General features: G+C 39.8%; 68 protein-coding genes and 1 pseudogene (2 of these 69 only partly in view). 43 read left to right on the plus strand and 26 right to left on the minus strand.

All coding sequences use genetic code 11. From position 1 onward, the window contains the following. Positions 1 to 1,032 carry the 5' portion of a DUF6531 domain-containing protein gene (locus G4Y78_RS28960; protein WP_163836702.1) on the minus strand. 474 nt of this gene lie to the left of the window's left edge, so only the first 1,032 of its 1,506 coding nucleotides appear in the window; it begins with the start codon at positions 1,030 to 1,032; its stop codon lies beyond the left edge, outside the window. Positions 1,033 to 1,307: 275 nt separating this feature from the next. Next, positions 1,308 to 1,541, minus strand: a complete 234-nt coding sequence (locus tag G4Y78_RS28965) for a hypothetical protein (RefSeq protein WP_163836703.1) — start codon at positions 1,539 to 1,541, stop codon at positions 1,308 to 1,310. A 449-nt stretch (positions 1,542 to 1,990) separates the two neighbouring features. On the opposite strand from G4Y78_RS28965, the gene G4Y78_RS28970 reads away from it, so the two are divergent. From G4Y78_RS28970 to G4Y78_RS28985, 4 genes are all read left to right on the plus strand, one after another. Beyond that, the gene (locus G4Y78_RS28970; protein ID WP_163836704.1) at positions 1,991 to 2,233 is read left to right on the plus strand and encodes a hypothetical protein; all 243 of its coding nucleotides are present in this window, start codon (positions 1,991 to 1,993) and stop codon (positions 2,231 to 2,233) included. 272 nt (positions 2,234 to 2,505) lie between these two features. Continuing rightward, entirely contained in the window at positions 2,506 to 3,153 is a 648-nt protein-coding gene (locus G4Y78_RS28975) for a hypothetical protein (RefSeq protein ID WP_163836705.1), read from the plus strand. Between the two features lie 3 nt (positions 3,154 to 3,156). Then, on the plus strand, positions 3,157 to 3,732 hold the full coding sequence (locus tag G4Y78_RS28980) for a hypothetical protein (RefSeq protein WP_163836706.1): 576 nt from the start codon (positions 3,157 to 3,159) through the stop codon (positions 3,730 to 3,732). 300 nt (positions 3,733 to 4,032) lie between these two features. Further along, positions 4,033 to 4,170 (plus strand): hypothetical protein, encoded by a 138-nt coding sequence (locus G4Y78_RS28985; protein ID WP_163836707.1) that lies wholly within the window; start codon positions 4,033 to 4,035, stop codon positions 4,168 to 4,170. A 193-nt stretch (positions 4,171 to 4,363) separates the two neighbouring features. Here G4Y78_RS28985 and G4Y78_RS28990 read toward each other — a convergent pair whose 3' ends face one another. Continuing rightward, positions 4,364 to 5,539: a TerD family protein gene (locus G4Y78_RS28990; protein ID WP_163836708.1), complete on the minus strand. Its 1,176-nt coding sequence runs from the start codon at positions 5,537 to 5,539 to the stop codon at positions 4,364 to 4,366. 403 nt (positions 5,540 to 5,942) lie between these two features. Continuing rightward, positions 5,943 to 6,806 carry an AbfB domain-containing protein gene (locus tag G4Y78_RS28995; protein WP_163836709.1) on the minus strand — a complete coding sequence of 288 codons (864 nt, stop codon included), beginning with the start codon at positions 6,804 to 6,806 and terminating at the stop codon, positions 5,943 to 5,945. Positions 6,807 to 7,213: 407 nt separating this feature from the next. Between G4Y78_RS28995 and G4Y78_RS29000 the strand changes: the two genes are divergently transcribed. The 13 genes from G4Y78_RS29000 (at position 7,214) to G4Y78_RS29060 (ending at position 14,456) form a co-directional block, all read left to right on the plus strand. Then, positions 7,214 to 7,804, plus strand: coding sequence for a hypothetical protein (locus G4Y78_RS29000; RefSeq protein ID WP_163836710.1), 591 nt, complete (start codon positions 7,214 to 7,216; stop codon positions 7,802 to 7,804). A 30-nt stretch (positions 7,805 to 7,834) separates the two neighbouring features. Continuing rightward, on the plus strand, positions 7,835 to 8,113 hold the full coding sequence (locus G4Y78_RS29005) for a hypothetical protein (protein ID WP_163836711.1): 279 nt from the start codon (positions 7,835 to 7,837) through the stop codon (positions 8,111 to 8,113). A gap of 281 nt (positions 8,114 to 8,394) precedes the next feature. After that, positions 8,395 to 9,054: a hypothetical protein gene (locus G4Y78_RS29010; RefSeq protein ID WP_163836712.1), complete on the plus strand. Its 660-nt coding sequence runs from the start codon at positions 8,395 to 8,397 to the stop codon at positions 9,052 to 9,054. A gap of 117 nt (positions 9,055 to 9,171) precedes the next feature. Continuing rightward, positions 9,172 to 9,663: a hypothetical protein gene (locus G4Y78_RS29015; protein WP_163836713.1), complete on the plus strand. Its 492-nt coding sequence runs from the start codon at positions 9,172 to 9,174 to the stop codon at positions 9,661 to 9,663. Between the two features lie 93 nt (positions 9,664 to 9,756). Then, positions 9,757 to 10,113 carry a hypothetical protein gene (locus G4Y78_RS29020; RefSeq protein WP_163836714.1) on the plus strand — a complete coding sequence of 119 codons (357 nt, stop codon included), beginning with the start codon at positions 9,757 to 9,759 and terminating at the stop codon, positions 10,111 to 10,113. Positions 10,114 to 10,208: 95 nt separating this feature from the next. After that, the gene (locus tag G4Y78_RS29025; protein WP_163836715.1) at positions 10,209 to 10,862 is read left to right on the plus strand and encodes a hypothetical protein; all 654 of its coding nucleotides are present in this window, start codon (positions 10,209 to 10,211) and stop codon (positions 10,860 to 10,862) included. 11 nt (positions 10,863 to 10,873) lie between these two features. Beyond that, positions 10,874 to 11,227 carry a hypothetical protein gene (locus tag G4Y78_RS29030; RefSeq protein ID WP_163836716.1) on the plus strand — a complete coding sequence of 118 codons (354 nt, stop codon included), beginning with the start codon at positions 10,874 to 10,876 and terminating at the stop codon, positions 11,225 to 11,227. An 80-nt stretch (positions 11,228 to 11,307) separates the two neighbouring features. After that, complete coding sequence (locus tag G4Y78_RS29035) at positions 11,308 to 11,592, plus strand: hypothetical protein (protein WP_163836717.1); 285 nt, start codon at positions 11,308 to 11,310, stop codon at positions 11,590 to 11,592. A 96-nt stretch (positions 11,593 to 11,688) separates the two neighbouring features. Next, the gene (locus G4Y78_RS29040; RefSeq protein WP_163836718.1) at positions 11,689 to 12,102 is read left to right on the plus strand and encodes a DUF6210 family protein; all 414 of its coding nucleotides are present in this window, start codon (positions 11,689 to 11,691) and stop codon (positions 12,100 to 12,102) included. Between the two features lie 317 nt (positions 12,103 to 12,419). Then, on the plus strand, positions 12,420 to 12,662 hold the full coding sequence (locus tag G4Y78_RS29045) for a hypothetical protein (protein WP_163836719.1): 243 nt from the start codon (positions 12,420 to 12,422) through the stop codon (positions 12,660 to 12,662). Positions 12,663 to 12,722: 60 nt separating this feature from the next. After that, complete coding sequence (locus G4Y78_RS29050) at positions 12,723 to 13,172, plus strand: hypothetical protein (protein WP_163836720.1); 450 nt, start codon at positions 12,723 to 12,725, stop codon at positions 13,170 to 13,172. A gap of 74 nt (positions 13,173 to 13,246) precedes the next feature. After that, entirely contained in the window at positions 13,247 to 13,879 is a 633-nt protein-coding gene (locus G4Y78_RS29055; protein WP_163836721.1) for a DUF1493 family protein, read from the plus strand. 250 nt (positions 13,880 to 14,129) lie between these two features. Next, positions 14,130 to 14,456 (plus strand): hypothetical protein, encoded by a 327-nt coding sequence (locus tag G4Y78_RS29060; RefSeq protein ID WP_163836722.1) that lies wholly within the window; start codon positions 14,130 to 14,132, stop codon positions 14,454 to 14,456. A gap of 220 nt (positions 14,457 to 14,676) precedes the next feature. Here the strand turns inward: G4Y78_RS29060 and G4Y78_RS29065 are convergent, their stop codons facing one another. From G4Y78_RS29065 to G4Y78_RS29110, 10 genes are all read right to left on the minus strand, one after another. Further along, positions 14,677 to 15,723: a hypothetical protein gene (locus tag G4Y78_RS29065; protein WP_163836723.1), complete on the minus strand. Its 1,047-nt coding sequence runs from the start codon at positions 15,721 to 15,723 to the stop codon at positions 14,677 to 14,679. Between the two features lie 6 nt (positions 15,724 to 15,729). Next, positions 15,730 to 19,278, minus strand: coding sequence for a hypothetical protein (locus G4Y78_RS29070; RefSeq protein ID WP_163836724.1), 3,549 nt, complete (start codon positions 19,276 to 19,278; stop codon positions 15,730 to 15,732). Positions 19,279 to 19,295: 17 nt separating this feature from the next. Then, positions 19,296 to 20,180: a DUF4123 domain-containing protein gene (locus tag G4Y78_RS29075; RefSeq protein WP_163836725.1), complete on the minus strand. Its 885-nt coding sequence runs from the start codon at positions 20,178 to 20,180 to the stop codon at positions 19,296 to 19,298. Beyond that, positions 20,177 to 22,300 (minus strand): type VI secretion system Vgr family protein, encoded by a 2,124-nt coding sequence (locus G4Y78_RS29080; RefSeq protein ID WP_163836726.1) that lies wholly within the window; start codon positions 22,298 to 22,300, stop codon positions 20,177 to 20,179. Before G4Y78_RS29080 ends, G4Y78_RS29075 begins: the two co-directional genes overlap by 4 nt. A 176-nt stretch (positions 22,301 to 22,476) precedes the next feature. Then, on the minus strand, positions 22,477 to 22,734 hold the full coding sequence (locus G4Y78_RS29085) for a hypothetical protein (protein ID WP_230425791.1): 258 nt from the start codon (positions 22,732 to 22,734) through the stop codon (positions 22,477 to 22,479). A 57-nt stretch (positions 22,735 to 22,791) separates the two neighbouring features. Further along, complete coding sequence (locus G4Y78_RS29090) at positions 22,792 to 23,157, minus strand: hypothetical protein (RefSeq protein WP_163836728.1); 366 nt, start codon at positions 23,155 to 23,157, stop codon at positions 22,792 to 22,794. A gap of 211 nt (positions 23,158 to 23,368) precedes the next feature. After that, positions 23,369 to 23,569: a hypothetical protein gene (locus G4Y78_RS29095; protein ID WP_163836729.1), complete on the minus strand. Its 201-nt coding sequence runs from the start codon at positions 23,567 to 23,569 to the stop codon at positions 23,369 to 23,371. 100 nt (positions 23,570 to 23,669) lie between these two features. Then, the gene (locus G4Y78_RS29100; protein WP_163836730.1) at positions 23,670 to 24,806 is read right to left on the minus strand and encodes a hypothetical protein; all 1,137 of its coding nucleotides are present in this window, start codon (positions 24,804 to 24,806) and stop codon (positions 23,670 to 23,672) included. A gap of 109 nt (positions 24,807 to 24,915) precedes the next feature. Then, positions 24,916 to 25,620, minus strand: coding sequence for an SOS response-associated peptidase family protein (locus G4Y78_RS29105; protein ID WP_163836731.1), 705 nt, complete (start codon positions 25,618 to 25,620; stop codon positions 24,916 to 24,918). A 47-nt stretch (positions 25,621 to 25,667) separates the two neighbouring features. Beyond that, positions 25,668 to 26,930: a Y-family DNA polymerase gene (locus tag G4Y78_RS29110; RefSeq protein WP_163836732.1), complete on the minus strand. Its 1,263-nt coding sequence runs from the start codon at positions 26,928 to 26,930 to the stop codon at positions 25,668 to 25,670. A 168-nt stretch (positions 26,931 to 27,098) separates the two neighbouring features. On the opposite strand from G4Y78_RS29110, the gene G4Y78_RS29115 reads away from it, so the two are divergent. After that, complete coding sequence (locus G4Y78_RS29115; protein ID WP_163836733.1) at positions 27,099 to 27,827, plus strand: hypothetical protein; 729 nt, start codon at positions 27,099 to 27,101, stop codon at positions 27,825 to 27,827. Between the two features lie 500 nt (positions 27,828 to 28,327). On the opposite strand, the gene G4Y78_RS29120 is transcribed toward G4Y78_RS29115, so the two are convergent. From G4Y78_RS29120 to G4Y78_RS29140, 5 genes are all read right to left on the minus strand, one after another. Next, entirely contained in the window at positions 28,328 to 28,570 is a 243-nt protein-coding gene (locus G4Y78_RS29120; protein ID WP_163836734.1) for a hypothetical protein, read from the minus strand. 13 nt (positions 28,571 to 28,583) lie between these two features. Beyond that, the gene (locus tag G4Y78_RS29125) at positions 28,584 to 28,835 is read right to left on the minus strand and encodes a hypothetical protein (protein WP_163836735.1); all 252 of its coding nucleotides are present in this window, start codon (positions 28,833 to 28,835) and stop codon (positions 28,584 to 28,586) included. 67 nt (positions 28,836 to 28,902) lie between these two features. After that, positions 28,903 to 29,295, minus strand: a complete 393-nt coding sequence (locus G4Y78_RS29130) for an elongation factor Tu (RefSeq protein ID WP_222937783.1) — start codon at positions 29,293 to 29,295, stop codon at positions 28,903 to 28,905. 70 nt (positions 29,296 to 29,365) lie between these two features. Further along, entirely contained in the window at positions 29,366 to 29,704 is a 339-nt protein-coding gene (locus G4Y78_RS29135; RefSeq protein ID WP_163836736.1) for a hypothetical protein, read from the minus strand. Positions 29,705 to 30,049: 345 nt separating this feature from the next. Then, positions 30,050 to 30,364 (minus strand): hypothetical protein, encoded by a 315-nt coding sequence (locus G4Y78_RS29140; RefSeq protein WP_163836737.1) that lies wholly within the window; start codon positions 30,362 to 30,364, stop codon positions 30,050 to 30,052. Between the two features lie 225 nt (positions 30,365 to 30,589). On the opposite strand from G4Y78_RS29140, the gene G4Y78_RS29145 reads away from it, so the two are divergent. The 5 genes from G4Y78_RS29145 (at position 30,590) to G4Y78_RS29165 (ending at position 33,037) form a co-directional block, all read left to right on the plus strand. Further along, positions 30,590 to 30,826 (plus strand): tyrosine-type recombinase/integrase, encoded by a 237-nt coding sequence (locus G4Y78_RS29145; RefSeq protein WP_329604988.1) that lies wholly within the window; start codon positions 30,590 to 30,592, stop codon positions 30,824 to 30,826. Positions 30,827 to 30,902: 76 nt separating this feature from the next. Beyond that, a complete protein-coding gene (locus tag G4Y78_RS29150; protein ID WP_163836739.1) occupies positions 30,903 to 31,127 on the plus strand; it encodes an AbrB/MazE/SpoVT family DNA-binding domain-containing protein in 225 nt (74 codons plus the stop codon). Positions 31,128 to 31,129: 2 nt separating this feature from the next. After that, positions 31,130 to 31,564, plus strand: coding sequence for a PIN domain-containing protein (locus tag G4Y78_RS29155; protein WP_163836740.1), 435 nt, complete (start codon positions 31,130 to 31,132; stop codon positions 31,562 to 31,564). Positions 31,565 to 31,864: 300 nt separating this feature from the next. Then, on the plus strand, positions 31,865 to 32,074 hold the full coding sequence (locus G4Y78_RS29160) for a cold-shock protein (RefSeq protein WP_163836741.1): 210 nt from the start codon (positions 31,865 to 31,867) through the stop codon (positions 32,072 to 32,074). Positions 32,075 to 32,359: 285 nt separating this feature from the next. Beyond that, positions 32,360 to 33,037 (plus strand): IS6 family transposase, encoded by a 678-nt coding sequence (locus tag G4Y78_RS29165; RefSeq protein ID WP_163836742.1) that lies wholly within the window; start codon positions 32,360 to 32,362, stop codon positions 33,035 to 33,037. Positions 33,038 to 33,164: 127 nt separating this feature from the next. Here G4Y78_RS29165 and G4Y78_RS29170 read toward each other — a convergent pair whose 3' ends face one another. From G4Y78_RS29170 to G4Y78_RS29195, 6 genes and pseudogenes are all read right to left on the minus strand, one after another. Then, entirely contained in the window at positions 33,165 to 33,530 is a 366-nt protein-coding gene (locus tag G4Y78_RS29170; RefSeq protein ID WP_163836743.1) for a nucleotide pyrophosphohydrolase, read from the minus strand. A gap of 69 nt (positions 33,531 to 33,599) precedes the next feature. Next, positions 33,600 to 34,235: an O-methyltransferase gene (locus G4Y78_RS29175; protein ID WP_163836744.1), complete on the minus strand. Its 636-nt coding sequence runs from the start codon at positions 34,233 to 34,235 to the stop codon at positions 33,600 to 33,602. Between the two features lie 61 nt (positions 34,236 to 34,296). Further along, entirely contained in the window at positions 34,297 to 35,331 is a 1,035-nt protein-coding gene (locus tag G4Y78_RS29180; protein WP_163836745.1) for a hypothetical protein, read from the minus strand. A 1,336-nt stretch (positions 35,332 to 36,667) separates the two neighbouring features. After that, positions 36,668 to 37,354 (minus strand): annotated as a pseudogene (locus G4Y78_RS29185) (IS6 family transposase). 136 nt (positions 37,355 to 37,490) lie between these two features. Further along, complete coding sequence (locus G4Y78_RS29190; RefSeq protein WP_163836746.1) at positions 37,491 to 38,909, minus strand: MBOAT family O-acyltransferase; 1,419 nt, start codon at positions 38,907 to 38,909, stop codon at positions 37,491 to 37,493. 1 nt (position 38,910) lies between these two features. Beyond that, positions 38,911 to 40,020 (minus strand): hypothetical protein, encoded by a 1,110-nt coding sequence (locus tag G4Y78_RS29195; protein ID WP_163836747.1) that lies wholly within the window; start codon positions 40,018 to 40,020, stop codon positions 38,911 to 38,913. A 991-nt stretch (positions 40,021 to 41,011) separates the two neighbouring features. Here G4Y78_RS29195 and G4Y78_RS29200 point away from each other — a divergent pair. The 3 genes from G4Y78_RS29200 to G4Y78_RS29210 all read left to right on the plus strand — a co-directional run bounded on the left by G4Y78_RS29200 (position 41,012) and on the right by G4Y78_RS29210 (position 42,575). Next, a complete protein-coding gene (locus G4Y78_RS29200) occupies positions 41,012 to 41,272 on the plus strand; it encodes a WGR domain-containing protein (protein WP_163836748.1) in 261 nt (86 codons plus the stop codon). Between the two features lie 107 nt (positions 41,273 to 41,379). After that, positions 41,380 to 41,811, plus strand: coding sequence for a LexA family protein (locus G4Y78_RS29205; protein ID WP_163836749.1), 432 nt, complete (start codon positions 41,380 to 41,382; stop codon positions 41,809 to 41,811). Between the two features lie 62 nt (positions 41,812 to 41,873). Next, positions 41,874 to 42,575, plus strand: coding sequence for a DUF4097 family beta strand repeat-containing protein (locus tag G4Y78_RS29210; protein WP_163836750.1), 702 nt, complete (start codon positions 41,874 to 41,876; stop codon positions 42,573 to 42,575). A gap of 55 nt (positions 42,576 to 42,630) precedes the next feature. Here the strand turns inward: G4Y78_RS29210 and G4Y78_RS29215 are convergent, their stop codons facing one another. Continuing rightward, positions 42,631 to 42,831, minus strand: coding sequence for a hypothetical protein (locus G4Y78_RS29215; protein WP_163836751.1), 201 nt, complete (start codon positions 42,829 to 42,831; stop codon positions 42,631 to 42,633). 361 nt (positions 42,832 to 43,192) lie between these two features. On the opposite strand from G4Y78_RS29215, the gene G4Y78_RS29220 reads away from it, so the two are divergent. From G4Y78_RS29220 to G4Y78_RS29300, 17 genes are all read left to right on the plus strand, one after another. Then, the gene (locus G4Y78_RS29220) at positions 43,193 to 43,792 is read left to right on the plus strand and encodes a hypothetical protein (RefSeq protein WP_163836752.1); all 600 of its coding nucleotides are present in this window, start codon (positions 43,193 to 43,195) and stop codon (positions 43,790 to 43,792) included. Between the two features lies 1 nt (position 43,793). Further along, positions 43,794 to 44,102 carry a hypothetical protein gene (locus G4Y78_RS29225; protein ID WP_163836753.1) on the plus strand — a complete coding sequence of 103 codons (309 nt, stop codon included), beginning with the start codon at positions 43,794 to 43,796 and terminating at the stop codon, positions 44,100 to 44,102. Next, positions 44,099 to 45,169: a hypothetical protein gene (locus G4Y78_RS29230; RefSeq protein ID WP_163836754.1), complete on the plus strand. Its 1,071-nt coding sequence runs from the start codon at positions 44,099 to 44,101 to the stop codon at positions 45,167 to 45,169. The genes G4Y78_RS29225 and G4Y78_RS29230 overlap by 4 nt, the downstream gene beginning before the upstream one ends. Then, positions 45,166 to 45,669: a hypothetical protein gene (locus G4Y78_RS29235; protein ID WP_163836755.1), complete on the plus strand. Its 504-nt coding sequence runs from the start codon at positions 45,166 to 45,168 to the stop codon at positions 45,667 to 45,669. Before G4Y78_RS29230 ends, G4Y78_RS29235 begins: the two co-directional genes overlap by 4 nt. Then, entirely contained in the window at positions 45,662 to 47,194 is a 1,533-nt protein-coding gene (locus tag G4Y78_RS29240) for a tail fiber domain-containing protein (protein ID WP_163836756.1), read from the plus strand. Before G4Y78_RS29235 ends, G4Y78_RS29240 begins: the two co-directional genes overlap by 8 nt. Further along, positions 47,184 to 48,050 carry a hypothetical protein gene (locus G4Y78_RS29245; protein WP_163836757.1) on the plus strand — a complete coding sequence of 289 codons (867 nt, stop codon included), beginning with the start codon at positions 47,184 to 47,186 and terminating at the stop codon, positions 48,048 to 48,050. Before G4Y78_RS29240 ends, G4Y78_RS29245 begins: the two co-directional genes overlap by 11 nt. Then, a complete protein-coding gene (locus G4Y78_RS29250) occupies positions 48,041 to 48,760 on the plus strand; it encodes a hypothetical protein (RefSeq protein WP_163836758.1) in 720 nt (239 codons plus the stop codon). Before G4Y78_RS29245 ends, G4Y78_RS29250 begins: the two co-directional genes overlap by 10 nt. Further along, positions 48,738 to 49,757, plus strand: a complete 1,020-nt coding sequence (locus tag G4Y78_RS29255; protein WP_163836759.1) for a hypothetical protein — start codon at positions 48,738 to 48,740, stop codon at positions 49,755 to 49,757. The genes G4Y78_RS29250 and G4Y78_RS29255 overlap by 23 nt, the downstream gene beginning before the upstream one ends. Next, positions 49,747 to 50,484: a phage baseplate assembly protein V gene (locus G4Y78_RS29260; protein WP_163836760.1), complete on the plus strand. Its 738-nt coding sequence runs from the start codon at positions 49,747 to 49,749 to the stop codon at positions 50,482 to 50,484. The genes G4Y78_RS29255 and G4Y78_RS29260 overlap by 11 nt, the downstream gene beginning before the upstream one ends. Further along, positions 50,484 to 50,774 carry a PAAR domain-containing protein gene (locus G4Y78_RS29265; RefSeq protein ID WP_163836761.1) on the plus strand — a complete coding sequence of 97 codons (291 nt, stop codon included), beginning with the start codon at positions 50,484 to 50,486 and terminating at the stop codon, positions 50,772 to 50,774. Before G4Y78_RS29260 ends, G4Y78_RS29265 begins: the two co-directional genes overlap by 1 nt. Before the next feature lie 198 nt (positions 50,775 to 50,972). After that, entirely contained in the window at positions 50,973 to 51,662 is a 690-nt protein-coding gene (locus G4Y78_RS29270) for a hypothetical protein (RefSeq protein ID WP_163836762.1), read from the plus strand. A gap of 155 nt (positions 51,663 to 51,817) precedes the next feature. After that, positions 51,818 to 51,961, plus strand: a complete 144-nt coding sequence (locus tag G4Y78_RS31830) for a PAAR domain-containing protein (RefSeq protein WP_163836798.1) — start codon at positions 51,818 to 51,820, stop codon at positions 51,959 to 51,961. 63 nt (positions 51,962 to 52,024) lie between these two features. Further along, positions 52,025 to 52,621 (plus strand): hypothetical protein, encoded by a 597-nt coding sequence (locus G4Y78_RS29280; RefSeq protein ID WP_163836763.1) that lies wholly within the window; start codon positions 52,025 to 52,027, stop codon positions 52,619 to 52,621. Positions 52,622 to 52,857: 236 nt separating this feature from the next. Further along, a complete protein-coding gene (locus G4Y78_RS29285; RefSeq protein WP_163836764.1) occupies positions 52,858 to 54,417 on the plus strand; it encodes a DUF2460 domain-containing protein in 1,560 nt (519 codons plus the stop codon). Positions 54,418 to 54,495: 78 nt separating this feature from the next. Then, positions 54,496 to 54,753 carry a hypothetical protein gene (locus G4Y78_RS29290; RefSeq protein ID WP_163836765.1) on the plus strand — a complete coding sequence of 86 codons (258 nt, stop codon included), beginning with the start codon at positions 54,496 to 54,498 and terminating at the stop codon, positions 54,751 to 54,753. Further along, positions 54,750 to 56,570: a hypothetical protein gene (locus G4Y78_RS29295; protein ID WP_163836766.1), complete on the plus strand. Its 1,821-nt coding sequence runs from the start codon at positions 54,750 to 54,752 to the stop codon at positions 56,568 to 56,570. The genes G4Y78_RS29290 and G4Y78_RS29295 overlap by 4 nt, the downstream gene beginning before the upstream one ends. Positions 56,571 to 56,587: 17 nt before the next feature. Beyond that, on the plus strand, positions 56,588 to 56,746 hold the 5' end (the start) of the coding sequence (locus G4Y78_RS29300; RefSeq protein WP_163836767.1) for a hypothetical protein. It continues 480 nt past the right edge of the window; only the first 159 of its 639 coding nucleotides appear in the window; it begins with the start codon at positions 56,588 to 56,590; its stop codon lies off the right edge, out of view.

The raw sequence follows: 56,746 nt of genomic DNA on the forward strand, positions 1-56,746 counted from the left end.
GGTCCAAGTGGCAAAACGGACGCCGTTTTCGTCGATGATACCAGTTAAGTGGTAGGGGAAGGCTTCGTTTTCGTAATGGTACTGGCGAGTTTTGCCTGTTTTATAAGTTACTTGCGTGAGCAAAAATAATTTATCGTAGGTATAAGTGATGGCATCACGGTTATTCAATTTAACTGAGGAAAGAAAGTGAGCATCATCATAAGTAATGGTGAGTTGATTACCTTTAGTGTCTTTAATGACCTGCTGTTTATCCACCCACTCACTGGTTAATACTTCACCATTGGCCTTTTCCAAGCTAATTAACCGGCCTTGACTATCATAAAACTCTTGTTGTTTGCCCTTTTTAATTAACCAGCCTGCAGGGGTTTGATCGGTGCGAGTAACCGCTAAAAACACATCGCTATCGGTTTTCCACTCCTCATTGTCCAATTTGGCAGACAAGACTTTACCGTCAGGCCGGATTAAATAAATAAGAGAAGGGTTATTCTGGGGCTGCTGAATTTGATACTGGTATTGGTGGGACCAGCCTTTTAATTCACTGTTGTAATAGCGAGTAAACGGTATAACGCCCGTAATATCCGTTTCAACCTGGTATTTATTGCCTGTAGAAACTCGAATTGGGTTACCGGTTGACTTCGTCGTTTCAGGTTGAGAACAATCACCACTACCTGTATTTTTTTTAGGTTGTTTTACTTCGCATCTTTTTAATCCGTAGTCAAATACGAAGTTTGAAGGACATTTTCTACGGTTACAGCTCGCACAAAGTGTTTCATATGTACCATTAAAACTACTATGATTACACATAACTTTATAGTTACGATCTGATGTGTAATATGAGCGCGTAATCTCACCTGAGTGCCCAACAGGCAAATTTGAAACCCATTGTTTCGCATGCTGAGAGCAAATTTTTTCTGGATATGACGAATAAATACCTGTTAGCCCTATTCGCCAATAATACTGATCATTACCACTAGCAAACGATGAACAAAGCAGAAAAATACTTAAAAAAGAAAAACTTCGTATTAAACCCATCCGGTACACATTCCTTACTTCATACCAATACAATGCCGTCGATTATAATGTGATCGTGTTGTTATACAACCGGTGATTTTTTTCACGGCTAAAGTGATGATGTTTTATACGGCATTTGCTTGGCAGACTCTTTACGCTACGGGCATTGGGTAAAGGGTTATAATGACGCCTTTCGATCAACACGGAGCTTCAGGGAGGAACAAGCAGGATGGCCAACCCGCTTTTTGTCAAAAGTCAGTTCTACGCAGGCTTATGTATCTCCGCTAGAGCGTGAGTTATTTATAATCATCTACGGTAATCTGTCCCGCTTCTCGACAACGAGCCACTAGCCCCGCCAGTTTGATTTGCTGTTTATCCAGGTCCATCAGCTGTCTTTTATAGCCGTCTGCTGTCGCCACCAGTTCCAATGATTCAAGCACATCAATCAGCTCAACCAGTGCCTGACGTGCACCATTTGCTTTCCCCATGACATTATCCAGCTGGGCTGGCGTAGGTAAACTCTGTGACATGGTGAAATACTCCTTTCGTTTCAGTCATACGACAGTGCCATGATACCGCATCAAGTCACTATCACCTAAGTAAACGACGCCTGTCTTTTAGCTTTGCCAGGTTAATAAGAGGGTATTTGGTTGTTTTGGTGAATTTCGGGGCGTGTGAGCTATTTTTATTTAGAATATTCTAAATTAGTCAGTATCAACTTAAGGAATACGTATTACGGATTTTGATAGCATACTACGGGTTTTGTATGAAATCCTCCGATTCCTGAAGTTATCGGCTGTTTTTGCAAAGGCTACAAGTGAGGTGGGTTGGGGATAAAGTGCTGAGTAGATTCAAGAGACTTATGGTTGAACTTTGTACATAACAAAAGGGTTAGACCTACAGGGCAGATTCAGTCAAAATACTGTGTATATACATACCAGAGCGACGTTCATTAATAGTTATATTTTTCGGAGAAATTGTGAGTATTGGTATTCCCACAGAACAAGGCTTCGTAATGACTTATCATTACAGCCACGTTGATTTGCAAAGATTAAAGGTACTCATAACCAGTGGTGGCCAGGAAGTAATAGGTATTGATTATCTTCAATCTGATAATGGTTATCTAAGACACTTCAAAAGCAGTAAATTCGAAGGGCCGTATTACGCAATGCCTTTAGATGGAGTGCTGGATATTATTAATGAGGCTCTTAGTAAGTCATAAATATAATCGGCTAAGAACTGGCATCTACCCAGCTCTCCCCATACCACCCAGCTTAGCTACCTACTCAGATTGATTGATATAACCAAACTGTCATCTACTCCCTGACAACTGCCACTAACAGGCACTATTGGCTGCATTTGCTTTTGGGATAGAGCAATAATCAGCTTTGAGTTTCGAGGGTAGATTTAAAAAAACACCACAAGACGGCTATAATATATACAACTCTAAAGAAAATATTAACTCATAGTTAATCGCTCTAGGAAGGCAGTGCTATGAAAAAACCTACAGGAAAAGCTGGATTTACTAGACTGTCATTTTCTGATGGGACTACTAAGCAAGAATTTAATAAAATTAATTACTCAGATAACAAAGAGGAGATAGAGTTACATATTGTTCATAGTTTCATCAAAACTGGGAGAGATATATTTAAAAATTACTTTTTTATTTCAAACCCTAACCAAAACCAACAGGATGACTTTGATTTTACAGTTCAAACTCCAAGGGGTGATGCCTACTTAGAAATGATGGAGGTTGCTCCATTAGAATACTACAAAACAAACTACAAAAATGCACCCAATACTTACAAAGCTGGTGATATAGCAGAGTTTGTTTTTAGCAAAATAAAATCCAAGTCAGATAAATACCCTAATAATTTAACTGAAGAGCTATTTCTTCTCCTATATATTACAGATTATAAATTTCATCTTAGTGATAGCACTATATACCTGATTAGCTACTTCTGCTATAAAGCAACAATAAAGTTTGATGTTGTATTTCTATATACACCTCTTGATGGCAGTGAGGGAGTCATTAACTGGGTTCACCCTATAGAGAAAGAGGACTTTAACTCTATTAACCTTAATAATTTAAGAAATAATAAGGTATATAATATAGATCCGGAAGCTTTTATAAAGCCATAACCGATGTCTTCTACTTGGATTAATCAGGCAAAAAAGCTCATCTACAAAGACCCTAAAGGGTTTCTAATACGCCTTCGTGAGTTTGAATCTTATCTCGCAATATCAAACACTCCTGTGAACATAAAAACCCTTCGTACTAATAAACTAAAGCAATGGAGAGAGTTAAGAGAGGCTGCTATTTTTTGTTATGGAATGAATGTCAAGCTTAATAAAACTATACACTGTGCTACTAGTGAGTCACAAGACTATGATTTTGTTGCAAAGATAGTAGAAGGCACAAAGTATACTTTGTGCCCGGTTCAACTAAAAGAGGTTGTTCCCACTGATATTAACCCTAGTGCTACCATAGAAAAAGTCATTAATAATTTGGATAAGTACGTTGATTCACAAAACCTAACTGTGGCAATTCATTTAAATCAAGTCGGCAGTTTTGATTTTGATAGTTTAATAATACCAAAGTTAAACATTGCAAGCCTTTGGGTTTTTGGTTCAATTTCTTCAGATCAGTCAAAGTGGGGTATTTGGGGAGACTTTATAACACCGCCTGTTATAGGGACATCTTTTGATTATCCTCAATAGAGCCACCTTAAAACTGGTTAACTTTTGTATAAAAGTTAGTCAGTTTGTCCAAAGCAAATCAATCACTTAGGGTTTTGCTACACACAGAGTTTTGAGTGCTATGAAGCTGTTTCGTTTAGGAATTGTTACAAGGCTCAGCTTCCTTACACTCTGAGATTACAATTCACAATGGCTGCCATTATTTTTTGTTTGCTCCATTTTCAAAGACCAAGTTTTCCAATTCTTTGCCAAAAATCTAAAACCAACATCAGGGATATGAGCAGCTATGCGCCTAAACTCCTAATGACAAGTGTCCGCTAAATGGCGGGAAGATCATACTACGATACTGAAGGTGATGTCGCTTTAATTAAATTTGAACACTGCTTTGAGTTTAAAATGGGTATGCCTGGTGAAGATCAATTCTGCCATATGATCGCATCAACCAAAACGGTCATATAAATTACTACCCATTCCAATTTTTTCAAAAACCAGGTTCTTAACGGCCAGGGTTGCAACCTCCTGCTTGGCTTGATCATTAGTGCTAAGCTGATCTTCTATGGCTATCAGCAACTGGCCTTGCTTTTCGTTTAATGCCTGTTGGTAGGTAGCCCCTAATTAGAGGTTATTGTAAAAGGGGATAGCCTCCCCCAGTTTATTTTGATGCTCTCCTCCAAGTAAACCCAAAACCAAAATGATTATCCGCTTCTTGATGTCCTTTGAAGTATAATTCCTCTTTTCTTAAATCAAAGGTATTACCGGTATTTTGAAAACAACAAGCAGCACAGAAAGTTAAATTAGGGTTTGGTGCATCTAACTTAATATTAATCTCATTGTTATAGTGGTCTATTATTGTTAAGCGGCCATTAACTGTCGTGAAATCTCTTGCGCCCTCATAGATCATGGCAAAAATCATAATAAATTCTATTTGATCAGGCCTATAAATAGTAAGGTTTTCACCACTAACACTTTGGCCGCTACGATCATCTTTATCAAGCAAAATATAGGGCGGGTTATTTTTATCACCAAATGTATCTAACGGTTGAATGACACCTATTTTTCCATTTTTAAGTCTGTACATACACCCTAAATCAAGGTCTGCACCTTTTGATTTAAATAGCCCACCCAGTTTCTTTTGCTCAGCTTTATCCCAGTTCAGGTTAATTTTAATAACTTGAGTAGTACCCGTTTTTTCCAAGCTAATGGACTGTTTATCACCTCTTTTTTCTAAAGTAATTTTGCTTAGTTTAATCGTTGCTGGGGACGAGGAGGGCTCAACTGGCTTTGGTTTTTTTGGCTCTTCTGTTAATTCTTCTCCGCCAAAGTGCTTTAACAATGCACTTAAACCACCATTAAAACCTTGCCCCATGGCACCAAAGCGCCAAACATCTTTGTAGTAAATTTCACCAATCATGATGGCTTTTTCTTGGTTGAACAGACTACCTTGAAAACCGAAGCTGGCAATGTGCCCATTAGCATCCGCTATTCTTAATGCACCATTTTCAATACAGCTCATATTACCTTCACCATCAATCGTTGCGACAAATACAATTTTTTTAATGGTGGAGGGGAGGTTGGCAAGATCTACCTTAAATAACTGAAGGTTTTGATTGTTTGTTTTCTCTATTCGCAACGATGAACAAGGCGATTTAACTTGATTATAAAAGATCATATAACGATCATCAGATAACTGGTTATTAGCATCTAACCCAAAACAACTGATATCAAATATGACAGGTTGTTTAAAAGACAGTTGTATCTCAATAGTTAATGACGTTGCGTGCGTTATGCTATCAAGTTTAATTTTTTGGCCAGATATAAGTTCTTTCATCGTTTCATCTAATTATTTTCATTGAATTAATCAGATAGAGCTAGCAGGAATTTTGCATCCATTTCTCCGGATAAGCTGTGCTCCGCATAATGAAGGAAATGGTAACGCCTGCCCCCCTACAGGTAGCTTAGATAGAGTAGCCCCACCACTGAGCAGACTAAGTTACAAACTTACTAACGAACCCCGGTTTAACCCACTCTTCCTACACATGATTAACCGACGCAATTAAATCGTCTGCTGCACCTTTAGTAACATGTTTTCTCAAGCAGCTCAGCCTCTCTAACATTTCTTCTCGGTTCCTCGGCGGAGTAACTCTACCAGTATTGTTCACGATCAGTTGTTTTATCGAGTCGGGGTAGTGGATCAAACCTGTGTTTCATCAAATTTTTCGCCCACATTCTGTTTAGTGGACTATAAATTCAAATGAAGTATCTAATGTATCAAGCTCAGACTGGACATTATCAATGATAAACTCAAAGTTTTTATGCCTAATGTACAGGTTATCAAAGAAAGGAACCCTAAAAGCAAATTTTGATTCATCAGCATAACTGTCTACAGCCCAAAAAGATGCATCAGCTTTGAGTTGCGTTTTATCAGTGCTAGTAGCTAAAGAGTCCATCCGTATTTTAAAATTACTATGTCGTAAGTAATATCCTCTGTGGCTTACTGACTCAAATGATATTTTTGTATCGCCATCTAGTAAACCAGGTACTACTTCAAACTTAAAATCATTACTGTTGTAGTCACAAGCTCGTAGATACATCTTAAAGTTCTCGTGCTTTAAACACATACCAGGATAATTCTGGGATTTTATTGATACAATCTGATTGAGTGGTACACCACTAGGAATGGATGAAGGAATAGGTCTTGGCGCATACTCTCCACGACAAAGCCAAGCATTAGAGCAACTGTTTCTTAGCTCCATGATCTCTGGCAAGCTGTTATTGCCTAGTATATTACAAAAGTAAAAATTGCTGTCATGACTCAGTGTATACACTTTAGCATGCTCTTTTGGAGAAGTAGAAGGCCACATACGTAATTTACAACTTCCCTGATTAGCAGCACAATCTAATCTATTTTGAGCATTGGTATTCATTTTTGCAGTTTGGTAGGGTATTAACATAGCAGAATCATTACCGTTGAATACTTCAATGTTTACATCTACGTTGATGCCTCTGCAGTGATCCACATAAATTTGTGCAGCTCTGACGGGGGTAATCACAATTAGAGCAAATCCTAGATATCTTAAATAACTTAAGATTTTCATGTACTTTCCTTTTTTGATTATTATTTATACTATCCATAAGTAAACTCAGAAACGAAGCATACTTCTTTTATTCTAAGATCGAAAGTATGTATATTTTAGATATGGAGCATGGCCGATTAAGCTCTAATAACAACCAATATCAAGGTGCCTATTAGAAGAATTCCTAACAGCTAACTATCTAGTTAACTCTCACAACTTTCCCATCACGCTAGCCCCTAACTGATCAATCTGAAATCAAATAGCCTGATAACACCGACAAATCGAGGGGTTGGAAATAGAGCACTCAGCAGGCCTGATAGCCTGGTGGTTACGTTTCATACACTAGACCTGTTTGCGAGTTTCAGTCAAAATACGGCGGCAACTGTGTGTCATAGTGACGTTCATTAGTAGTTAAATGAAAGGAAAGCATGAGGAAATTAATAGGCATCATATTAACGTTTTTAGGTTTTAGTAACCTGGTCGTAGCAGAGGATAAACAGTTTCCACCAGTACCGAAATGGAAGCCCAATTTTTCTGCCTCTATTGAAAGCCAACTGGAAAGGATGATTTACTATACAAACCAGGAAAAAGATTTGGCGCAGTTTGCAAATGGCACAATAGTGGTTCTCAAAGACGGTCTGGATGATTTGCAGGGGAAACAGTATGCCGTTGAAGTGTTATCAAAGATAATTAATTATCATCCAGATATGAACCCGGTAAATATGAAAGATGGTAATATTTTGGTTCAATATAATCATCCAGCTTATAATGTTGTTCTTACCGAATTTTCCGAAAAACATATTGAAAAAATAAAATCTAGGCACCTAGAGGCTTTGGCTACGGATGAAGTATTGATCACAGGTTTAGGTCAAAATAAGTTTGACGAATTCGGTATGCAGGCACTATATGGTAGAGCTTTCATGTTTATGGATGCTCAGAATCCCAAAGTTGTACAGTTATACCGTAGCAATTCATCTAATCACGTAAGAACTGATCTAGCCAGCTCTCCAAACCAGTAGTATCTGAGTGATGAGTAGAAGAATCTGAGAATGGAACTAAATCAAACTTATAAAAAGATTATTGTCGATAAATTATATATAAATCGTGTTGGTGATTCTTTTAATGCAACACTTGAGTTTCGTTCTGGTGATGAAAAAATCAGTGCTAAGTTGCTAGAAGTTCAAGATATAGAAAATCTAGGAGAAATACTGTGTGCACATACTTTATGGCTTGAGAAGCCTGATGATGGAAAGCTAAAGTATGGTGTATATGTCTTAAGTGCTTTGCATGGATACCTTACAGAGATAGCGTTTAATTCACTCTCATAAAAACTAAGCCCTATCGAGCCAAAGTATAAATACCCACAAACTTACTAACTCTTTCTTTGTTCCCTCAAAAAATTGGTCAACCTGCAACCAAGCTGTCATATATTTCCTCGTAACTACCGATAAGTGGTCGTTATCGGCTGGTTTTGGAATAGCGACAGGTGAAGTAGAAGGAAAAAAGAACATTGAGCAGTTTTGAAAGCTTGGTGGTTGCGTTTTATACACAGGAAAACTAGACCTATAAAGCAGTTTCAGTCAAAATACGGCAGAAATAGTGCATCAGAGTGACGTTCATTAATAGTTATAACTTCTGCCAAGTTGGTGGGTTACTGAAATGTTGGAGAGGTCTTTTTATCAAGCTTTTTAAGAGAAAAACGTCTAGCTCAGCGGAGTCCTACAAGGAACAAAATAGAACCCGGCTCATAGGTCTGCTGAATCAAATTAAGAGCAGTAAAAATCCAGATGGCTGGAAACATATGGGTTCATATGCTGTTGGGGGACTATTGTCTGTTGGTTTCTCTAAAACTGATCGCTATTTATTAGTTGTTTCCAGCCAGGGTAGAGGTATAGTTGACCTTGAATCTGGGAAGAAAGTAGCAAGAGATGAAACAGCCTATGAAGGATTATCCGATAACAGTATGTATTGTCAGGGTATTGGTCCTATAGGCGACGAATTAGTTGCATTGTCAACGTATTCAGGTGGTGGGTTACCTCAATCAAACTCAGCGGGTGAAAGCTTAGAGCTTGTGGCTCCTGAATGGCCAGAATATGATTTAGTGCTTTGTCAAAACTATAAAAGTGCTTTAGTACCCGGAAACCAAACTTTTTGCACCAAAATATATAAAGAACACGTTAGGGCATTCGGTTTTTCATGGTGTGGAAACTATATAGTTTCCGCCTGTGGAAGCGATTTCGATCTTTGGCAACGAGTAGAAAAGTTATAATCGGGTAAGAGCTGGAATCTAGTCAGTTTACCCAACACCATGCCAGAGTGACGTTCATTAATATAGTTACATCAACATACCGCATATTAAATCCAAATGAGTCACTTAGAAAATAAAATGAACAAACCAACTTCTGTTAAGGCCATTTTATTAATTTCCACACTTCAGGTTGTCGCGTGTATACTATTGGTTTTACTGTCCTTATTGTTTGCCTTCAATGATATGCCAGAGGGTTTCTTGGCTAACTTTGAAAAAGGTTTTTTAAAAAGTGCAGGCTATGACCCCGTTACATTCAATGAAGGTGATGCGGGTGCCATCTCTGGTAATGCAGTATTCGAAACCATTTTTCCATTCCTAGTCCTAATCGGTATGTTAGTGAGGTGGCGCTGGCTTCTTTATCCCTCAACTATTTTGGCCGTTCTAATCCAGTTAGCAAGTTTGTCAAACGGTGGCTCCTTACCATTATTTAGCTTTATCGTTGCATTTTTAACGTTTAGAAAAAGAACCTCTAATTATCTCAAAGAGGTTAAAGTTGAATCTAGCGAATCTGATGCAATGTCAGCAGGTGTTTATTCGAACGATATCGATACTAAAAAGTGGACAGAATAGTGTAACAATTCCATGCTGTGCCGTATGCCACCTCTGGTGCTTCGCACCTCCAGAGGTACTGCAAATAGCAGTAGTTATGTTTAAGGAGTAATCATGGGCGTTGAGTATATTCTCGTAAATGAAACAAAAAAAGAAATGATCTCTTTTTCCCACCTCAACGGGAGTAAAATGCGAGAATTGGCTGGAAATTCTGCACAATCAGCAATAGTAACTTGGTATCTACTAAAAAATCAGGGAGATCAAATACAGTTTGTATCTGATACATATGACGACTGGCCTTTTGAAACTGGTGATAGGAATACGGCATTTACATATCCAGATAAAACCGAGGAATTAGTTTTACTGCTAATTGAACAGGAAATACTGAAAGATGAAGGCATGCTTCATGTAGATAATGAAGAGCCCGAAACTATATACACTCGGAACATAGTTAATGCTTGGCAGGTTTAAATATAATCGGGTAAGAGCTGGTATCTAGCAAGCTATTCTTGCACCACCTGCGTCATTATGATGCTCATTAGTTGTTAAGTGCCTTTGGGAGTCACATGAAACGTAGCATATTAGTTTTATTGATATTTTTATTAGCATCTTGCGATATTCAACAACGTTACAGCCCTCAAACTATCCCAGTTACTGGGGAGTACAAGCAAGAGAGTACAGGCTTTACTTTTCCTAACAAGTTGAACAAGTTCAAACGCGTGAAGGTAACAAAATACGATAAAGCAGCAACTAATGTAGGTGTTGGGTACAATCATTCTACAATGCCAATTGCGATCACTCTATATAGCTACCCTGCACAAAAAGTTACCTCTTTTGGCTCTCCCAAAGAAGTGATTGAAGTTGCTAAAAGACATTTATTTGATAACTCCTACGAGCGTAGCAAGCAAGATGTTCTTTATGGCCACAAGAACTCTAAATTGATTACAGAAAGTGAGTACATATTAGAGCAGGGCGATGTGGAGAATATTGGTATCCATGCAACATTTACATACAGTGAACAATTTGCAGGTAATCAACAGACGGTCACATCACACCTATACCTTTTCCAAATCAAAGACATGCTGTTGAAGTATCGTATTACTTATCCAGAACATACCAATGCAGAAGTTGAAATTTCAGAGTTTATTAATAGCTTTGCGAAGCTTTATCTGACAAGTGCAGTTTCTAGTCAGCCGCCCATGACGTTCATTAGTAGTTAGGTTTTAAAATAATGAACAATTTTACTTGGGTTTGTTTTGATTGCAGAGTTTCTTATAGGCGACCTAAAAAGCATAATAGCTTAGTTATCTGCTCTATATGTAAAGAAAATTGTTACAATATAGGGGATGCTACTCCTGTCCCGAAAAGACGTGAGACTAAGAAATGGCAACAATTAAGAAAATCGTATTCCGATTTAGTTCGAAACGGACTACCTTCGGAAATTGAAACTGTTCGTTTAAAGCATGATATCGAACAAGGTGAGGCAAGATTAGAGGTTTTGAGAAAATCGCAAAATCGAAAGGCTACTCTGAAAAAAATAGATAAATGCCTTAGACAAAGACACGATATGCGTAAAAAAACCTAATCGGGTAAGAGTGGAAATCTAGCCAGCTTTCCCCAACCCACTACACTATAGTGGTGTTCATTATCCTACGGAAATAGGTTATGACGTTAGTAGACATTTTAAAATCTAAATTTAGTAATGTTAGTGTGCATGAGATTAATCAAGATGCTCACCAGGTTGAAGTAGTTTTTGGAAAGTCAATTACAGTGACCGTAAGCCAAATAGGAGATCGATTCTCAGCAAGTTACCCAGAGCTAGTAAGAGACAGTCGAAATGGCTATAAAATACAAGATGGGTTTGCAAAAGATATGCTTATTGATGGCATCTTTTGGATTTTGAACCAGGTAAAAGAGAAAGGCAGAGTTGAGCCTGAAATAATTGACTAGCTAAAATGAAACCAAATAATCGTTTAAGAACTAGTATCTAGCCAGTTTCCCTAATCACAAGCGTGGAATAGCATTCATTACTACTAGGCACTATAAATGAGAGTCCAACTACTAAGCCTCACACAAACAGTTCTGATAATTCCCGGTAGCACCGGAGTAGTTTATACAAATCAGGTTGGAGGAACTGAATGTGATTATCCCGAAGTTGAAGGAAGCATAGTACCGATTGAATATGATATACAGCTAGATAACCCAAAAGAATCACTGACGCTGAAACTATGTGGCTTGTTTCCAGAAGGAAACCCAGGAGTCATTAATCGAGAGCTTGCAGAAAAGATACAGGAACTTTTAGGCAACTCCCCGTTTACAAGGGACATAGAGATTGATTGGAGTAAACTTAGTAGATCCAAGGAAGCTTGGTTACATGTCAAACTCAAAGGTACCCTTGATGACACAATCGAAAATAATATTTCACAAAACACAATATTAACATGGCCAAACAGCGATTAAACGAAAGTTGAAATGTATTATTTTAAAAGAAGTTGGGATGAATCAAGAGGTGATGAGTTTGACTCCTGGGGAGCTTCCCTATGGTGACTAGAACTAGATTCTGAGGGATATACAACCAGGTGTTTACATGAGTACGAAAATGGTAATAGCCTTTATTATTCTGAAGATCACCTAGAAGATGAATACGGAGGCTTGCCAGAAGGCAGCCTTGATCTTGCAGAGTTTAAAGAGTTTTCTATTTCCAAAAATGAGTTTGAACAGGCTATTAATAATGCAATGCCTACCAATCTAAGAAATAGTGGTGTTGATTAAATATAATGAGTGAACTCAAAGAATTTGAAGGAAGAAAATACGAAATAATTTTCGGCAGTGATGTTCAACGAGACGGTGTCTATCTTGAACTCTCAGATCGTACGGAAAAAGAAATCGAAGTTATTGCTGAAGTATTTCATTACGACGAATTAGGCAAAGTGGTATTCTCTTGTTACAAAGAGAATGTTCCGTTTCAATTAATTAAATGGCTGATGGATGAAGTAGCAAAAGAGGATTGGCCAATTTAGATATAGAGCTAGCACCTAGCCACCAGAGTTAGAGTCATTTTCATTAATAGTTAGCCAATTATGAGTAACAAGAAACCATTGCTTACGGAGTTAATTTCTAAGGGTAAACCTCTAGCTGAAGTTGTTATAATCGAGGCAGAGGACGCTAGTCCAGAGGAAGTTGCTGATATGCTCGATCATTTATCTCCAGATATTGATTGCTCGGTTGTCCCAGCATATTTTCAGAATGAGGATGGATCATTGCGCTATGAAGTTAGAATGAACGCGACAAAGGAAGCTTTAAAGCGAGAGTTCGGCTGGTTGTTGATACGAGAACCTTTACCTAAATGGGATCAGAAAAAACAAGAATATGATGGCGTTTATGAAGACGCTTATTGTTGGAAGGAGATTAATAGCCCCCAGTTTTACCCAAAATCTGTCGAGTCAAAAATACTAGAGATGGGGCTTACCCAGCCTGGTGTTAATGACAATGGGGCCAAGGATGATATCAATTATGAGGCTTATGGCTAGCTGGTATCTAGCAAGCTCACCAAACCAGCGTCAGATAGACGCTCATTAATCCCCCTGTTTTGTCCGAGTAGGTTATGGATAAAAAAGATGCTCAAACAAAAATTCTTGCACAAGCTGTGTATGAGTTACGGTTATTGCTGAGTCACCATCTTGGCAAGATAGATAAAGAGACATTGTGTGAGGCTGTATCTGCACATCTAAGCTATGCATTACATAATGAAGCTTTGGCAATAATTGAAAGTCGCCCAGGTGATTTCTCAATAGAAAAAGCTATAGAAAATATCAGAAAAGTAGACGAACGCTTTGGTGAACAATTCACTGAACGATTCCAGAAATTAATTAACAGTTATATTAAGTTTTCAACTACAAATACAACATTAATTCAGGAGCTTGAAGCTATTTTTTTAGAGAAGGTATTCTTAAAACCTAGTGAGTTATTCCCTGAGGCAAGGCTTGAACAAGACTATGGAATTACTGGTGATGATGCATGGGAATTGTTCGAAGCAATTCATGAAAAGTTTGGTACTGATTTTAGTGGTTTTGAGTTTGATCAATACTTCTGTGAAGAAGGTGAAGGGTTCTTTAGCCTATTGACTAATCGAGCGCGAGATAAGCATAGAAAGGCTTTTCCAGTCACAATTGGTCATATTTTTAAAGTTGTTGAGTCTGGGAAATGGTTTAAGCCACCGCAAGTTAGAAAAGCTTAATCAGTTAGTGTGTAGATACTCCCCAAGAACCAATTAAGCCAAAAAACTGGTGATAACGTTATCGTGAGCATATCACGATTAAGAGTAGAGGTGGCCCTCTGCTTTGCTTGTGTTGAACAATCATAAGTACGGTTTTCTGATGACCGGAACTTCTGCAGTGTTTAACAATGCTGCCCACGCCTTTATTAATTGCATTTGTTAACTAAATCCGCCAGTATACAACAGTTGTTAACTTTGGAAGTCATGATAAATGTCAGAAGTAAAAGCAGCATCATTGATAAATGCATTGCAAGTTTTCCGAGAAATTGACTCAAGCCTGACTATTGACCAGTTAATTGTACTATTAACACTAAGTAAGGAAGGCCCATTAAGATCAGTTGACCTAAAACAAAAGCTCAATATCTCTCATCATGAGTATGCAGATATCGTCGAGCCACTTTATAATGGGCACACTATCCGAAAGAAATCTAATGCCAGCTTTATTGAAGCTGGGCCTTATGCAGATGATCCACGTCAACGTGTGATTTTTGTCAACGATGATGGAAAGAAGGCTGTAGAAACTGCTTTAGAAGGATAGCAGGTATACTGTTTTATTCTCTGAACGAAGAATCCTAGCCACTCCTGAGCTGAGGTTTAGAGAACTTTTATGATGTTCCATATCCTCGGCATATTGTTAATATTTACCTAGAATATGGAACATTTCAGTTGGGGCTAATAGGCCTCTTTACTATTAATGCTGAAGAGTGATGTAGCTATAGTTTTTCCAGTTCCTTTTGCCCAGGAACATTTTTAGAACCTTACCCTTTCCACTTTATCGAGCACCAACGTCTTCTGGCAATTTGGTCCTCTTCTTCTCGGCCAGGTACTTTGCCAGCCATATAATCTTTTAGTCCTTGCCAATGAAAGCTGGTAATGGCCTTTAGTAACTCTGGTTCGTGATTTTTAAACCATTCATCGTGACTTATGTTAGCCCAGTAGTCATCTGGTCGGCCTCGTTTGCCTGCTTTATCATATTCAGATGTGACGGGATCTAAAGCTCTGAAAGGCTCTAACTGTGGGATATCAGGCAAAGGTTGGGAAATATCCATAAAACGTTGTAAGGTATCCCAGTCAGCCAACCTGAAACGGCCATCCAATACTCCTTCTAAACCAATGGGCACATTAAACGAAATGGGTTGGTAACGGTGGACTAAGGTAAGCTGATAGCGGGGCAAGCCATTAATATCCGGCATGTTGATTAAAGTTGCATCAAACTCAGTAAAAGGCGCCTCGAAATACTGTTTACCAGTGACATGCTTGCGAACCATACCAGTTTTTCTAAAAAATCCGCACCCTCGATCAACTACAAAAAATTGTTCTATTTTTTCTAAAAATATAGGCATTACATAATAAGATATTAAGTGAATAAGTAGTAAACAAAATAGTATAGTTATAATGAAGTCACTGATTCTATCTTTAGTTATGTATGTTTCTACACCAACCAAAAAAACTACTATAAGCGTAATACCAATAACAAATCTTGACCCAAATACAGCTGTCAGAAACGCTAATCCTTCAAGTAGCCAGTGACTATTATCTATTTTTAAACATTCATGATTCCAACTAACTTTCTTAGCGAAAGATTCAGGATTTTTTCGCTCTGGGTCATTGGCTATTTCGAAGCCACTATCAATAATTTGGGCGCTATCGATATTAGCATAGTTTCCCCAGGGTAAGCGCAAGGCCATTTTTGTATGCATATCTTGCATTTTATACAATATGCCATTTTTTTTACTATAGGGTCTTTGCCGGGGGATTCGATGACCACGGTAAGCTGTTTCAGAATAATACGAATTATTTAGCATAATTTATTAAAAAACTTCCCGATCATAATCAAGCACTATTTGTTGCTGTTTATTATCAAATGGTAGGGTAACGGAATGTACTTCGTATTTTTTTAATTGACGGTTATACACCTGTAAGTTGCACTTTAATTCTCCACCATGTACGACCAATGCGAGTTGTTCTACAGTTATACTGGTAGTACTGATAGTTGGTTGTTGCATTTTAGTGGTACCGTTTTGCCCTAATCGTGGTGAATAGTAAAATACATAACAGCGAAGTGTTTGTTGGCTATAGGCAAACCCCAAATATTGTGGCTTTGCTGTCGCTCTTTGTACTTCTCTTGGATTCGAGTGGTAATCAATGGATGATTTAGTCCAGACCTCACTGACATCTAGGCTAAACTGGGGTTTATCAACCGCCATATCAAAGGCTGGAGTGGTAAGTTCCAATATTATATTTGGTGAGTTTTTACCTGTTAGCTTTTTAATTTGATTTAAAATATCTGTAGGCACATCAGTTTCAAAAAAGTGTTTTACCAGTGATATCTTAACGGGCATCACCGATTCAAGCAGGCTTTTATAAGCCTTTATTTCATGGGAAAGGACTGGATCCTGTAAATTACGTTCACTCCCAAAAGGGCCGTTTCTAAGCCATTTTGTTAAAGAGTCGTCTTTAGTTTGACTGGCTATTACTTGAGACACAATAGCTAACCCCAAGCCAGCTACTACTATCCCAACTGACAGAGGAGTTGAAGCCACAACACTTATCCCAAGTACCTTGGATGCAGCAGGCACTACAATATATCTTGCGATCACATTAGGGTGGGATACGATAAATAAGCCACTTGCAACCCCTATTTGGGCATACCCCGAGTCATAATCACCCTCTTTAATACTATCAACAGCATCCCATATCACCGTTGCAATGGTAACCTGTGCAGCAAACCAGCCAAACAAAGATAAATTACTAATACCACCCGCTTGGGGACCAAGCCATCGAGTCCTGAATCCTTTAATGACCTTTGATTGATAGTTAGCATAATATGAATATCGAGAGTGTTTTAAGTTATCCAACTTTGTTAGTAATGCTAAACTTGTTACAATTAAATCAAGGCCAGCACTAATTTTCCCCAACTCTTGTCGGTTAACTTTATCTCCATAATTTTTGTGGAGCTCTTCAGATAAGTTCCAGAAATCAAAGGCTACTAAAATTGAAGGCAAAGCCCTGGCATCATTTAATAAATAATCCGAAATACGCGCCATACGTTGCTTATTACTCAGCCGCGTCAACTCTTTAGGGTTTTTATGCGCTAATTTTAAAAGTTCATTGTTCGATGAGCGTTGGGGATTTTTAACAGAGCCAGCATAACGAGCTTCATCAGAGGCAGCCAATAGTTGGTTCTCATGAATAACTTCCAGCTGATGGTGAGTATTACTTATACGTGGCAAATTATAATTAGACTGCTCTTCTAGTATATCGACCACAACAAAGTAAGTATTTTTATTATTTTTAAGACGCAATTTAACTTCAGTCACAAAAGGGATTACATGCTTCACAAAGTCTTCAAAGGGAGTGAATAGGTGTTTAGCTGATATCAGTCCCGTATTTTTTAACTGTCCTTGAATATATTGCAACCACACCATGGTTATCCCAGATATTATAGGGTCTAATGTATTAGACAGGCGTCGTGCATTAGTCATACCCGAGGCTTCTTCCTGGCCTTTTAAATAGAGTTGGATGGATTTATATGCTTCAAGCTCAAGAATGTGAGAGTCGTGGATTTCACTCGGCTGCATTTCAGCAAGCATTTTTAAGTCTGCTAACCGGCATTGACCACTGCCGTCATTAGTATCACTGGGGCTATAGGGAAGCATCATTTTCCCTAGCGGATGTTCACCCGAGACAATTTGATCCACAATAGCTGGCTTCTGCCATTTAACTGCCGGTAAATCTTTTGCTAATACACGGGAGTCTACCAACATCAAGTTGGTATACAAACTGTCGACTATTCCTGCTGCATGGATATAGCCACAGATGTAATTGGCACCCTCAAGTGTAAATAAATCACGCAATGCTTCAGTTAAATTGCCATTAGATTGATCTTCAAGCAGGGCAAGTAGCTCTTCTTGCAAAATAGCAACATTCTCTCTTGCCATCTTGCGCTCTTCTTCTTTGATCGTGCGGAATAGCCGTCCACTGTCTGATAAGTCGAGCGCTGTATCAAACCAGCCTCCACTATAAAGTGGGTTTGGTGAGCCATCCTCTAGCACTTGCTTGAGTAAATTCAAATAGACAATATCAGCACAGGGGGCAAAAGGATGATAGCGGATCACTTCATTAAGCGTTTGCAGGAGCATGACGCTATCCTGCAATTGTTTTCTTGCATGGCGTGCTATTCCTAAAGGGTCTGACAATACCAGGCAGAACCAATGTTTGTCCCGATAAGGTTTTAAAATATCCCCTGAAGCGGATAAAGACGTTTCCCAATTAGCCAATTCGGGTTTTATTGGAGTCGTCCTGGCATGATTCCACTTTTCATGTAGGGTATTAAGTCGTAAATCGGGGTGTAATAAATCAAGCCGACTGTCTTTGGTTAAGGCTTGATAGGGCTCATCGCTTTCAGCATCAATGGCATTACGTTCTGTTCGTGCTTTTTTCAATAGCTGGTTAAAGTAGTCTCCACTGACATCATGAATGACTTTCCAGGGCTCGGATACAGCTAACTCAATAGCAAAACTCCGGCTACGGCATTCTGGTAATTCTTTGATTGGCCGTGCATTACTGCCTGATACAGCAGGTGAAACACCCGTTAGTAAATCGATTAGGGGCAAAAGTGACTGACAACGTTTGTCGACTCGATTAGCAGATGCTTCTAGCCACTGAATATAGGGCCAGCTCCACTGATTTTCAGAAAAAGCTATTACATATCCCGCTGTACGCAGGCTAACACCATTTTGTAATTTTAAGGGGACATGTAAGTTTTTTAGTGAGATACCCGTTGCTTGACGTAGATCAGCTGGCTGACCACCTGTGGCTTTTTGTCGATATTCCTTTATATTGACATCTTTAAATTCAGGCGCTTTGTCTTTTTTCTCATCAATTAGTACTTCACGCCATAACTTTCCTTGTTTAAAAATATAAATATAACCACTGCGCACTGGACCAATGTGTTGTTTTTGACGATCCATATACAGCATGGGTAGCAACAATGCCATGACATTATGTTGTAGTGGTTTAGTATACGGCGTTGGTTGTACTTCTCCCTCGTCTAGTAAGGGTAAATAAATAGGACTGCCTGTCTCTGTCGGTATTTTAATAGCCAGCTGATGTTTACTGGTATCACCTGGAGCAGGTACATCCGTTTCATAAACGTCACTTTGAGGTACAGTCATCCCTGCTGACTGTTGCTCAGGCAGGCGTTCTAGCTTAGAAAGGGTGACTACTTCTTTCCCGCCTTGGATGATCGCATACTGATGTTGTGGGGTATCTTCTATACCCAGCGTTTGTACATAAAGCTTTTTTTGACTACATGGGTGACTGATAACGCACTGATCTATCCGTTTAATACCACTCATAACGACTTCATCCCTATCTATAAGGCAACTGCTGCTTGTTTCAGTTGATTTATTGTCTGCTCAACAAGCTTCACCAGTTCTAATTCACTATGACCATGATGTTTAGCCAGGCTAGCGAAAAATGGCTCCAACTGTGTTGGTTTAAGGCTGTAGCAGGCTTTTAGTGCCACTATCAGATGGGCTGGCGTACAAAGTCCTTTTTGGTCAAATTGATTAATAAAGCTATCTACAATTTGGTATTGAAAGTCGGGAGCCAGTGCTTTTAAAAGGGGCGTTTGTTGATGGCTTGCCAACTGATCATCGATAAATACCCAACGCATAGCTTGTGAAAAAGCAGCCAACTGATTGTCACTCAATTCAAAAGAAGGCATTTGTTCCGTTAAATTGAGTAATGGCTTATGGTCAATAGACTCCCATTGATGCAGCTGCCCTGCTTGTAAACAAGGCCAATACCAGCTGGCTGCCGGTCCTAGCAAACAATCGACTTGTAGTGGTGTTAGGGTGGGTACTAAAAACTTCAAGCAGTGTGGTTCATAATAACGGAAATAACAGGAGCCCATGTGGCTTGCTTTAACGCTGATTAATTGCTGTAAATGATGTATTAAACAGTGGCTATCAACTTCACTGGTAATAATAATAAAAGCGATTTTTCCAACTAATTCTTGGGTTAGATGAAAAAAATAAGGGTCATCTTGATTGGTTTTTACCAATACCGGGCTGATCTCTTGCAATGAATGATATTCTGTTCCCTGATATAACTTGAGGTATTCAGGTTGCTCAGCATAATCAAATAACGTATCAATAATCGTTTGACTGCCTGTAACTGCGCCATCCACTAATACATAAGTTTGTTCCGCAGGTAGCTTTGATATGAGCTGATTATTTTCAATGGTATTAATCATGCTTGACTCCTTTCACAGGGGCAGTCTGCCCGTGGGCATGAGCCATTAGGTTGTTTCTGGCACTGCTGAACTAATGGGGTTTTACTTTGAGCGGCCAGTTTTAAACTATCTAACTGCCAGCCAAGTGGAACAGGTGCTTTGGCTGCTTGTGGTGGAATAGGTTCAAACTTTTGTCCAGGTTGATTTTTATCAGATTCTGCAGCCTGAGAAGGCTCTTTAATACTCACCCCACTACCCGAACCAGCGCTACCACCTTCGTTAATTTTAAGGGTTGCGCCTTGAAAGGCGACACCGGATGGGTCTAGTTTGGCAAAGCTACCACCGCCTTTTAAGGTGAGTTCCACCCCAGCATCAATGACAACTTTATCGCCGGCTTTAATATGAATTTCATTACCGGCCTGGATCATGTACTGGCTGCCAGTTTTACTGTGTAAACTGCCGCCAATTGTTGTATGACTATCCTGGTCGATACTGATGTATTGGTTGCCATCGATTTGTTGGTGGTGGTTGCCTTTGGTGTGCTCATAGCTATTGTTGCCCACCACTAAATGACGTTCGTTGCTGATGGTTTCCCGTTTGTCGTTTTTAATCCGAACTTCCAGGTCTTTTTCAGCATGAATAAAAACTTGTTCGCTGCCTTTTTTATCTTCAAAACGAATTTCGTTAAAGCCTTCACCACCGGGTGTACTGTTGGTTTTAAAGGTGGTGCGGGTTTTATGATCGGGTAATTTATAAGGTGGTTTATCCCGACCATTATATAAACAGCCCATCACAATTGGTTGGTCAGGATCACCGTTAATAAATTTCACCAACACTTCGGTGCCAATCCGGGGGACTTGTAAATCCCCCCATTGTTTACCTGCCCAGTTTTGTTTGACCCGTACCCAACAGGAGCTGTTTTCATTGTATTGACCGTCCCGGTCCCAGTGGAATTGAACTTTGATTCTGCCGTATTTATCGCAGTAGATTTCTTCCCCTTTGGGACCAGTCACAAACGCCGTTTGGCTACCTCGAATTTTTGGTTTAGGGGCTAACGGCAGGGTTTTAAACTGGTGATCTCGTGGGGTGGCAATAATGCGGTTGCTGTAGCTGCTGCCTCTACCGGTGTCGTGTTCTTCCAATACCTGGGTTTGAATACCATCATGAATTACCCCAGTGAGTAACCAATAGTGTTCATAACGGCTGTCATCGTAGTTTTGTAATTGGAAAAAATGCCCGGCTGATACATGAGGGCTGTTACTGAAACCATCCCCTGTCAATTTAACGGACTTGTAGGCTTTAATGAGGTTTGCAGCTTTTTGCTTACCGGCGGTTGGGTTTTGATACGACACATTATGTTGATAAACCTCCAAGCCGTTTAACCCGGATTTATCATCACTGGCAGATTCTTTAACTTCCAAGTTCTGGCGTGGATGCTCGAAATTGTAATCACGAAATACGACAGTATTGGGTTGGGCTTCTGCTGTTACATAAAATTGGCTGATAAAGTAATGGGTGGTTTCCATCCCGGCCTGGTATTTATACTCCAGCTCAGGGGTAACGGGGACAGGCTTAAAACTGTAGTGGCTATCACTGATCACCATGAAACAGTTATTGTTAGTTTGCTCAATAAAGTAGTGAAGGCCATCTTCAGCCATCAGCCGATGAATAAAGTCTAAATCGGACTCTTGATATTGAGTGCAATACACGCGGGTGGGTAATTCGCCAGTGATTTGAAACGTAAAGTCGTCGGTGGTCAGTCCTGCATTTAGCAATACTTGCCGGATAATGGCATCGGCCGTGAGATTTTGGAAAATCTTTAAATTAACCCGGTAGTGCAGCAAGGACACTTTAGGTGTCAGTTCAAACCGATAACGACAGAAGCGACCTATAGGATCACTGATTTGGTTGGCGTGAATAATACCGTTGATGTATCGAGGCTCGTCAGCATCATGAATCACTAATTGGGCGGGTTGCTGCAAAATCGCATCAAGATCCAGGTCAAAATTTTCACAAACCGTATCAATCGTAAACACATAAGGGCGGGAAATGCCTTCTTGGCCATCAAACCGAACCACTCGAAGCGTGTCTTCAACCCCTTTGATACTAAAGGTAAACCGGCTACTACTACCTACATCCATGATTACACCTTCAATGGTCAACTTTGAAACAAAAGCTGTACATTAAAAGGGGAGGGTTAAAAGCGCAAGGGCAGAAATAGTAAACCCTTAGCAGAATGGCTTTAAGGTAACTGATTGATTAATGTCTAGTGTTACGAATTGCTTTAATAGAGAGGCTAGTCATATTAATTAAGTGATCAATATTTGTTATTAGTTGAGGATGTTTGCTTAGCTTTATATTGCTTGACCATTTCATTTGAGATATCAGAAGGGTAACAGTAGGGGGAATAACCTCCCGCTCTACTCCATGCACTACGTTTTCCACAGCGACTTCCATTACTGGCTCGATTATAAGGACAAGGGCAATTCCCAGGGTATGATTGAATAGATTGTTGAATTATTTGTGATTTAATTTGTTGATCACTTAGCGTATCAGTAGCAGTATAGTTGCTCATTGAAACTAAGAGAAAATAAAAGAGTGTCCTTTTCATTAGCGTCCCTAACTAAATAACTTAATTGTTTTGATAAATCGATTTAAATGTATTTTTAGCATTTATTTTGTGGTTAACACACTCAACCATATGACTGTCAGACTTCCAATTGTCACAGCCATCTGGTTCAGTATACCACGCATAAAAGGCCTCATTAAAAGCATGCTCTTCCTGAGCTTTCTTATAGTCATGTTCTGCTTGTCGTTGTTTTGCCTGTAGGCTTGATCTTTGCTGTTCAAGTACTTGTTTTGAATATTCTTGACTTTTGGTTATAAAGTGTTCTGCTGATTTCTCGATCATTTTCAAACGTATATAGTAACTAAGACTACCAATCAAAACCGTAGCTAGAATACCTAGAAAAAAATTCCTTAATACTTTAGTAATCATTGCTTCCGTGTGCCTACTCAGTAATTAATAAAACGAACAGCTTTTTCTATTATAATAGAATGTACTTAAATTCCTATTTATTTTGTGTGTATTGAGGTCAACAGTAGCTGTTTTTTTCGCAAGAAAACAGATTAATCCTTAATCAAAAATTAACCTGTTTTTAGAGAATCTATCATGAATATGTTGTGGTGAAACTAGAGTGATATAAGAACTAACGATTACCTTGGCTCGACTGAATAATTTCATCGATAATAGGTTCCAATTGTTGTTCTGTAAACTTCATTTGCTCGGTAACAAGATCATAGTATTTGGAACCAAAACCATTATAATGCTCTCGCATTTTTTTAGTATCGATTGCTTTTGCATCTTCTAAGGCACTTAATGCTCGATTAAAACTTTGTTGCATAGCCATATTTACTACGCTTAAAATTTGTTGCTTTAGCTCAATATTATTCATAGGTTGGTTAGTGCTTCATCTTTGTATAGTCGATCGGTTTTTGATCATTGAAGTTTTATTTAGGGGACTGTATCAATTCAGGTAACCCATTTTTAAACCAGTCTTCATCAGCGCTCAGCACAATTTCTAAATCAGGTATATCACTCATAAACTTGTCAATTACTGCAGAAAATAGCTCCATTTTTGCTTTTTTCTCAAGATGGGGTTTGTCTTTTTGTAGGAAACTAGGATGAACCTGTATTTTAGGTTCCTTTTTAATAAAAATATTCACTACCTTTGATTTGAGCTTTTCAATGAAATTTTCTTCATCATGAACATGCTTTTCTATTGTTTGCAGTACTTCTTCAGGATCAAAGTTTGAATCTTGGAGCACTAGGTGGCGGATCTCCTTTATATATTCTTCTCTGGTACGACTATGCTCAAAATAGGGAATGCCAGCCACCTGGCAAAACTCATAGAACCCACCAGGATGTGAGTGAACCTGCCAGCCTGTCCATAGTTTACTTAGTAAGTCTGTTCTATCAGGCAGTTCTTCATACTCTTCCCAAATATGAATTGTCTTGCAGGTTGTGTCTATAAATAGCTGTGAGACTGGAAAATCATCGTCCCCCTCTCGAATGATACTTCTAGGAGGTATCTCTGATAGCTGATCCAACAAGCCTGGCCCTATTGATAAAACACGTTGAGCAGAGTCTTTTGAGGTTGTGATCAAGTCATTCTCTGAGCGAATTAAAACTAAACACTCATGCCACTCACCATTAAAAGTATCAGCTTCAGGTTGTGTCAGGTCATCACTGTCTTCATCTGTATTACTATTTGAGGTGACGCTTTTTGGAGAAATTGAGGATAGCTGAATAACATCTATAATTCCTTTTTTTGCCCATTTAATACGCCACTCAGCCCAGGAGATAGACATCATTGATAAAAAGACATTGCGCAATGATTTATCATAATAAAGATCCTCACCACCAAATAGTATCAGCTCTCGGATATCAGGCTTAATGCAAATTGCTCCTTCACACCATACATCATCAAGCAACTTTTCTTCCCCTGACTCTAACGTTGCTAAATAACTAAGACTGGCATCAAAACCCCAGAAGAAGTCCTCTGGCAACGATTTTGCTCCCCAATGATGATAAAATATGGATGTTTTATTTTCTTCAACAAGAAAATAGTTAGCTCTATGACCCATGCAGACTACTCAAAAGCATTAATAAGATGAGGGTTCTTTTATCGAGTTGTGGTAAGGGAATTTTTTCAAACCTTACCTACACCATAGGCTTATTAAATCAATTATTCGACTACCCGTCAGCTTTAATACTAAACTGGTCACCATTAGGTGTGGGATGACCGGGCCTTTCTATTGGCTGGGCCTGTAATGACTCATGCAACCTTGGCTGTAGAAGTGATTCAAAATACTGTGGGTCTCGTATTGTTGGGTTTAACCAATCATGTGCTATTTCAGGCTGGTCGAGAGGTAACATTAACGGCAGTGAGTTTTTATGAATACTCTTAAGTTTTGGGTGTCCTGGCAAAGTGATGATTGAAGCTGAATAGCAGTGTTCACCTGTCTTAGAGTGTGTCCATTCACGGTATAGCCCCCCGAACCCAATCATACCGCTAGCAGATTTGAGTAAATGATAATAGCGATTGCCCTGTGGTCCATCACCTTCAACAAAGTGAGTAGCTGGGATTATACAGCGACTTTGTTTAAATGCTTTTTTAGTGACAGGGCTTGTAATTAGCCTGCTAGATTTTGAGTTGAATGTTGCATATTTTGCATTTGCTTTAAAGTGGGTTTCAGCCTCTTCTAACAATAACCACCAAATGGCTTCGTTTACTTTATAACCGTCCTGGTGAGTAATAATGGATACAGTGTTGGTAGGTACGAATGCTTCTTTATACCGTAGGTTTATTGATGCTGGGTCGTTAATATCCTGTAAATTCAGTCGCTTTGTAAACTTGCCCCAGTTAAAACTATCTGCCAACCCAAATTGCCCACACATTATTTATTTCACTCCTTCCTTGGTCATATAGTGAAGTATAACGGCTGTTATAATCTGGCTTTAGGTAGATCAGACCAGCTGGTAAGGTAGTCTGGAGACAAGTGATGTCTGGCCATCTGCCAGCCTCGTTGGGTACCATTACTCGCGAGAAATAAGGCTTTTGGAAAACGACGGTTGATCTGATCAATTGTTTTCATCAAGTGTTGTGATTTTTGTGTATCAATCTCAGGAGTGAAAAGGTCTGCTTGATCAAAGCTAGACACACTGATATCAGAGAGCATGACTCCAGCCTTCGCGTAAGCAAACCCCGGTTGATAAATCGCTTCTAGTCCCATTTTAGCCGCTTTGACCAGTACCCGGGTATCACTCGTAGGGTGGGGTAAGGGCAGGGAAGCACCGCAACTGTATTGTGGAGTATCAGCAAAAGGGCTGGTCCGAATAAACACGTTGATTAACTGAGCTCTGGATTGTTGTTGCCTGAGTTTTTCTGCTGCTCGGGTCATATAACAACTGATGGATTCGGCTAACTCTTCCAACTTGTGTACCCGTTTGGAAAATGATCGACTACACACAATTTGTTGTTTGGCTGGAGGGTGCTCTTCTAACGCGATACAAGACTCGCCGTTTAATTCTCTGGCTGTACGTTCTAACACCACGCTGAAATGCTGGCGAAGTAGCTTTTCAGGATAGTTTGCCAGGTCATAGGCTGTATTAATCCCCATTGCTCGTAGTTTTTGATTTAAGCGTCGACCAACCCCCCAGACTTCATCAACTGGCATACACTGTAGTAAGCGGGTTTGAACCTTTTTTGAGCAGACATCAACCACACCACCTGTCTTTGGATACTGCTTAGCCGCATGATTGGCTAACTTTGCTAGGGTTTTAGTTGGAGCAATTCCAACACACGCGGGTATACCACAGTATTGGGCAATGGCTTGTTTCACCTTAAACCCATAGCCTTTTAAGGACGCCTCACAAGCCATATCTGTTAGGTCAAGGAATGCTTCATCAATGGAATAAACCTCAACCGTAGGGCATAGCTGCTCAAGGACAGCCATTACTCGATTGGAGATATTGGCATATGACGCATAGTTTGATGAGAACACCGTAATGCCATGACGTTTGATCAAACCTTGCAGTTTAAACACAGGTTCACCCATCTTGATCCCTAGGGCTTTGGCTTCTGGGGATCGAGCGACGCAACACCCATCATTATTACTGAGCACTACCACGGGTTTGCCTGCCAGATCTGGCCTGAAAAGCCGCTCGCAGCTTACATAAAAGCAGTTCATATCCGTGAGCGCATACATGCTAATTCAACAACCGACAAAATACTGTATATATAAACAGTATATAGGTATCTGATTGGTGTCAAATCCAATTAGTATTGATCGCGCAGTGATCAGTCTGATTTACTCATTGGGTCAACATGTATATTATTCACCCTCTTAAAATCTGTTCATTATGGTTGAAGACAATTGACTGAAGTAAATAAAACCTTACCTTTAAAAGAAATTTTTTTAAAAGGATTAAAAACTCCCTTTCAGAATATAACGGCTTTATTGCGGTTAGGGATTCCATTTATTTTTTTAATGATTTTAATGGATTATTTGATCCCTCACCCTCCGGAAATTAATTTTATACTGTATTTTTTTATTTATATAATTTACTACTTGGCATTTGTGCTGAGTGCCATTGGCTGTCATCGAGTTTTCCTGCTTAGCGATGAGGCGATTAAATCAACGCCCGTTTTAAGATGGACCAAAAGAGAAACCAGGTTCTTATTAATATTTTTTGGGTTTTCAGTGATATATAGCGCTGCGGCGGCAATTAGCTACAATTTATTTACGTTGTTACCGAAAAATAATTTACCGTTCAGTTCCATAATGGCTATCTTGATGCTGCCGGCTACTTATTGTATTTCTAGATGGAGCCTGATTCTGCCTGCAACGGCGACAGACCAGCAAAAGTCTTTGCGATGGGCATGGAGTATATCATCTAACCATCAATTACGGATATTTGTGTTAATTGGTTTGCTGCCGATTTTGACAAGTCAAATAATAAGCTATCTACCATTTCTACCTTATTATTTGAACTTTGTTTACGATCTTGTTTGGCTAATCGTTGCAGTTATTGAAATTTGTATATTATCACTGGCTTATGAGTGGATTGTTCGATGTAATGAAACGGCTACTGAACCCAACTAATAGTAATTTTTTAGCTGATTTTAGCGATCTTGAGTGTATGCCAGTTAATCTCAATATGGCTTCCAGTGAAATATTAAATATTACGTGGCCGATATGAAAAATATTTAAAAGAAACCCTGATAACATGAGCGAAGTAATATAGGAAGCCTACCCTGAGTGCGACTGGGTTTTTGCTGGCGAAGGGGTAGCAACACGAAAATATGACGGTACCTGCAGTTTAATAGAAAATGGTAAATTATATAAACGGCGAGAGGTCAAAAAAGGCAATCCAGGTAAAAGCCAGGAGGCTCAGCACTCCCAGCAGATGCCTTGTCCCAGTTATGGCCTGGTGCAAGGCGTGGGAAAGGTATCATCAAACCAAGGATCAGACAATGAATGAAAGACCAATTATAACCTGTAAATACTTACAGGTGAGTTTCGCATAAACTATCTTATGTTAAATAGATTGCTTGTTTGAATTCTCTGATCTTTGGCCATAACTCTGAATTATGGCCAAGGATCTAATTGGCACCATATTTTATGCAAAGTGTATCTAAATCAATTTTGTCATCTCGTGCTAGCTCAAAGTCAATTTTACTAATTTCAATTTCCTTTAATTCACCTTGTAGAGAGCCAGAAATATAACATAAATAGAAAGTTCCTTTTTCTTCTTTTATACTCCACCCATTTTTTTGTATCTCATCTTTTTTTGATTTCATGTGCTCTTTTGGATAGTGGCCTTCTTTTATTTCATAAAAAGTCATAGCTATATCCTTTCTACTTAAATTTGATCTCTTTGTATGGAGGTTTACTTAATAAGTTAACAACAGCTTCTGGTATTCCTCCAGAAGTATAACCTCCTGGGACCCAGTATTGATTAGCACCTCCTTCGTTACCTGAAGGAACTTTTAAACTATCCAAATCTTTTCGTTCAATATGAACAACCATTGTATCTTTATCACCTAAATATCCATCACTTAATCCTAATCTTTTTTCTACAACCCTTAAATTACCATTGGCTTCTGACACCACTTTTCTAAACGGTGGTATGCTCACGATAAGGCTAAGGCCGGACTATATACCAGCTTTTATCCAGTTATGTACTGATCTCCAATATTTTGTTAAATATTTTCGTAATCTTGGCATAACCAATTAACCTACTCGCCTCCTGTACTCGAATTTTCATGCCAACACTTAAGCAATGAGGGTAAACTTCTGGTGTGATAAACACAATTCCAGTTCTTGCTATGTGACCAGGAAAAACATAGTCTTGATCCAGATAAACGTGTAGTCCCGATGTGAGATAATCATCTTTCATAAGGTGGTTAGGGCTATAACCAATTATTGCCGGTGTATGCCGACCACCTTCTTCAGTACTAAGAAAATAAACCTCTGCTTCTGCATCAAATTGAACATTCGAGTATTTATTTCTCAGATTATTGTCTGCGATATGCTTTTTTAATTTCTCAAGCTTCTCGTTTTCGTTCATTTAAATTCCAAACACATAACTAAATGGACGTCATTCTAATAACGCTTGTGGTTTGGCTAGATACCAGCTCTTATATGATTGTATGTTCATGCTTCAATGGCTCATTCGATAAATCATTAACAAACCAATGCCACTCAATATCAAAGTGCTCATTTAAAAGTACTTTTGAGAAAAAATCCTTTCTATTCTCTTCAGGTACTATATCACCTAAAATATCTGCAAGTATTATATGAAACGAATCTTGAAGTATTCCCTCTATCAAATCGGAATCATCACACTCGTCAATAAGGTAAACGTTTTCTTCTGCAGGAAAACTATTTAACCCCTCTGATTCTAGTAATGCACGAAAGCTCTTCTTTGATTTCAAAACAACAACATTTCGATTTAATGTTTTTATCTTAGTTTTCATGATTTATATAATGCTCGCATTTATCAATACTGCGGACAGTTTTATAGGTGTTGTATGTTAGTGTTTACGGGGGGAGTGCTCTACTCTCATATACTTTATTGCAAGATAGCCTGAGGCTTAACATGCAATAAACTCCTCCTTCCTATGGTACATGGCCTGTAGAGCAATGTTTTATAATTCAAAAACTGTCCACAGTATTGAAATGAGCAACTGTCAATTTCTTCGCTAGTTGTCTTGAAGTAGCTGTAATTTTTCCGTATGGCAATTTGCTTCATTGTTTTTCCTAAAATCCAATGTTTTGATAAAGATTACTCAGGCGCTGGCTAAATATCTGCTCTTAGCCGATCAAGCATTTTTACGGCCAAACCATTGGTATATAAAGCTGATAGTATTATCTAGCGCTTCACCTAATTCTTCTAGGGGTACACACCATTCTTTAGCTAATTTTTCATCTTGTTCAGACTCTACATCTGCTACATGTATGCAAACTTTTCCAGAAATGGGCTCATCTATCCATATTTGGCAGCATTCACCTTTCGTACTTGAAATATAGACAGTTCGATAACTAGTGTTTCCGTTACCTTTTACAGATGTAAATAAGCTCAAGTTGTGTTTATCTACCCATTTCGAAATCGTTGAGTCTATTTGAGAATAGTTCATTCGTTATAGTGCCTAACTATAAATAAACTTCACTATGCTGCTTTAATTTGCAGTATTTTAATTATAGGCGTAACCCTTCTGCCGTGTATAAAACGCAACCACCTGGCTATCAGAGCTTCCCTGTGCTCCATCCTCCTCCACGCCTATAAACCCCGCCGATAACGACAGCTATTGGTCTAGGACTATACAACAGATAATCCATTATTTTAGAGTTAGTGTGGGCAAATCACAGTACCCACCGTCAACCGCATGGTGAAGGATTGGTGTAAAAACGTGGGACTCAAAGGCAACTACGGCAGCCACACCTTGCGCAAGACCTGGGGTTACTGGCAACGCAAGGGTAACAACGCCCCGGTGCCCGTACTGATGGAAGCCTTTGGTCATGCGACCCAAAAGCAAACCCTGGACTACTTGGGCATTGAAGAGAAGGAGATACACGAGCTGTATTTGTATGAGATTTGATAAAACATCTTTACTATTGATAAAAAGTAAAGTTTTATATATTCTTTACTATTATAGAAAAGTAAAGAGGTGATTTATGCCAAAAGTCAGCACAAAAAGACAAATCACATTGCCTATAGAGCAGTGTATAGAGGCCCATATTGAGCCAGGTGATGAGATAGACACCTATATTTATAACGGTCAAATCACCATTGTTAAAAAGGTAGCAGGTGCAGCTAAAGGCGTTCTAGGACACTTAAAGGCTGACAAGCGCATCAGTGATGAGCAGTCTCTACAAAGCACCATTGATGAGCGCCATTAATAATGATCGCTATTGATACCAATGTGCTATTACGTTATTTGCTGCAAGATGATGAGAGCCAGTCTAAAAAAGCCAATCAGTTGATCAATGGACAGGCTCAAGTGCTAATTACAGATGTTGTATTAACTGAAACCTTATGGACACTCAAAGGCAAGAAATATAAAGCCAGTAAAGAAGATATACTGAACGTGCTGGATAGTCTCTTCAAAGAGCGCAACATTGTGTTTGAAGATGGTCCAACTATATGGCGAGCCATGAACGATTATCGGCTCTCTGAAAAAGTAAAAGTTGGCAGCAAGAAAAAAGATGCTGATTTTGCAGATGTCTTGATTATTAATAAATCTAGACAAGTAATAACACAGAAAAACAGCCAGTTTGGAGGATTATATACTTTTGACCTAGCTGCTCAGCAAATCAGTGGAGCGAAAGCGCCCTAGTCATCATTGTTACCGTGTCACAGGACTATAGCTGGGCACGGCTTCTGCTGTATAGCAAAGTCCTAAAAAATTGGCTTTTTCGGAGAACAGAGACTTTTCCCTTGATATATTGAATAGTCTTGTATATAGTGAGGGCAAGCATTGAAAATGCGGCGTCTATTTATGTTTACACGATGTTTCTTTTGTAGTTCCTCGTTAAGTTCTTCATACATACACCCCTGTTTATCTGCTATACCGTCTACATTGCTCAAGATATGAGAATGTGGGTGTAAAGTTAATTTTTTATTAAAAGATCAATACATGTCTAATCAAAAAAATGGCACAGTTAAGTGGTTTAATGAATCAAAAGGTTTTGGTTTTCTAGAGCAACAATCCGGCCCTGATGTTTTTGTTCATTACAGCTCTATTCAAACTTCAGGCTTTAAAGTACTTAACGAAGGTCAACAAGTTGAGTTTACAGTTACTCAAGGCCCTAAAGGCCCGCAGGCTGAAAACGTAGTTCCTCTGTAGCTCCCTGAAGTTGACAGCTAAACGGAAATCTCCGTTTAGCTTGTACAGCCTACTTTATAAAAAGTCATCTCTTTATTTGATGGTTTTAATCCTAAAAACTCTGTGTGTAGCAAAACCCTAAGTGACTGATTTTTATGGAGTAAACTGACTAACTTTTATACAAAAGTTAGTCAGTTTTATGGTTAGTTATAAAGGAGCTAGAAGATTTGGGTTGTGTTGCAAATAGGCACAGCCCTTGTCATCTGTTAGTCTAATTCTCTTTGATTGATGCAAAGCGAGTCGTTAATGATCAGCTTTAAAGGCCGCCATTTCCATCAAGCCTTGATTTTGCAAGCCATTCGCTGGTATGTGGCGTACCCATTGAGCTATCGACAGATCAAAGAAATGATGCAAGAGCGTGGCTATGATGTTGATCATACAACAATTCAGCGCTGGGTTGTTCATTATTGTCCGCTACTGGAAAAGGCTTTTCAAAAAAAGAAGCGACAGCCCAATGGACGGTGGCGCCTTGATGAGACCTACATTAAAGTCAAAGGCCAATGGAAATACCTGTACCGCGCCGTTGATAAAGCAGGGCACACCATTGATTTTTTATTAACCGCCAAGCGTGATCAAAAAGCAGCCTTGCGATTTTTAAAAAAAGCCATTCGGCGAAATACTCAACCCAGCTTAATTAATATGGATAAGAGTGGTGCCAATAAAGCGGCAGTTAAGGCGTATAATCAAGCTAATGATCAAACGATTGAAATACGCCAGGTTAAATACCTCAATAATATGGCTGAACAAGACCATCGTGGTGTTAAGCGCATTACCCGACCGATGATGGGGTTTCAGAATTTTCATTCGGCACAGAAAACCTTAAAAGGCATTGAGCTCATGCATATGATTAAAAAAGGGCAAATAAAAAAACACTATCGTGGCAATTTATCACCGGCTGAACAATTTTATGCACTAGTAGGCTAAGTGCGCCCAAGGGAAAATAGTTTTTGAATTAATTAAATATTTGCAATACAACCTACGTGCCTACCGAGAAGAGACAAGTAAAAGCATACTTCACCAAATGTTAAGTAATACAAATGAAAAACTAATGTTAATACTCTGAATACTTAAAGTTTTTATTCTTGCACTTTTCAACAGGGTAGTTTAACTCATTCTTTTTCATCTTCTGTTCAAAGGCTGTTGCAAGATCAAAGTCGTAAAGCTGACCGAACCTTAAAATGAAAAACAAAATGTCCGATAATTCCTCTGAAATAAGAGTCCTTTTGACTGGATTTTTAATGATGTCGTTTACTTCTTCCTCTGTTTTAAAGCGGAAAATCTCTAATAATTCAGAGGACTCTGTTATTAAGCCAATGGCCAGTTCCTTAGAACTATGGAATTGATCCCAGTTTCTCTCTAGACAGAAATTATCAACAACTTCTTTAAGAGTATGGATAGTGGTTTCCTGATCTCTCATTTCATCCTCATGTTTGTTAGGGAAACATAAGACGGCAGAACCTAAGAACTGTTTAAGAGTTTGTGAATATTAATTTTTTCTTATTAAATTTATTCCATCCCTTACACTTATCAATACATTTTCAACCCGACTATCACGGCTAATGAAATCATTTAATTGATGAATGGCTATTTCTTCAGGCCCTTTGGGATCTAAAACTCTTCCTCGACGAAGAACATCATCTATCAGAATCACTCCCCCTGGTCGTGTCAGCTTTAGCACGAGTTCGTAGTATGCAGGGTAGTTTTCTTTGTCTGCGTCAATAAAAGCGAGGTCAAACTGTTCATCTAAAGATTCTAGAGTTTGAAGAGCAGGCCCTTTTAATACTTGAATTTTGTAGCCATGAGGACTTTTCCTAAAAAAAGAACTCGCAATATCAATGTGTTTTTGTTCAATCTCACAACATACTATTTTTCCATCTGGAGGGAGTGACTCAGCCATACATAGAGCGGAGTATCCAGTAAACATACCTACTTCAAGCACCCGATTGGCATTGCTTATCTGTGTGAGTATCTTAAGTAACCGGCCAGAAACCCTACTACTAATCATTTGTGGAAGAGCTATTGTGCTCTTAGTAGTTTGGAATACTTCCTCAAGCAGAGTGGGTCCTGGTTGAGTCATTGTTATACAGTAGTCGTTGATTCCTGGCTTTAATATATCATCCATGGCTGTGCCCTATATTTATGAGTAATTTACTTACTTCAGTGTATGAAACACATATTTTCTATTAAACTACTGTTACAGAGTTTAATAGCCACTTTCTGGCAGACTGGATATTACTGTCCCGATGAGTAAAAGCTATAAACTTAGATTCAGAATAGCAATTATTAATTAAATCTTTTCTTACAGTTTCTGGATCTTTCTTCATTGAGAAAATCTGTGTAGAGACACTAAGTCCCCGGTTTAGCCCTTGACCAGTTCGAAAGTCAGTTGATGCCAAACTATCACCTACAGCAAAAGCGTTGACTTTTTTTGAGAAAGTATGTTTATGCTCACCGTGACTAAAAAACCTGAAGTCTATCGTAGGTTCAGCTTTATTTAGCGCAAGATATCGTTCAATTCTTTCTGGTATGAATACTACTTGAACCTTATCAAGAGCGCGTTCAGATTCTAAATGTAAAAAAGGTTCCGATTCGGGGCTTCGATATAGTGTATTGACCGACTGACGAATTCTCTGAGCCATGGATTTGGCTCCAGGGGTTTTTATATTAGATAGGCTAGATATTACTTCGAGACCTGAGAGGCCATTAACATCAGAGCTTCTAAATCTATTAAATAGTTGTAAAGAATGCTTATAAGCAGTGGACTTCTTATCCAGTGCACTTAGATCTTTTAGCAAAAGATGTAACCATTTATGTAAACCTTTAGTTTCATGGTAGGTAGTAGGCTTGGCTGTGAAGTCAAGAGAAAAGCCGTAGTCAGAAAGTAAATTATAATAGTGATTTACGATTGGTGAAAAAGTTGCACTAGAAGAATAGCCATTAATAAATTTAGAAGTATTGGGGTGGCAATCATGAAACTCAATTTCTGTATTATTACACAAAAATTGATGACTTGGCCATGTAGTTTTTATTGCACAACCATAATTCATACAGCCCTTAAAGGGTATGCTTAATAATTCATGCATAAAGTTTGACTTGAACCCTGTTGCATCCACAACAACTTCAGGGCATGTTAACTCTCGAAGTTCATTTTCGCTGGTAACAGCCAGATCAAGTGTAAAATGGTTGGTTGTTTTATGCATCTCAAGCATTTTGACCATGGAAAACCTTTCAGAGAATCTACTCTTGAGAAACAAATATAGTGAAGACTGAATATTGTTGAGACTCATATAGTCGTAATCATGATACATTGCTCTTGAGGGTTCAGGAGCTATAGGGGAAATAAAAGTAGGACAGTGTATTGACCTCTCAAAGCCTTTGTCGATATTAAGTAAATATCGATGAAACTGTACAACCATGTTCCTCTTAAGCCAACTTTCAGAAGGCCTCATAGCATTAAACCGCTTTTCGGCTACGATTACCTTATAGGAATAGTTGGATCTTAATATTTCAAGCGCAGACCAGAGACCTATAGGCCCAGCACCAATGATGAGAACTGATAAGTGATTGAATGGCATCATCATTGAACTCTTCTATTTACATGTTTTCAAATCAGCCCAGTAATCCCTTCATAGTCTGCAAGACGATTTAATTACATGGACAGATGAAAATAGAGCTTAGTGTTTATTGTCTTTAAGAGGTTGATTATCGACTTTACTTACAAGTATGAAGTTTTTTGAGTAAGTTCTAAATTTTATTTACTAGAAAATTTTGTTATTAGTAATGTAAATAAGACATGCACCTTACTTATAAGGTGTTCTACTATACTTCTAGTATCTTAATTGAGGTGTCAAAAAATAAAGTACTTACATACTTAATTGATCAGTAAATATTATTTTTACCATTTTACTTACACTAAAGTATATTATAATTAATTTATTACTCAGATAATTGGAGCTTTAATTGCAGTAGATATAGCCAAAACATAAAAACATTATGTTAATAATTCTTGTAAAAATATTTAATGTAATAAATTCTATCAACCCCTTTAATTATAGCGTTTATTATGATGGAATAGTGTTAGATATTACCTGTTGGAATTTGATGTTTATGAAAAAACCTATGTGATTTACTGGGTAAGTCATCTGATAAAGTAAATCATATTACTATGATTGACCAATTTTTAGTTGTTAAATTAAGCTGACTTTTTAACTACAAATCAGCCAACTATCTAATTGAGAGTTAGGTTTTAGTTCAGAACTAACAGTATTATCGTGAATACTATTTTTTTCCTAGCTCAGTTCCTGCTAGCGCCCTTAGTGCTCCGACCCCACCCCAGAATACTAACCCCCCCTCAAAAAAACTTCCGATAACTAATGGAATCGGATTACTTTTTATACGACAGTATCATAATACTGTTTCGGTATTTTTTATTATCAAAACCTTTTATTTATTACATTTTTTGCCAAAAACCGCCGATAATCTCAAGAGTCGAAGATTTTTGGGTTTTGTCGCGGAAATTTTTCAGTTTCTAATATGCCTGCTCCCTGGACACAATTATCCTGCTAATGCACAGAACTGTTCAAATATTGTCTTGTTATTAGCTGTTGAATCAGCATGCTGACCCTTTCTAAGCATATGCACCAACTCAATACCAGTTAGTGTAGATCGGGCACTATTGAATGATTTAAAGCCTAACATGGGTCGAGTGATGCGCTTAATAAACCGATGATCCTGTTCAACCCTGTTATTGAGGTACTTCACTTGCCTTATAACAACAGGCTTCTCCAGCTTTTTATTTACTTCTGCAATCGCGGCATTATTCGCTGCACTGCCATCAATAGTGATCTTCTCTGGCACGCCATTCGCACGAATGGTCTTCTTGAAAAAACGTTTGGCAGCCATAGTGTCCCGGTGTTTGGTAAATAAAAAGTCAATGGTCCGTCCTTGTTTGTCGACGGCCCGATACAGATAGTACCAGTCTTTCTTTACCTGGATATAGGTTTCATCCATGTGCCAACCGCGGCCGACAGGTGACTTCTTTTTTCGGAACGATTTTTCGAGCTTGGCTGAGTAGGCTACTACCTATCGTTGAATACTAGAATGATCGACAGGCACATTCCGATCTTGCATGAGTTCTTCTATATCGCGGTAACTCAATGCAAACCGAAGGTAATAATACACGGCTTGTAGTACAACGCATTTGGGAAAGTGACAACCTTTAAAGCGTTCATCTGCACTCATAGCGACTACCAAACAACCATAGGGCTAGCAGGAACGGGAAAGGCTATCATGTGGGGTAAAAGTTTGCGACAGAACCCGAATATAGTGCACCTCTAATAAGGGATTGAATTGCAGCGGATATTGGTTCCGCTTCAATTTAAAATTGAAAATAAATAAATGGAGCTGCTCCAGAAGATAAAGCAAGCAAACCATAAGCTACACATGCAATAGATATTGCTTGAACATATACAGGTAAGCGGCAATAAATCACCTTCCAGTCAAAAGTCCACTTACTTGGAGTAAAATGTAGTATTGTTACAGCTAGTAGACAGATCATACCAATAAAACTTAATGGTAGATTGGTATTATTGAAATCAAGCATTGCTTTTGCATAATTTATTGCATCTTCAACTGTTCCCCCTCTGAACAAAATACGCGTGAGTGAAATAATGTTAAAAATTAAAAATACTTGTAAGACTAAGCGCCAACCACTGTAAGAAAGTGTTAGGCCAAGTCTTTCTCTACGTAGACGGCGCCAACGCTCTATACATACCATGGCTCCATGACATAAACCATATAGAACAAAGTTCCACCCAGCACCATGCCATATTCCGATAGCAACAAAGGTGATGAGTAGGTTGAAATACACATTCCCTTGCTTTGATCCACCCAAACTAAAGAATAAATAATCACGAAAAAAAGATGACATAGAAATATGCCAGCGTTGCCAAAATTCTGAAATACTCACCGCTTTATAAGGACGATTGAAGTTAATAGGCAGTTCATAGCCTAGTGTTCTTGCTATACCTCTTGCAATATCTGTATAGGCTGAAAAGTCCATGTATACTTGAAAACTATAAGCATATATAGCAATTAGCAGGAACAAAGGTGAGAATTCTGATGGCTTAGCAAATACTGGGTCTACAATATGTAAGGCGAGTATATCAGCAAAAGCAATTTTTTTTATAAAACCACGAATTATTAGGGAGATGCCTGACTCAAAGCTATTGGGCTCTTCCTCCGAGGATTTTTCCAGCTGGGGTAGAAAATGATTGGCTCTTACAATAGGACCGGCAACCAGTTGTGGAAAAAAAGCTACAAAAAGTGCAAAATCTATACAACTTTGCACAGGTTTTATGTTTCCTCGGTAGATATCGAGCGTGTAACTAATACTTTGGAAAGTATAAAAAGAAATACCAATAGGTAGAATAATATCTAATAGCCTTAATTCTCCACTTGCTCCTACGATTGATAGGAGCTCTTGCATACTTTCGATGAAAAAATTTGCATATTTGAAATAGGCTAAAATTCCTAAATTTGAAATGAGTGATAGGGCTAGCCAGCCTTTTTTCTCTCCACTCGTCCTTGCCTGAAAAATTCGAGGGCCTATTACATAGTTGATTAGTGTGATTGTAAGTATTAGGCTAGCAAAGCGCCAGTCCCAACACATGTAAAAATAGTAACTGGCTATAAGTAAAAAAGCCTTCTTTAAATTATTTTTTCCCCAAAGGAAACCTCTAACTATAATAAGAACGATTATAAAAAATATAAAAAAATGAAATGATTGAAAGTTCATGTTAGTTTTCAACTGGTTGATTATTTGAATGAAAGCGGTGTCCTGTATTTATTAGCTTTTTTGCTAAATGTGATGCAACAACATCAGTACCTAGCTTTGTAAAGTGTGTGGCGTCACCAAAGTATTTAGCGCCACCAGGTAAAAATTGTTCTGTGTTGAATACATGAAATCCATATAGTTTGGCTTGATTGATAATAAATTTATTGTGAATATCATACACTTCATGTAATCCAGCTAAATTAAAACAGTCGTTATAAAATCTTGCTGTTTCAGATAGTGATAGCTGTTTTTCAATAGGCATATTTTTTCTGAAAGATCTAGCATTAGTCATTATTGTCATTGGTATATTTGTTTGTTTTACAAAGGATAATAGCGAAACTAGAGCTGACATATAACCAGAGGTATCTATTTGGCTGGGATCTAGATAATTAAACGATGGTATATTGGAATGAATCCATACAGTATTCTTTCGTATTAATTCTGTGCTCAACAACCAGCTAGGTAATTGTATTTGGGAAAGTTTATATTCATTGATAGGATTAGTTTCTGAGTTGCAATAACGACTTATATCATTGAAACCGGTATATAAGACAAGGTAATCTATTTCAAGCGGAAGTAATAACTTCTCTATGAGTTGTTTTTGCTCTTCAAGTGAAGAGCCTGCAATACCCGCATTAATGACTTTAATATGTTCAACATTTAGAATATTATTTAAATAATATTCTAAACGATAGGATAGGGTATCTTCATTTCTCGGTGTATAAGTTCCCATTACTGTTGATGCACCAACAATAGCCACTCTGAATTCACCATTCTCTTTTTTGCTGGTAAGCTCTGGACTTCGTAACCCTAACGAATTGGTTTCTATGGTCGCTTGCGAACCACTGATTTTGCTATTGGGGCGTAATAGTTTTAGGTTCAAATTATGGTTAATTTGATAAGTAGTTTCATTAGAAGCTGCATTAAATACGCTTTGTCCAAACCGTAAGTGAGAGCGAACTTGCAATAATAGCTCAGAAATAATCAACAGTATTATACTTAACAATAAAGAGTTTACTACTTTTTTAGTCGTATTTATTGCTGCTTTTTGAGTATTAGTTGATTTACTCAAGTTACTTCTCCTAACCAGCAGTAGTTTAATCTTTTCGATGTTTATTGTCCGCCGTTGGCGGTGTATACCCTTCTCGAATGATTTTTAGGGTTTGTTGTACCCTGAAGGGCATAAATCATCGCTAAGCACTAATCATTTATATATACATAAACTCATGGGCCTCATCGCTCGACGGCAGCCGCTAAAAATCATTCGCTTTGGTTATAAACGAGAGTATTTAAATCTAGCCAAACTCCGCTAAGGGCTAGCAATGTTGTTAATGATTACGCAAAGCTTTATGAGCAGCTTACCCATGCTAAAAGAGAATAGGTATAGTTTTTCTAGTTGAAGTATTGCTGACATTTTTTGGCTATTTTGGTGTGCAAATATTCATAATATTAAGCGCATACGGATTTACAAAAAATATAACACAAGTACACCTATTTCTTGTGAATTAACAATAGGGCGATTTAATTAAAACTAACATGAATTTTTAACTTGCCAGAATTAAGTATATTTTTACCAAATGCTTAAAGAGAGGGGCCAGACAAAAATCCCTTTAAACTTTTTGGTAGATTATATTTGTTACGAAATTGTAACAACACTTTATTTTAATTAAACATGCAATTTTAAATAAATAGTGAAGTTCCTTGTAGTAATTTTGAGGAGCGAATCAAAAACTGATTGTAGCTGGGCTCAGATAAAGTGATAAATTACGGTGGAAGTTTTTCACATTATTTTCCGTTGTTTTTACCATTAGCTGTAAAAAACTTCCGATAACTCCAGGAATAGATAAATTTTCTACTGCATAGGTATTATGTTACTGATTGGTGTAATACGTAATGTGATACACCTTCTGTTGGTCATTAGCTTTATCAATAAATGTAAGCAAACACTTTCGCCTGAGATTACACATAAGCTGGTTAATGCCAAGCTTTAAAAAAGACAGTTGATCTACATCCTTCACCCTGCTTAACTCAGATCACAATCAATACAACTGGGTAATCAAAGGATGATTTACCTGAAGTACAGTGACCCCGAAACCAACACCCACAAGTTTTATACCTTATTGATTCAAAAAGATCTGTTTGGCGACTGGTCGTTACTGAGGCAATGGGGCCGCATTGGTACTAAGGGGCAAACAAAGATCGACACCTTTGCTAGTTACGAAGAAGCTCAAGCGGCACTGAGCAAAATCAAGCAAGCAAAACTGCGCAAAGGCTACTCTTTCAAGCTCTCTGAGCTTGTGACCGTGTCACAGGCTATTGAGTAAATCACTAGTTTGCTATCAGTCTTTCCTACCAAATAGAAATTTCTGATTGTGAGACTCATGCTTTGCTATAAAATACTGTATATATATACAGTATTAAGTGAACAACAATGAAACTGACATCAATATACCCCCCTCAACAGCACTCAACACAAAAAGCGGTGCCTTTACTGACTAGCCGTGTGGCAGCTGGGTTTCCGTCCCCTGCCGACGACTACATTGAGACTGATTTGAATCTGCATGACTATGCAGTGAAGCATCCTGCAGCCACTTTTTTTGTTCGAGCGACAGGAGAATCCATGGTCGAAGTGGGAATTCAGCCCAATGATGTCTTGGTTGTCGATCGTGCTTTAACTGCACTCAATGGGGATGTTGTCATTGCGGCACTCGATGGCGAGTTAACGGTTAAGCAGCTGCAGCTAACAAAAAATAAAGCGTGGCTGATACCTCGCAATCCTGAGTTCAAACCTATTGAAATCACGAATCACTTAGATTGTGTAATTTGGGGTGTGGTAGCACATAGCTTACACAGCTTTCGCTAGTCATTACCCAGCCACCTTCATTAAAAAACTCTAATTCTTTAATTCGTACATAGGATATAGCGATGCAGAAAATATTTTTATTGGCTGCTGTATTAACGGTCATAAGTTCACTAAGTACTACAACCGTTGCTGAAGATAAAGCCGTACTATTAACAAAGACGTTTTCTGATAGCCGGGCAAGCTATAGCGTACATATTGATAATGGTAGTATTCAGGTGTTGCCTTCAAAGACACAAACAGCGCATTTTACTGTTTATTTAAAACCTATTGCAGGCGCTGAGTGCTTGGAAAAACGTACTACTTCTGACGAAACAGCCAGTGCCAAACTGAACTCGACGTGTCAGTTAAACCAAGAAAATTTTACGATTCAAACCAGTCAGGTTGAAGGCAAAACGCTCCTAAAACTCAACCAACAGGCCTATATTGAGCAGAGCTGGCAGGTATTTTTACCTGCGCAAGCGAGCCTGGATATTCGAGCCCGTCAAGGCAAAGCGGATATACAAGTGGTTTCTGGTGATTTAGATGTGGGTATTGTCTCTGGTGATGTCAAACTAGTCACATCGCCTACTCAGTATAAAAGCATGAAAATTATTACACTGGCCGGCAATATTTATTCTCAATCACAGCAGGATAACAATACTGATCATGATCCCAATATGGTGAGTCTAAGCAATCACGTTGATATACCAGGCTCAGGGGATGCCAATATTAAAGTCATTGTCGCGGCAGGTGATATTAATGTTGAAGAAAATGAATATTATTAAATCATTTCAGCAATTAATTTTCTTCTGCAAATACAGTGAATAGGCACTAGCCAGATTAACTGGCTAGCTTCCAATGAGTGACTAATTTACTGATATTGTGACCGACCGTGGTTAAATAAAATTCACCACCATTATCGTGGTATGCACGTATTTTTTCAGTGACTGGTTGGTCTCGATCGTGGTAGCGGCAAATTACGTCAACGCGGCTGTTCATGGGAGGTAGCGAGGTATTAATATCTTGGTATTCGTTGGTCATAGAGGCTTTCTGTTGTATGTAATTAATTTCATCATAACCCATTTTAAAAAAATCACATACGATATTTTTTTATCATAGACACCATGAATATTTTATGAATAATAACCTTTTATGCAGGCGGGTTTCTTGTTCTGATCATTCCCTCCTTTACCCCCCCCCTAGCCCGCCTGCCTTCACTTTTTCACCTTTTGAGTTTGCAGGCCAAGTGCCTGCTTTTTTTGCATGATATTCATTAAATTTACAATATTTTTTTATCATGGACGCTTCAATATTTTTCTGAATAATAGAGGTGGTTCTATCGATGTGGCATGTAAATGCAGGCCTTCGGGCCTGTTATTTATTTGTTTGAGGGGGCCGTTACATGATTAAAAAACTCTGTGCCGTCTCATTGGTGAGTCACCCCAAAGTCCTGGCACAAGGGGCTTTCAACGGTGAGTACTTAGTCATTGACCAGTTGACGCCGTTGAATGGACGACTGGAGCAGTGGCAGCCTGGGTTATTAGAAACAGTAGATAATGCACTTAATAAACAGTTTTTGGTTTTAGTAGAAGACGTTAGTCGTTTATTTAATATAGGTTATACCTTAACCCTGGATCAGTCCGCACCCGCTGAAAACCGCAGTTATCAAAATATTGCACTGGATTATTATTTTGCCTTAACTGGATTAGGCGAAATACAGGGTAACCAATTAGGTAATATTATTTTTCAGCATGGTTTACAACGCCATCAAATTCACCGCAATAGCATTAATATTGACAAAGACGACAAAGGGCGTAATCGTTATGACATTGATTATCAGCGATTTACCGGCTATCAACGGGCGGTTTTATTATTAGTCCTGGGTGCGTTGCACTTTAATCCTGCTTCTCGTGATTATTTAACCCAATTGTTAGGTAGTAAGCCGCCTGATAAGTTAGCTCACTTACCGCCAGGGCTAGTGGCGATTATTCGAGGGCGCTAACATGCAACCTGCTCGCTTATCCCCACTTACCATACAGGATCCATTATTACGGACGCAGTTTTATAAAGCGTTACGTAGTCCCCTGCCCGACTGGCAACGTCATGAAGTCGCCCTCGATGAAGTATTAATGCCCGAGCTTATTTCCCTGCGCTTTTATGGTACGCCGCAGCTAAAAAAAATTGTGGTCATTATTGCGCAACTAGATGATATGCGTGGAGCGTTAAAAGCCGGCACAACCCTACAGTTGCCGCCCATTAAGTGGATTCGCCAGCAAATCAAAGTGTATGCTGATCGAGAGGGTAAAAAATGAATCCATTTAAGGGCATAAACTTTCGGCATCAGGATCGTGAGTTTGCAGAACTACGACGGCAGCTTCGTCAAAACCGTGGGCATGCAAAACGCACACTATCGCCCAACCAAATCCGCATGGCCATTCGCACCGGGGAAATGCCCCCCAATGCGGAAGTCTTGATTGGTACTCGGGAAGACGGTACCCCTTTTACCATTGAGGATTTAAAAGGGTTTGCCCAAGCCCAAAAACGCTTGGCAAAACAATTTGGCTCGGCTAAAGGTGTGCCCATTGATCAATTAATTGCTTCATCTCGGGCGATTGATGTGGAACGGGCTAATTTGGAAATTCGTTCTGCACGGCTATATAAAATCCATGGTTCAACTTTAACATTCAGTGTGACTGCCAGTGGTAAATACCAGGCCGACTTTCATCAGGTGAAAGTACGGTTAGAAGACTGGTGGCGTCAGTTAACAGATACGGGGGATGTCAAACGGGCCATGAACCAAACTCTGGCTGGTCCCGTATCCTTTGACTGTGACTGCGGTCGTCATCAGTTCTGGTATCGCTATGTTGCAACCGTGGGTGGTTTTGCCATTCAGCCCTATGAAAAAGACTTCCCGAAAGTCCGTAACCCCAGTTTAAGCGGCTGTTGTTGTAAACATGTATTGAAGGTTTTCCGGACTTTAAAAAGTCCTACGGTGAAAACCCAATTAACCCAGCAAATGATTCGCCAGGCAGAACAGGTAGGATTTGCTGGCGATACCCGTAATCAATTTATGACTCGGCAAGATCACCAACAACTTAAACGGGCGCGTGTCGGTGAATTAAATCAGGAAAAAATTCGTGCTGAACTCGCTAGACAAGCCAGTTTAGGGTTACGCCGTCACGTCAATAAACCGGGTAACCGCAAAAAAATTAATCGAGTGAGAACCCAAATGACTCAGCAATTAACCGTACAACAACGAACCCAAATCCAACAGGAATTAGCCTTTGCCCAGCGTTATCACCTCCCGGCTACTACCGTGTATCAAAAATTTGCAGGTGAATTAGGCATGTCTGCAGAGGCTATAAAACAGCAATTATGATCCAACCCCAGGATTTTTTAGCACTAACGGAACGACTGGCGAATGATACAAAACAATTTTTGTTTCAGTCACAGGATGTACGCCAGGTGTTGTTATTTAAGGCCTTGCAAGAGCATACGACTGATGTGTTAGACCCAGTCGGTACCCTGGAGCAACACGAAACCGCCGTGAACTATGCCGCTCCGATCATTGTAAAAGCGCGGTTTTTTCCCAATGACAGCCCACAAAACTTATTAGCAGCGGGGTTTCAATCAGCGCCTGATTTTGAAAGCCCTAAAACGGTCTTGCTCGACTCAGGGCCAGTGCCTGAACAAAGCATTCTCTGGTGTGAAGATCGCTTGCCCAATGACAAGAAAACAGTTGAGTTATTTTATGTATTGGCTGCTTTGCCTATCGGCAAACATGGGCTAGTAGGCGCTAAACATCAGGTGTTACCCATGAGCCATGCCGACACACATGCATTACTGGCCTTAATTGATGAGGATGAATCCCATGCTTAATGCTAACAATTGGCCACAACAACCCAATAACGATTTACGTATAGACACCGCCTGGCGTGAGAATTACTCGGGTGCCACAATAAATCGCAAATTAGCCGGCGTGCTACCAGCTGGAATTTATAGCGGCTTTCATGTCACGATTGATCAAAGTGCCCCTTTTCAAGTGTTGGTTGGTGACACTACGGCAGAATCCATTGCAGTAATTGAAACCCAAGGCTATTCACTGACTGCACGCATGCCGGCTGGGATGCAAAAAGCATTAACCATCACCCCAGGTGAAACCCTACATGTAGTGCTTGCTGTCGATTATCAATTGAATCAGGTGAGTACAGTTGAGCTCATGGTAACCCCTACCCTGACTCCTAACAGTGTGGTATTAGCTACCCTGCAAGTGCCGTCAGATGCTGAAGCATTAACCCCAACTATGTTAGATGTCAGTCGACGTATTGTACGCATTCCTGTATTAACCCATGAGCAAAAGGCTAACCCGCACCCACAATATCAGTTAGTGGCTAACATGCCACACATTATTGATCAATTAACGGTAGATCAGGCCGATGCGTGTTTATCAGCGCGGCAAGGTAAAAAATTGCATGAATTAATTAAAAACCTTCCCCCCACCATTGATCATTTACGCTCTCAATCGGCGACCGACACCTTATCCGCCAATCAAGGTCGTATTTTAAAAGAAATGATCGATACCATTAATGCCTTTTTATCATCAGATGGCGATGAAATTGAGTCCCTAAAAAATATTGTTGAATATATTAAACAAAACAAAGAAAACCTGCAGAATTTAGGGATCGATCATATTGCAGGTTTACGGGATGCTTTAAATACTAAACTGGATAAAGCCCGCTTTGAGCAACTCGCTATACCAGATGTAGCAAAATTGACAGCGGTATTAGACAGTAAAGCGGATGATGAGTCGGTTTATAAAAAAACCGGAGGGCCACTCAGTGGGCCAGTGCATTTTGATATTATTCGCAGTGGTACGAGTCATGGCATTAACTGGACGGGTTTAACCGATAAGTTTTCAATTCATGTAAGGGAAATTGCAGGGAGCGAGTATCGTTGCGGACTATTCTTTCAGGCTGGCGATGACCCCAACGATACCTTTATATTTGAGCACTATAACGATACTCAACCTAAACAAATTTTAGTAATGGATCATAATGTCGCTACCATGGATGTTAATTTTACATGCAATGGAGCGATTTACGCGAAAGGCGATGTAACGGCATTTTCTGATCGTCGTTTAAAACAGCACATAAATCCCATCTCAGCCCCGCTTAAAAAACTAAAGCAGTTAGGCGGTTACCACTATCAACGAACCGATACCGGCAACTACCAAGTCGGTTTAATTGCTCAGGAAGTACAGCAGGTACTGCCAGACTCCGTTAAAACGACACCAGACGGCTACCTATCAATTAACAATACCGGTGTCGTTGCCTTACTAGTTGAAGCCGTTAAGGCACTGTCCAATAAAGTCTCTGTTTTAGAGGAGCAATTGCATGGCAGTTAGGTGTGAAGGACCCATCGCATTTACTGATATTGCCACTGAATATAAAGGCAATAAACCGCTGCATTTATCTCAATATTACCGCGGTAAAAGCCTGGTCCCAGATGCCCCTTCTAATGCCAAAATTGCCACGACGGGCGCTATCGCTTTTAGCCAGTTTTATTGTAGTGCTAACCAGGTCATTAAACATATCAGCAGCTCTGTAGTGAATGGCACCAGTGCCGATGCTTGGTTTACACCCGGTGAACGACAAGCATCGTGTATTTTAATTGTTAATGCTGGGGTATACGTCACGGGCCATGGAGGGGCTGATCGTCATGGTGGTGGCAATGGTAATCCTGGCGGGACCGGCATGATGGTTAATATGGGTTATTTCCCTGGCGGGTTAACCATCGAAGTTTTCGGTCATGTTTGGGGCGGTGGTGGTGGAGGCGCCAGCGGACGATTTAGGCACAGTTATTCAGGCGGCAACGGTGGTACAGGTATTGTCTTGAGTAACGGTACCTTAAAACTAAAAGTACACGCGGGTGGTAGTGTTATTGGTGGCGGCGGCGGTGGAGGTAGCTCTAGAGAAGATAAAAATGATGGCGGTGGCGGCGGACAACCCTATGGTGGTAGAGGCACCGGTGAATATTACAGTGGGGCAGGCCGAGGCAGTTTACATGGTCCAGGTCATGGCTCTAATTACCAGTGGCGATCTTGTCGTACACATGGTCGTGGTGAAGAACGTACCTGTCATAACCACCATAATTACTCCGGCGCTGGTGGTGCAGTTGGCCACCATGGCGCAGGGGGTAATCATGGTTCATCGGGTGGAAGGGCTGGTGCGGCTACGGCTGGGAGTATTCAATGGCTATAGTTTCGCTCCCGACACTCAGCAACCTATCAATGGTAGATAAAGCACTGGGTTGTCACCTGGTTAAGGCCTATGAAACCATTACATCTGACGATCCTAATTTACAATCTTTTTTTGTTAGACCATCCTATCGCAAGATATTTCGAGGTGAATTGGATAGTCCATTAGTATTCATGAGCCAACTGGGCAAACAAGGATACTTTCAGCAGCAAAACCAAACGAATGCCGTTACCCTACCGCTGATTTATTATTTTCGGGATATCAGTTTAGCCAGTGCCGACCCTGAACATTATGGCGGCATCTATCAGGATATACTCTGGTTAAAAGATCTGGAAAAACCCTATCAACTACAGGTGATGTATTTTGATATTACCTATCGGTTGGTTTTTGTTGGACACGAACGCAATCACCCCGAGCAATTAGCGCTCGTCTGGTACTTTTTTATTAACCAAAAACAACACAATCACCACAAAATCCCGCTGCACTATCAAATAGGAGCGGAAAAACTCACCGCTGAAGCCTATATCCGTGAGCCTGAAACATTGCTAGCAACCGATATCAGTTTGGATCCTCATCAAGAAAGCCGATTATTTGCCCTGGAATTACAACACACCTTATTAACACCGATTCTGGTAGGAAAAGAGAGCCAGTTAATCGCGCCAGTTCATTTTAATTTGCGAGTCTTTCCCTTTGGCAGTCAACCCCGCATTTGAACATGTTTTAATTCAGGAAGTTCGTTATCAGGATAAACCCTTAGATTTAAGCTGGTTAATCGAAGCGGTTTATATTGAAACATTGGATTTATCCGGGCCTAAATTAATCTTAAAACTCAATGATCGCGAAGCGATTTTTCGGGATGATGTAGGCATTAAACCTTTTGAAGTAATAACAGTTACCTTAGCGGACCCCTACCGACGGGATGAATTAGACACGATAGAACGCTTTGTGATTTTAACCATGCCGATGGATGCTGAATCAGTGTTAACCCTCAATTGCCTGAGTGAGGTGATTTTTCAACTAAAAACCCCAGCAACTCAGGCCCGTTTTTTTGTGAGAGAGACACCCACCACTGTGGTTAAATCCCTGGTGAATCATACAGCAATACAAGCCGGTGCGTTTCCAGCCATCGAGGATTATCACCTGTTGCCCAGTATGCGGCCCAGTCGCTTACTCAAACAAATAGCCCGAGAAAATGCGGCAGTGATTTATTATCAACGCCAGCAGTTTACGTTTAAGCCCATTAAATCTTTGTTAGATAAAACAGCTCTCATTTCCTACCACTACAACGATACACGTCAACAAAATCAGATGGTGTCGCTTAAACAAGCCAATGCGGATCCACTGATTCAGAGCTTTACCCAACGCCAGTTTATTGGTTGGCACTTATCCCAAGGTGCTTTTAATGCGAACAATGCAAATGCTACTGCTTCATCCACGGCACCGCGTGAGGTGGTAGGATTTAAGAGCCCGATTACGTTAGCCAATTTAAATACGCATTTAATGCCCACTTTAGAATTTACCTGCTTAGGTAATGGTGCCTTAAAAGCGGGTATTACCCTGCAGCTGGTGTTTAATCGCAGTCATGCTGAATTACCGATTGATGAGAGTTTACCCAATAAGGTGGTTATTCAATCCGTTTCACATCGTTATGCGGTCCAGAAATACCAATGCCGGGTTAAAACCTGTTTGCCTTTAAACAATGAATATTAATACCACTGAGTTAAATTCTCCCCTCTCCCCTACGCAATATCATGGCCAGGTCGTTAATACCGATGACCCAAAAAAATGCCAGCGAGTTCAGGTACAAATTTTGGGATTAACCGAAGGGGTGCCAACCGAAAAATTACCCTGGGCCGAGTATTTATTACCCATCGGTGCACGTTATAACGCTGGCAGTTTTAACCCCGTGCAGGTAAGCGACTGGGTATGGGTGGATTTTCCGTATATCAGCCATGGGCAACCCGATACACGACGCCCGCGCATTATTGGCAGTGCTCACTTTTGTCCGGAAGCTAAGCCCAATACACCCCATGAGTCGTGGGCGGGGCCTGAATCCTTTAATCATCAACGCACTGATGAAGAGCCCAAGCCAACTGCAGCACAATATCACCAATCATCCGTGATTACACAACATGGGATTACTGTCGAGTATGAACCGCCAGGTTGTTACCGTGTCACACATCGTTCAACCGGCACCGCTTTTGAGTTAAACGAGCAAGGTGCAGTATTGCACAGTGAACAAAAAACCTTATTTTCCAGCAAAACGAAAACCAAACTGATTGCCGGTAATCAATTAACCATAAATGTCCTGGCTGGTGATGCCATACTCAATGTACAAAACGGCAATTTGTCCATTAAATCGGCAAAAAATATTATTTTCGAAGCAGGCCAACATTTTATTGTGAGAGCGAAAAAGTTTATTGAGGAGTTGGGTTAATGCCGGCTATTGCAATATTAGGCTCTATCTGTAGTGGTCATGGCTGTTGGCCACCTCGTGCAAACAGTGAAGGCGAACCCCTGCATACCATCAATGGAAAACCGGTGCATTGTAAGGGACATCGCTGGCTACCCCACACCTGTCCTACCATACCTGAAACGCATGCTGGCGTGACTTCAAGTGGCAGTCCCAACCATATTATTAATGGCAAACCTGTAGCGCGAGTCGGGGATAGTGTGAGTTGTGGATCAACGATTGCAGCTGGTGAAACTCTCCATGTAATGGGCTGAATATCATTGATAAAATAACGGTTAGCCTGAAGTAAAAATTACTATACCAACATCAGAATCATATATAAAGCAACAATTCATAAATTTTGTTTTATTATATTATTTTCAATATACGCAATCTATTGTAGATTGAAAAGCACAAAGATTATTATAATCAAATGATAAACGATACCTAATATTAAAATAGTATTTGAAACGATGAAGCAGCAAGAAATATATCAATCAAACAGTATCTATAAAGCTTTCCCAGACTGGGATCAAGTTTTCAACAAAAATGAAAGAGGCGTATTACTGCCCATTGGCTTAGTTTCTTTCTCGGCTTTTGATAATAATTACGATGATCAAGTTTTAATTGCGTTACCTATAGAGCCTGAAGAAGGTTTAATAGGAGACAATACTGGTGAATATGGTAACGAAACCTGCTCTGACATTTGGCTAAGTTATTCTTACGTAGATGGGAAGTGGCAACTAGACTGTGATATACGTCTTTTCATGAAAGAGCACCCAGACTGGTGTGATGATGAAAATATGCTCAACTACTATCAAGAAACTATATCTTACTTTAAAAAGGTTAAAAATTTTTATCAAAAGAATGGTTTCATACAATACTGCGATATAGAAAATCCAAATATTGAGTATAAAGAAGACCTTATCACATTAGGAGGATTAACACCTTCAGGACAAAACTGGGATGCTTATGCAGGTTATCCTTATACCTTCAATGAGACGTTTGGTGAAGATGAGTTAACTCTTTTTAACAGCCAAGGTGACAAATACCAATATATTGGTACAGTATCAGAGTACTATTACAAAGATGGTGGTGATACTGCTCATTTCTTTTACGAGCCAAAATCAAAAAATGTACGTTTAGTAGTTGATTATTCGTGATGAATAGTACCAGGTGCAACAATTATAAACTCTAGCTGTTGTGGACACAGTTGCTGGTCTCTCCGTGTCAATAACGAAGGGGCCTTCTACATTCCATCAACGGAAATCCTATCCACTATAAGAGATACTGCTAGTTACCCCACACCAGCCCTTCAATTCCTGAAACCCATGCAGGGGTGACTTTAAGACGAAGTCCCAACCACATTATCAATGGCAAACCAGTAGCACGTGTCGGTGATAGTGTCAGCTGTCGCTCAACGATTGCTACGGGTGAAGCAAACCATAGTATCAATGGATAGCAATTGCCTCATGACTAGAAACACTTAAGAATATGATCTTTTTCAGTAAAAGGAGTATTTATTATGACATTAACAGGTCTTCCTACAAAAAAAGCTGCAATAGCAATTTTACTACAAATAGTGTTTTGGGTTAGTTTAGGAATTATAGCCAGTCTATTTGTGGAGTTATCACCAGATATTGCTCCTGATATAGTTGATAAAGGTATTCAAGAAGCAGGTTCTAAACATTATTTCCATGCAATAGGAAGTTTAGGATTATTTATTGCCATACTTACTATCGGCTTTTTAGATTTAAAGCACCACTTCAACAACGTGGCTTTCAGACTAATGTCTAACATCGCAGGTTATATATCAGTAACATTACTTTTTGCAACTATTGATATCTTTTCATTTTATTATGGCGCTAAAATAGCTGTAATACTTGAAATAGCACCAACTCTTTATGCTGTGTTATTTAATACCGTAGTTATTGGTGTAACCTATTTAGCACTTGGAATATTTACTATTATCATACCTTTGCTGCTATTTTTTGTGATGTCTGAACAAACCTCAAAGCCGTGGCAGTTCTATTTTGAATACTTCCCATGGCATTACAGATTTTTAACTATAACCTCAATCCCAGCTACATTTATTTTTGTTTGTAACCTTATATATTCTTAGCGCAGTTATCAAAAAAACCCCTTTACAGGGGCATAATATAGATATTAATTGCTTTATAACTGAGCAAATTCACTATAGACAAGTTGGTTAAAGATTGGCAATAGCTTTCCTTCACTGACGGTGTAGGAAATTAATGATAATTTATTATCTGCAATATTTTTCAGTCAGCGGCTGATTACTTTTTTCTATGTTAGGGTGGTGCTCTATCAGTCTGATACCTGGAGTACCCCTGTTTTATGGTCGCCTCGATCACCGATTATCACAACCGAATTAATGCCATTAATGAAAAAGCCGCCCTATTCCGTCAGGCGGTGATCAATCCACAAGTTGAATCTGCCAACACTAACCGATTTATTACTGATAATGCTGAACGTAACAGCCAGTTAAAAGCCGTTGTCAAAGACACTATTTTTGATGCAGCAGGCGAGCAAGGTCCTTTGTTATTAGGGGTTACCGCCAATGCCGTGCGTGCTTATTATGATCAGCGCGGCTCCTTGCCATCCGCTGAAATGATGGCCAGTGCCTATCACACTATCGAAAATATGCTGGTCAATACGGCTAACCATAAAATTATGGATGCGGCTACATCGACCAGTGAAGGCATTATTAAGCGTAATCACCAGGTTGCGTTAATTGTGCCTACCATGTTGACTAGCATTACGAATGATATGGTCACGCATATTCCACCCAATTACGATAAATCTGAAATTTTTGCGATTACCCGACGAGCGGGGTCTACCTTTGGTGACCTTAAAAAAGGAGAATTAATTGACGAGTCCTTCCATGGGCAATACTCATCAATGAACCAACGCCAGCCGGTGGCAACTGGCGATGGCACCACCAAAGAATTCACTAAAAGCATTGGTATGCCGGTGCGCAAAGAGTTGGTACGGGTTTATCATGACCGTAACCTGGTAGCCGAAGATTTAAATGGTCGAGGACTGCTGTCGGGGCATTTTATTGATGCTGATGGGGTCGCTGTAACTGTGACAGGCTCCGTTGATCACGACACCGGTGGGATTACCGTTAATTTTTCGGTACCGCCTAAAAACGGCATTGAAATTCATGTCGCTTACGACGTATCAATTGAAAAAGACCCTTCTCTGATCCCTAAAATTGATCACGAAATGGAATCCTGGCTGGTTTATCCCCATGAATCCGCGATTGCTGCCAGTGCCACCATTCAAGCGGTATTCAGCGCCCGTCGTGAATTCAGTATTGATTTAAATGCCTTAAACTTCAGTTCGGCTAAAAATATTCTCGCCGCTGAAAAAGACCGACGCCGTTTAATCGATATGTATTTCTTTGCGATGGGCAATCGTCAATGGAAATATACAGTACCGGATGGCCTTAAATTCACAGATCACTACGAAACTCTACGTCAGACGTTTTATGAGATCAGTCAGGATTTAATGTACCGCACCAAGAAAAGCGGTCTGGTGGGGATTATTGCCGGTCCCAAAGCCTCTGCCCTATTAAAGTCGATTGGTGCCCCCCATGTGCGAATGGCCCCCGGTTATCGGCATGTTCCCCAGCCACACTATGTGGGTAAAGTCTTTGAGTTTGATTTTAAAGAAGACCCGTTTGCCCCTGACTGGCAAATCTTTTGTTATGCCAAAGGCCGTGATCATGGTGATTCAGGCTATGTAGCAGCCGATGCGATCAGTGCCATTAATTATCAGCACCCGATTGATGAAAAATTACGCCATAGCAATACCCTGTACGAATTAGCATACCGAGATTTACACCCTAAAAATGGCCGGACTTATTACACCCTACTCACTTTAGTGCCTTAACCGGCACTGAGTTAATTAGTTATTTTTTCGCTTTATTTTATCGATTGTTTTTTAATTATTTTTTTGGAGTTCAGGGCTATGGCCACTCGCCGCAAAAATACTGCAACTGACACCGCTACTGAAGATAAACCCGAACCAGCGGAACGATTATTCGAAGTGGTTTTTAAAAATGCCAGCATATCACCACTGGAATGCACCTTGAGTAAAAAGCGAATTTGGATTGCCGGGCATGCGAATACCGCCCCGGATATTTTTTCGGAATCAGAGGTGGTCCATTTGCGTGAGATTTTAAAAGGGTTTCCGGCGATTACCATGCGTATTGACGAGGTCGCATGATTAGTCAAACCATAACAGAGAGTGCGGGGATTACCGTACTCAGCCCCATTGATAACAATATTTCGTTAGCGGGCAGCAGCCAGACCATTGGTGCAACAGTCGTAGAAGCCTCTCAAGGTCCGGTCGGTAAGCCCGTCACGGTTACGGCGGATAATTGGCAATCGACTTTTGGCAAGCCTTTACCCATGTCAGCCGGTACCAAAGCCGAGGGTTTACGGCATGTGAAGGATGCGTTAACTGAGTGTGCTGCCTGTCAGGTGGTTCGGGTGGTGGGGTCTGGGGCACAATTCCCTAGCCTGGCATTTCCGGTAAAGCCAGAAGCTCCCGATGCGAAGGGCTATAAAATCACCGTGCAGTCCTCACCGATTATTGAAGGTGACACCATTAAAATACTGCTGTCGTCTTCTGCACTGGATTTTACTGTCAGTGCGGCTGAGGCTGAAGGCTGGACGGTGGAAATTAACAGCCAGCTCTATCCCCTGCATAACTTTCAGCATGGGGCAACCCCGGTATTGTGGATCCATAAAGACGACAGTCTTAACCTGGAAACCATTACCAGTGGCACTAAGCTGGTGATTCATGGCAAAGCCCAGCAGACACCACCTGACGTATTAACAGCCAGCCACCCTTATGGTACCGATATTGTGGTAGCCCAGGATTATTGGTTAGTGGTCTGGCCAGTGGATGGTCACCCCAGTGATCACCGCCGAGTTGAAATTACTGCGCTGGATGATGTGGACCAACGTTTTACCTTAGCTTTTTATGAAGACCATTATGGCCAATCTCAATTAGTAGAGTCTTATAAAGTCGGCATTGATACTGACGATATGGATGACCAGGGCTTAAGTGCTTATGCGCCAACTGTCTTAGAAGAACGTTCTTCCCGCTTTAGATGCCAGGTAGCGTACAACACCCGTTGGACTGATGTGATGCCGATGGCTGAAACCTTTATGGGTGGCAGTAATGGTGAATCGCCAACCACTGAACAATGGATAGAAGCATGGTCACGCCTTAAATCCGATGATGTGGCTTTTGATTTATTGTTCGCCGCAGGACAATACGACACTACGGTATTAGGCCATGTGATTGCCATTGCAGAAGGTCGATTAACCCAGTTCAAGTTTGATGTTCCCCCTTACTTAACGGAAAGTGCCGCGCTTAAATGGTTAGCCGATGCCAATTTGGAAAGCTATCAGGCGCAGGCGATACATTACCCCTATAAAGCGAATGACGAGTGGTACGGTGGTAAAAGTTTGTGGGGGGCATCCGGGGCATTAGTGGCCGCCAAGGCCCGTTGTTATGCGACACCTACCGGCCATGGAGCAGTATCCGGTGCTCATTATACGGCAGCTGGCGAAAGTCGTGGCTTAATTAATCGTCGTGGGATTGAGCCATTACACAACACAGGCTTTGTATTACCAGATGAACGCGTCGATGCACGCATAAATCCGGTGGATAAAGGCAAATTCATTAATGACTGTTTAAACCTCTGGCCCAAAAATAATTATTTACGCTTTGAACATGTAGTAGCAGTTTTAAATGCTATTTCCCATGAATTTATTCAAGCGGCGAGTGTCGCCAAATTCGAACCCGATGGCTTAACCCTCTCGTTATTAACCACCTTAGCCAATGACATTTGTCAGCGTCGTGTGGATGCTGGGGCTTTTGTGAACCCCCGAAACCCAGAGCGTGATGGGGAAAATCCGTTTCATATTGATATTACACAAATTGAAATCGACCTCTGGCAAGTGGATGTGAGTTTTGCACCCACTGGTGTTGCCCGCCGTATTGCCTTGCAGCCCAAATTAATGCGTTAGTTTTTTAAGGAGTATTTATGTTTGATACGGGCTCTCCCGGTGATTTACATCCAACCGATATTGATTATTGGTGTTTAGATAATAGTAATCCATTAATTACCGACAGCATTATTGATCAGTTTGGTGATCAACAGTTACGTGCCAGTGCCATGGCCAGTGCATTAGCCTGGGTAGAA

Source organism: Spartinivicinus ruber (assembly GCF_011009015.1).
Classification (GTDB): domain Bacteria; phylum Pseudomonadota; class Gammaproteobacteria; order Pseudomonadales; family Zooshikellaceae; genus Spartinivicinus; species Spartinivicinus ruber.

Coding starts and splice junctions, on each gene's coding strand:
- G4Y78_RS28965 (WP_163836703.1), bottom strand. CDS start 1,541: ATGTCACAGAGTTTACCTACGCCAGCCCAGCTGGATAATGTCATGGGG.
- G4Y78_RS28975 (WP_163836705.1), top strand. CDS start 2,506: ATGAAAAAACCTACAGGAAAAGCTGGATTTACTAGACTGTCATTTTCT.
- G4Y78_RS28980 (WP_163836706.1), top strand. CDS start 3,157: ATGTCTTCTACTTGGATTAATCAGGCAAAAAAGCTCATCTACAAAGAC.
- G4Y78_RS28985 (WP_163836707.1), top strand. CDS start 4,033: ATGGCGGGAAGATCATACTACGATACTGAAGGTGATGTCGCTTTAATT.
- G4Y78_RS28990 (WP_163836708.1), bottom strand. CDS start 5,539: ATGAAAGAACTTATATCTGGCCAAAAAATTAAACTTGATAGCATAACG.
- G4Y78_RS28995 (WP_163836709.1), bottom strand. CDS start 6,806: ATGAAAATCTTAAGTTATTTAAGATATCTAGGATTTGCTCTAATTGTG.
- G4Y78_RS29000 (WP_163836710.1), top strand. CDS start 7,214: ATGAGGAAATTAATAGGCATCATATTAACGTTTTTAGGTTTTAGTAAC.
- G4Y78_RS29005 (WP_163836711.1), top strand. CDS start 7,835: ATGGAACTAAATCAAACTTATAAAAAGATTATTGTCGATAAATTATAT.
- G4Y78_RS29015 (WP_163836713.1), top strand. CDS start 9,172: ATGAACAAACCAACTTCTGTTAAGGCCATTTTATTAATTTCCACACTT.
- G4Y78_RS29020 (WP_163836714.1), top strand. CDS start 9,757: ATGGGCGTTGAGTATATTCTCGTAAATGAAACAAAAAAAGAAATGATC.
- G4Y78_RS29025 (WP_163836715.1), top strand. CDS start 10,209: ATGAAACGTAGCATATTAGTTTTATTGATATTTTTATTAGCATCTTGC.
- G4Y78_RS29030 (WP_163836716.1), top strand. CDS start 10,874: ATGAACAATTTTACTTGGGTTTGTTTTGATTGCAGAGTTTCTTATAGG.
- G4Y78_RS29035 (WP_163836717.1), top strand. CDS start 11,308: ATGACGTTAGTAGACATTTTAAAATCTAAATTTAGTAATGTTAGTGTG.
- G4Y78_RS29040 (WP_163836718.1), top strand. CDS start 11,689: ATGAGAGTCCAACTACTAAGCCTCACACAAACAGTTCTGATAATTCCC.
- G4Y78_RS29045 (WP_163836719.1), top strand. CDS start 12,420: ATGAGTGAACTCAAAGAATTTGAAGGAAGAAAATACGAAATAATTTTC.
- G4Y78_RS29050 (WP_163836720.1), top strand. CDS start 12,723: ATGAGTAACAAGAAACCATTGCTTACGGAGTTAATTTCTAAGGGTAAA.
- G4Y78_RS29055 (WP_163836721.1), top strand. CDS start 13,247: ATGGATAAAAAAGATGCTCAAACAAAAATTCTTGCACAAGCTGTGTAT.
- G4Y78_RS29060 (WP_163836722.1), top strand. CDS start 14,130: ATGTCAGAAGTAAAAGCAGCATCATTGATAAATGCATTGCAAGTTTTC.
- G4Y78_RS29065 (WP_163836723.1), bottom strand. CDS start 15,723: ATGCTAAATAATTCGTATTATTCTGAAACAGCTTACCGTGGTCATCGA.
- G4Y78_RS29070 (WP_163836724.1), bottom strand. CDS start 19,278: ATGAGTGGTATTAAACGGATAGATCAGTGCGTTATCAGTCACCCATGT.
- G4Y78_RS29075 (WP_163836725.1), bottom strand. CDS start 20,180: ATGATTAATACCATTGAAAATAATCAGCTCATATCAAAGCTACCTGCG.
- G4Y78_RS29080 (WP_163836726.1), bottom strand. CDS start 22,300: ATGGATGTAGGTAGTAGTAGCCGGTTTACCTTTAGTATCAAAGGGGTT.
- G4Y78_RS29085 (WP_230425791.1), bottom strand. CDS start 22,734: ATGAGCAACTATACTGCTACTGATACGCTAAGTGATCAACAAATTAAA.
- G4Y78_RS29090 (WP_163836728.1), bottom strand. CDS start 23,157: ATGATTACTAAAGTATTAAGGAATTTTTTTCTAGGTATTCTAGCTACG.
- G4Y78_RS29095 (WP_163836729.1), bottom strand. CDS start 23,569: ATGGCTATGCAACAAAGTTTTAATCGAGCATTAAGTGCCTTAGAAGAT.
- G4Y78_RS29100 (WP_163836730.1), bottom strand. CDS start 24,806: ATGGGTCATAGAGCTAACTATTTTCTTGTTGAAGAAAATAAAACATCC.
- G4Y78_RS29105 (WP_163836731.1), bottom strand. CDS start 25,620: ATGTGTGGGCAATTTGGGTTGGCAGATAGTTTTAACTGGGGCAAGTTT.
- G4Y78_RS29110 (WP_163836732.1), bottom strand. CDS start 26,930: ATGTATGCGCTCACGGATATGAACTGCTTTTATGTAAGCTGCGAGCGG.
- G4Y78_RS29120 (WP_163836734.1), bottom strand. CDS start 28,570: ATGACTTTTTATGAAATAAAAGAAGGCCACTATCCAAAAGAGCACATG.
- G4Y78_RS29130 (WP_222937783.1), bottom strand. CDS start 29,295: ATGAACGAAAACGAGAAGCTTGAGAAATTAAAAAAGCATATCGCAGAC.
- G4Y78_RS29135 (WP_163836736.1), bottom strand. CDS start 29,704: ATGAAAACTAAGATAAAAACATTAAATCGAAATGTTGTTGTTTTGAAA.
- G4Y78_RS29140 (WP_163836737.1), bottom strand. CDS start 30,364: ATGAACTATTCTCAAATAGACTCAACGATTTCGAAATGGGTAGATAAA.
- G4Y78_RS29150 (WP_163836739.1), top strand. CDS start 30,903: ATGCCAAAAGTCAGCACAAAAAGACAAATCACATTGCCTATAGAGCAG.
- G4Y78_RS29155 (WP_163836740.1), top strand. CDS start 31,130: ATGATCGCTATTGATACCAATGTGCTATTACGTTATTTGCTGCAAGAT.
- G4Y78_RS29160 (WP_163836741.1), top strand. CDS start 31,865: ATGTCTAATCAAAAAAATGGCACAGTTAAGTGGTTTAATGAATCAAAA.
- G4Y78_RS29165 (WP_163836742.1), top strand. CDS start 32,360: ATGATCAGCTTTAAAGGCCGCCATTTCCATCAAGCCTTGATTTTGCAA.
- G4Y78_RS29170 (WP_163836743.1), bottom strand. CDS start 33,530: ATGAGAGATCAGGAAACCACTATCCATACTCTTAAAGAAGTTGTTGAT.
- G4Y78_RS29175 (WP_163836744.1), bottom strand. CDS start 34,235: ATGGATGATATATTAAAGCCAGGAATCAACGACTACTGTATAACAATG.
- G4Y78_RS29180 (WP_163836745.1), bottom strand. CDS start 35,331: ATGGTCAAAATGCTTGAGATGCATAAAACAACCAACCATTTTACACTT.
- G4Y78_RS29190 (WP_163836746.1), bottom strand. CDS start 38,909: ATGAACTTTCAATCATTTCATTTTTTTATATTTTTTATAATCGTTCTT.
- G4Y78_RS29200 (WP_163836748.1), top strand. CDS start 41,012: ATGATTTACCTGAAGTACAGTGACCCCGAAACCAACACCCACAAGTTT.
- G4Y78_RS29205 (WP_163836749.1), top strand. CDS start 41,380: ATGAAACTGACATCAATATACCCCCCTCAACAGCACTCAACACAAAAA.
- G4Y78_RS29210 (WP_163836750.1), top strand. CDS start 41,874: ATGCAGAAAATATTTTTATTGGCTGCTGTATTAACGGTCATAAGTTCA.
- G4Y78_RS29215 (WP_163836751.1), bottom strand. CDS start 42,831: ATGACCAACGAATACCAAGATATTAATACCTCGCTACCTCCCATGAAC.
- G4Y78_RS29220 (WP_163836752.1), top strand. CDS start 43,193: ATGATTAAAAAACTCTGTGCCGTCTCATTGGTGAGTCACCCCAAAGTC.
- G4Y78_RS29225 (WP_163836753.1), top strand. CDS start 43,794: ATGCAACCTGCTCGCTTATCCCCACTTACCATACAGGATCCATTATTA.
- G4Y78_RS29230 (WP_163836754.1), top strand. CDS start 44,099: ATGAATCCATTTAAGGGCATAAACTTTCGGCATCAGGATCGTGAGTTT.
- G4Y78_RS29235 (WP_163836755.1), top strand. CDS start 45,166: ATGATCCAACCCCAGGATTTTTTAGCACTAACGGAACGACTGGCGAAT.
- G4Y78_RS29240 (WP_163836756.1), top strand. CDS start 45,662: ATGCTTAATGCTAACAATTGGCCACAACAACCCAATAACGATTTACGT.
- G4Y78_RS29245 (WP_163836757.1), top strand. CDS start 47,184: ATGGCAGTTAGGTGTGAAGGACCCATCGCATTTACTGATATTGCCACT.
- G4Y78_RS29250 (WP_163836758.1), top strand. CDS start 48,041: ATGGCTATAGTTTCGCTCCCGACACTCAGCAACCTATCAATGGTAGAT.
- G4Y78_RS29260 (WP_163836760.1), top strand. CDS start 49,747: ATGAATATTAATACCACTGAGTTAAATTCTCCCCTCTCCCCTACGCAA.
- G4Y78_RS29265 (WP_163836761.1), top strand. CDS start 50,484: ATGCCGGCTATTGCAATATTAGGCTCTATCTGTAGTGGTCATGGCTGT.
- G4Y78_RS29270 (WP_163836762.1), top strand. CDS start 50,973: ATGAAGCAGCAAGAAATATATCAATCAAACAGTATCTATAAAGCTTTC.
- G4Y78_RS29280 (WP_163836763.1), top strand. CDS start 52,025: ATGACATTAACAGGTCTTCCTACAAAAAAAGCTGCAATAGCAATTTTA.
- G4Y78_RS29285 (WP_163836764.1), top strand. CDS start 52,858: ATGGTCGCCTCGATCACCGATTATCACAACCGAATTAATGCCATTAAT.
- G4Y78_RS29290 (WP_163836765.1), top strand. CDS start 54,496: ATGGCCACTCGCCGCAAAAATACTGCAACTGACACCGCTACTGAAGAT.
- G4Y78_RS29295 (WP_163836766.1), top strand. CDS start 54,750: ATGATTAGTCAAACCATAACAGAGAGTGCGGGGATTACCGTACTCAGC.